Origin of the sequence: Variovorax boronicumulans, assembly GCF_019352895.1 — a bacterium.
Classification (GTDB): Bacteria; Pseudomonadota; Gammaproteobacteria; order Burkholderiales; family Burkholderiaceae_C; genus Variovorax; species Variovorax boronicumulans_A.
This window is the reverse complement of record NZ_JAAAFX010000014.1, coordinates 220,015-274,002: the sequence shown is the minus strand read 5'-3', so window position 1 is coordinate 274,002 and position 53,988 is coordinate 220,015. Positions and strand designations below refer to the sequence as shown.

Genomic DNA, 53,988 nt, shown 5'->3' with positions numbered 1-53,988 from the left:
CGGGTTCTTGCCGATCCACTCGCGCAGTTCCTTGAAGTTGTTGGCTTCGAGCTGCGGCTTGCCGATCACGGTCATGGGCACGTCGTTGATCAGGCCCAGGTACTCGAAATCGGTCTCGTAGTTGTAGGGCAGCTTGCGGTAGAGCACCGGCGTGGTGGCCATGCCCACGTGGGTGAGCAGCAGCGTGTAGCCGTCGGCCTTGGCGCGCGCGACCTTGGCGTTGCCGATGGTGCTGCCCGCGCCGGCTGCGTTGTCGATCACGATGCTCACGCCGTCCAGCGGCTTGCGCATGGCTTCGGCCAGGTCGCGCGCCACGCGGTCGGTCGGGCCGCCGGCTGCGAAGGGCACCACGATCGTGATCACCTTGCCGTCGGGGTAGTTCTGGGCCTGGGCGCCCGCGGCCAGGGCCAGGGCCCCGAGGGCGAGGCACAGCGTGTTCTTCAGCGTCGATTTCATGGGAGTTCTTGGTCTTTCTGTCGTTGTCTTGTCAAAGGGCTTACTGCGGGCGGGTGCGCGCCGGCACGCGCGTCTCCAGCGCGGCGGGCGTGTAGGCCGGGTCGAAGCTGCAGCCGACGCCGAAGGTGGCTTCGTTGGATGGGCAGGCCGCGGCGATGCCGGCCGGCGTGGGTTGGGTGCCCTGCTCCACCCAGGCCAGCAAGGCGTTCATCAGCGTCGGGTAGGTCGGGCCGCTGATGTAGCTGTGGGTGCCGTTGGTGGTGAAGGTCTGGACCAGCCGGTCGCCGCTGCCGCCCTGCTGCATCACCGACTTGAAGTGCGCGTCGAGCTCGACGAAGGCCGTGGGGTCGCTGATCCACTTGACCGTGAGCACCGGCACGGGGATCTTGCCCGTCGGGTCGGTGTCGGTGGCGAAGCGGCCGTAGGCGGCCGGGTCGGCGCTGTAGCGCAACACGCCGGCGTTCAACGCGGCGTCGTCGTCCGAGCCGCTGTAGACCACGCCTGCATTGCCGAAGGGGCTCACGCCGCCCGTGCGCTTGCTGCTCACGTCCTGGTAGTGGAAAGTGCCCCAGTTCAGGTGCGACTGGATCGCGCTGGACGGGATCTTGATGACCTTCTCGATGGTCGCGATGCGCGCCAGCTGTTCCGGCGTGCGATCGGCAGCCGCCTTGTTGAGCGCCAGGCATTCGTTGACGCGGGCCGACAGGTTCGACTGCGTCATGGTCACGCCCGCGGGCAGGCCGAGGTTCAGCGCGTAGGGCGTTTCGGTGGGACGCGGGTGGTTGTTGCACAGGTATTGGTAGACCACGCGCAGGTCGGTGCGGAAGTCGTAGGAGCGCGTGCCGCCGGCCAGCACGCCGCTGGTGAGCAGCACCGCGTCGTAGGGCTGCACGCCGACGGTCTCGGCGGTGAACATCTCGGCCGCCTTCGCGGCCACGCCCGCACCCCAGGACTGCCCGTGGAGGATGGTGCGCGTCGGCTTGCCCACGTGCTGGCGGAAGATGCCGCGCAGGCGCTCGGTGTCTTCCGCGGCGGCGCGCACTTCGACGCCGCCCTGGCGGAAGGTCGAGCCGGCCCAGGCGTAGCCCGCGTCGACCATCACGGCCCAGCGCGTCAGGTCTTCGGTGGCCCGGTCGGCGGTCGGCGCATCGAGGCTGGGGCCGCCGTGCGCATGCAGCACCAGCTTGCCGTTCCAGACGGCGGGCTTGGCGATCAGGTAATAGGCGCCCTTGGAGTCCACGCCGCCCAGACAGCTGGCGGTGGAAGGCACGGCCGCCGGGCAGGCCACCGGGCTCGGCGCAGCTTCAGTGGATTCGGGCGCGGGAGCCGGCGGATCGACAGGTGCGGGATCGACGGGTGCAGGCTTCACCGGCTGCGTCGGTGCGGCGCCGCTGTTGTTGTCGTTGGAGCTGCCGCCGCACGCGGACAGCGCGATCACGGCCGCGACCGCAGCGGCCGTCACCGCAGCCGAATTGCAGATAGCTTTCAAAGTCTTGTCTCCTGTAGGTATGCGGCGCATTGTGGAAACAAGAAGACGATATGGCAAAGATGTCTAGAATATGACAACCATACAAAATGCATATCGAGATTCGTCACCTTCGGTATTTCATGGCGGTCGCGGAAGCAGGCCACATCACGCGCGCCGCGGAGGCGCTGGGCATGCAGCAACCGCCGCTGTCACAGCAGATCCGCGCGCTCGAGACCGAGATCGGCGCCGATCTGTTCAACCGGCACCCCAAGGGCGTCAAGCTCACCGAGGCGGGCCGCCTGTTGCAGACCGAAGCCCGGCGCCTGCTGGACGAATTCGCCGCCATGCAGACCCGCATGCTCGACTTCGTCGAAGGCCGGCGCGGGCGCATCGCGATCGGCTTCACCACCTCGGCCGCCGCGCACGCGTTCACGCCCGCCTCGCTGCGCATGTGCCGCAGCCGCCACCCCGACCTGCAGATCGACGTGACCGAGAACAACGCCGCGGAGATCACGGCCGCCGTACTCGACGCGCGGCTCAACTGCGGCTTCTTGCGCGTGCCCGTCGCGCGCCCTGCCGGCCTGGCCTTCGAGCAGGTGCTGGAAGAGGAATCGGTGCTCGCCATCCCGATCGATCACCGGCTGGCCGCCGATGCGGCCGCGCCCGTCGCGCTCAAGGACCTGCAGGGCGAACGGCTGATCCTGGTGCGGCGCCCGGGCGCGCCCGGCCTCTACGCGAACCTGCTCGCGGCCTGCGCACGCCACAACGTGCAGGTCGAACTGGCGGTCGAGGTCGAGCACATGATGACCAACCTCAACCTCGTGGCGGCCGGCATGGGCCTGTCGATCGCGCCGGCCTCGATGCGCGGCACGCACGCGCAGGCCGTGGTCTACCGCCCCTTCAAGGATGCGCAGAGCCTGCGCTCGCCGCTCACGCTGGTCTACCGCGAGGCGGATTGCAACGGCCCCACGGGCGCCTTCATCGCCCTGGTGCGCGAACTCGCCGCCAGCAGAGACCATGCCCTCTTCGACTAGCCCGGACCCGATCTCCCGCCGCCGCCGTGCCTTGTCGCTGTGGCCGCTGACCCTGCCGCTGGGCGGCGTGGCGATGGCGCGCGAGGCCCCCCACACCGCCGCCTGGCCACGCCGCGCCATCCACATCACGGTGGCCTATCCGCCGGGCGGCGTCAGCGACCAGATGGCACGTGCGCTGGCCGAGGTGCTGGCCGCCGATCTGGGCGTGCCGGTGGTGATCGAGAACAAGGCCGGCGCCAGCGGCACGCTGGCCCTCGAGCTGCTGGTGCGACGCCCGGCCGACGGCTACAGCCTGTGCTTCGTGGCCGCCACCGCCATCGCGCTGCGCGCCCAGGCGGCGAACCACCGCGGCGTGGCCCTGCGCGCAGCCCTGCCCGTGGCCGGCGTCATGCGCACACCCATCCTGGTCGTCGGCACACGCAGCCTGGGCGTCGACGGCTTCGCACGCATGGTCGACAGGGCGCGCCAGTCGCCGGGCAGTGTGCGCTGGGCCACCACCGGCGAGGGCACCACGGGCTATGCGGTGCTCGACCGCGTGCGCCGCGCGAGCCGGACCGAGATCGTCCACATCCCCTACAAAGGTGGCGGCCAGCAGCTGCTGGATGCGCTGGCGGGCCACTTCGAAGTGCTGTCCACCAACGTCGCCAGCGCGCAGTTGGAGGACATCGCCGCGGGGCGGCTGGTCGCCTTGGCGGTCGGCGCGCCGGTGCGCCTCAGGGTGCTGCCCGACACGCCCACCTTGGCCGAGCTCGGCTACGACGATGCGAATCTCGACTCGCTGTTCGGCCTGTTCGCGCCGCCGGATCTGCCCGAAGCGCTGGCCGACCGATTGAACCGCGCCGTGGCGGCTGCGCTGGAAACGCCCGCGCTCCAGAGCCGGCTGCGCAGCATGAGCAACCTGCCCTTCGAAGGCAGCGCGGATGCGTTCGCGCAACAGATCGCGCGCGAGGCGCGGCGGTAGGGCCGAACACCGGCCCTCGGTCAGCGGCGCCCGTGCACCGTCCCCGCGTAACCCGGCGCACGCCGCAGGTTGGAGCGCACCACTAGGCCATGAAAAGGCATGATGGTTTTCAGGTAGCTGCGCCCGAGCAGGTTGTGGCAATGGACCACGGTGGTCGCCACCAGTTCGCCGTACGCGGCATCCGGCGTCGGCCTCAGCAGCAGCGAGAGGCTGAAGTCCAGATGGCGATCGTTCTCGCCCACCACGATCTCGTCGTCGGAGCGCGACTGCACCGGGAAGAAGTCGAAGTACGCCTGCCCTCGGGCGTCCATGTCGCGGCGCATGTCGGCCGAGGTCTTCAGCCCCAGCCCGCCGACCGCCAGGTCGCGCAGCGACAGCAGCGCACGGAACCATCGCGTGGGATGACCCAGGGCGGCCTGCGCCCAGGCATCGATGGTGTGGCCGGGGACTGTCGGCACGCGGATCGCGAAGGCGTCGGCCAGCGTCGAGGTCGCGAAGCGCGGCGACAGGCGGCTTTGCGGTGGCAGCGCCACGGCACGCACATGCGGGAAAAGAAGATTCATGGCACCTGGGTCGAAGCGCAAAGCAGTGGGAAGACAGCCCGCGCAGTATGCGACGGCGGCCGGACACGCGCATGACGCTACGATCCGTCGCCCAGGGGAAAAACAAGCGCGTGAGCATGACATTGAAGAATCGCATCGGAATCATCGGCTCGGTCGCCATCGTGCTCCTCGTGGGTGCCGCGCTCTACCTCAGCCCCTACTGGACGCTTCGCAAGATGCAGGCAGCCATCGAGGCACGGGACGCCGCCGCCTTCTCCGCGCACGTGGACTTTCCCGCGCTGACGGAGAACCTCAAGGGGCAACTGATGCGCCAGATGACGGACACCATGGGCGCTGCCGGCAAGAACGATCGCCTGTCGGGCCTGGGCCAGATGCTCGCGGTCGGCCTGCTGGGACAGATGGTCGACAGCTTCGTCTCGCCGGCCAGCGTGATGCGCATGGTCGCGCAGGGCAAGGCGACAGTGGACATGGAAGCACTCGTCGCAATGCCATCGGCCGGAACGGGCCAGGTGCCGCGTTATGCGCTGCGCTACCAGAGCCTGTCGACGGCTGTCTTGCACGCCGAGGGCGCATCGGCCACCGGTGCGTTCCTGTTCGCACGCCAGGGCCTGTGGTCGTGGAAGCTCACCGCGGTCGCGTTGCCTCGATCGCGGCCGGACGCGCAGCGGCCCCCGATGTGAAGAAACGCAAGTGCGCCGCCCGAAGGGCTTTGGTCGACGCCGCCTGAACCGGCCTCCTGCACTTCGAGCGGTCGCCGCATCGCGGGCAGCAACCACTTTTCACGTCGGTCGATGCCGGCGCCCGATCACTGAGCCCATCGCCTAGCGGCGCAGCATGGACCCTTCGAGGTGTTCAGGTCCGGGTATGGCGATGTACCCGTCTTCCTCGAACGGCGCATCGCGCAGGCACACCAGCGCAGCCTGGGCGTGGCGCATCGCTTGTGCATGCGTCGAGAAACTTCCGCCACTGACGGCGACGGGCACGCCATCGACGCCATGGAGCAGCCAACGCCACCGATCATCGTGGTGGGGGAAAACCAAAATCTTCATGCATTCCTCACACGGCCCCGTGACGGCCGTTGGTTCTTCTGACAATGGGCGTGTCGGCACATGAGCACACCAGCTCTTGCCATCGCGCCGAGCGCCCACGAGATCGCAGGTGCCGGCTTTGCTGGACACGCCTGACCAGGTCGATCGCAGCCATGCCTCGGCCTGGGTGGCGACGCGCGGCCGGGCCTTTGGAAATGGAAAGGCCTCCCCGGTCTCCGCAGCGCCCGCACCCAGCGACCCTTCCATTCAGGGATGACGACGAATTCAACCGTTGTCTCCCGGACCCCTTTCACTGAGGACTCTGGCAGCCAAACGCAACTGCGCAACGAAAGCTCAGAAAGGGATGGCGAGTGGCCGCTGCGACATTTTGTATCCTCCTCCGGCATGAACGCCAGGGCGCCCTGCGCGATCGACAGGCGCCGACGCATCAGCGGCGTTGCCGCCTGGCCCGTGTGACCCCGATCACCACATCCAGTGAGGCTTCGAGGCCGTGAGTGCGCCGAGCGAGGCCCCGACGAAGGCGAGGGTCGCCAGGTCCCGGTCGAACGACCGCGCGGCGGCGCTGAGCCGGGCATAGAGACCAAGGCAGGCCGCGGAGAACGTCGCGCCCAAAGTGGCCCACACGAATGGCATCGAATCCATGGCGCTACCTCCGGCTCATGGGACGCATGGCTACCAAAACCGCCACCACGGCTTGCGTTCCCGCTGCGTGACTTCCAGCGGCGCATGGCCCGAAGGCGTCGGACCGAGTCGCGACTTCAGGATGCGTTCGAGCCGCTCGGCCTCTCGCAAAGCGTCCCGATCGCCGTTGGCAGCGCGAATCCGCAGCACGAACGCAGCGGAGGCCAACGCTTCATCGTCGAGGGTTTCCATGTAGTCATTTTGTTTTCAAAGAAAATGAAAGACTGTAGGCCGGTGCCACATGACAGCCACTGCACAGGCCGACACGGCAAACGCACCAAGTCAGGAATGCCCATTGCCACGCCTGCACCAAAGCCCTGGCAAGGGTCGGACCGACGGAGTGGGCGCAGTACATACCCGGGGAGAGCACGCGACGGAGGGCAGACCAGCGACGACATGCGCCACAAGACCGCCAAACGGAGCTCTGCGACCCGCTGAAAGTCAGAGACTTCCAGGAAAGTTAGAGATGAAGTGGCCTGCCCGAGAGGGATCGAACCTCTGACAACCTGCTTAGAAGGCAGGTGCTCTATCCAACTGAGCTACGGGCAGAAAAAGAAGGGACGCCAGCGAGAGGGCGTGCGGCGATGCACTGCGGCGTCGGCCCCGGATTCTGCCACGCGACGCGGGGGCGGCCGGCCTCAGGGCCGCATCAGGCGCGCAATGCGAGGCGCCGGCCGTCGGCATCGACGATCAAGGCGCCCGAGGCGGCAAACTGCACCAGCTGGATCGAGGCGATGGCCTGTTCGAGGTGTGCGAATTCGCGCGGACTCCGGGCGAGTACCTCGCCTTCGTTCATGCGCAGTTCCCAGACCCAGCGCATTCCGGCGGTTTTGAAGACAAAGTACTTCATGCTGGGGCATAGAGTAGTACTTTAGGAAACTTTTTGCGACTCCAGAATGCAATGCAGCCCCCGATCCGCGACGGAAGGCACGGTCCTCAGGGTCGGCGTCGCAACGGCACCACGGCGCGGGGCCGGACTTCGGCCTGCAGCGTGAGCGCCTGTCCGGCCAGGTCCATGCCCTGCGCGGAGGCGGCGGAGACCAGGCGCGCGCGGAGTTCGGGGTCGCTGAGCAGCACGCTGCGGCCGCTGTGGCCGCACACCAGGCGCAGCGGGGCGTCCTCGCCTTCGGCCAGGCCCAGGCCATAGAAGGCCTTGCGCCCCGCGCCCCACTCCTTGCGCAGCAGCCCTACCGCCTCGAGCTGCTGCAGCGTCCGGTAGACGGTGCCGATGCTGGCGTGCGTCCCCCGCAGCAGCATCTGGCGGAACACTTCCTCGGCGCACAGGCTTTCGGGTGCCGCAGCCTCGACGATCTGCAGCGCGCCGATACGGGCCACGGTGGGCCGCAGCCGTGCGGCGCGCAGCCGCTGGACGATGCCCCCGGGTGCGACGCTCATCGCCCAAGCTCCGCCACCTGCCAGCCACCGCCCAGCGCGCGGTGCAGCGCCACGCCCGCCTGCAGGCGCGCCAACCGCGCCTGCACGGCCTCGTCCTGCGCGGCATAGAGCGTGCGCTGGGCATCGAGCAGCGTCAGCAGCGTTTCGGCGCCGGCACGGTAGCGCGACTCGGCCAGCGTCGCGGCGCGGCCGGCCTGCAGCAGTTCCTCGGACTGTGCCTCGGCCTGCGCCCTGCTCCCGTCCACCGCGTTCAGCGCCACCTCGACGTCGCCGAAGGCCGCGACGATGGCCTGGTGGTAGTTGGCCAGCAGTTCGGTGCGGCGGGCCGTCGCCTGGTCGGCTTCGGCGGCGAGCCGCCCGGCGTCGAACACCGGTGCGGCCAGACCGGCGGCCAGGCTGTAGAGCGGGTTGTCGAGCAGCGTGCGCATCCGATCGCCCGCATAGCCCAGGCTGCCGCCCAGCGTCACGCGCGGCAGCATCGCGGCGCGCGCCGCGGCCACATCGGCATCGGCCGCCGCCAGCCGGGCTTCGGCGGCGGCGACGTCGGGCCGGCGCGCCAACAGTCCGGACGGCAGACCGGCGCCCAGTTCCGGCGGCACCAGGACCTCGAGCGAGGGGGTGCGCAGCGCGCGCGCGCCGGTCTCGCCCAGCAACAGCGCCAGCGTGGTGCGCGCATCGACGGCCTGCTGGCGCAGCGCAGCGAGGCTGCGCGCCTGCGTGGCCACGAGGCCGCGTTGCTGCGCGAGTTCGAGCGGCGTGGCGGCACCGGCACGGGCGCGGGATTCGACCAGCGCCAGCACGCGCGTGGCACGCGACAGGTTCAGCGTGGCGATCTCGCTGCGCTCGCCGGTCGACACCGCCTGCAGCCAGGTGGAGGCCACGCTGGCGATGAGCCCGAGGCGCACCGTGTCACGGTCGAACACGCTGGCCTGCAGGCCGCGCAGCGCGCTGTCGCGGGCTGCGCGATGGCGGCCCCAGAAGTCGAGCTCGTACTGCGCGCTCAGGCTCGCGCCCAAGCTGCGGCCGGCGACGACGGCCTCGCCGCCCAGCCGGTCCTGCCGGCTTGCGTCGAGCTGCGCCGTCACACCGGGCTGCAGCGCGGCGCCGGCGATGCGTGCCGTCGCGTCGGCCTGTGCCACGCGGGCGGCCGCGGCGGCCAGGTCGAGGTTCTGCGCCAGCGCCTGCGCGGTCAGCGCCTCGAGCTCGGCGCTGCCGAAGGCCTGCCAGCCGCCGCATGCGGCGCATTCGGACGCAGGCGCCTGCCATCGCGTCGGCAGCGCAGGCGCTGCGACCTCGGGCGGGCGCGGCGCCGTCACGCAGGCGGCGAGCAGCACGCTGACGCCGAGGGTGATGAAGCTTCTCTGCATGCGTTCTTTCATTCCCCCGCCAGCGCCACGACCGGATCGAGCCGCGCGGCGGTCTTGGCCGGCATGTAGCCGAACACCAGGCCGGTGGCCACGGCGCACAGGAAGGCGCCGGCCATGGCCGTCACCGACAGCACCACCGGCACCGTGAAGGCGATCAGCACCGCCGCGATCAGCACGCCCAACGCCACCCCCACGGCACCGCCGGTGACGGTCACCAGCACGGCCTCGGTCAGGAACTGGCGCAAGATGTCGCGCTGGCGGGCGCCGGTCGCCATGCGGATGCCGATTTCGCGCGTGCGTTCACGCACCGTCATCAGCATCACGTTCATCACGCCGATGCCGCCGACCACCAGCGACACCGCGGCGATCAGGCCCAGCATCACGGTCATGCTCTGGCGCGTGGCGGCCTCGGCCTGCAGCCGTGCGCCGGCGTTGCCGATGCCGAAGTCCTCGCGGCCATGGCGCGACAGCAGCAGCGCCTTCATGGCGCGCTCGGCCGGCAGCACGTCGGCCGAGGAGGCGGCCTCGACCACCACGTAGTCGGGCTGGGTCTGCACCTGGTAGACCCGCGCACGGCCGGCGCGGTAGGGGATGAAGACCATGTCGTCGTAGTCCTGCGCACCGGAGTCGGCACCGCGCTCGGCCATCACGCCGATCACCTCGAAGGGCGAGTGGCCGATCAGCAGCTGCTTGCCCAGCGGGTTGGGCGTGTCGGGAAAGAAGTGGCGATGCGCCTTGTGGCCCAGCACCACCAGCGGTGCGAGATCGTGGTCTTCGGCGTCGGTGTAGTAGCGGCCCAGCGCCACCGGCCAGTGGTGCACCAGCGGCATCTCCTCGCTGGCGGCGAAGACGTAGACCTGGCGATCGGCGCTGCCGTAGCGCACGGTGATCGGGTCGCCGATCACCGGCAGCACCCGCCGGATCTCGGGCAATGCAGCCACCGCTTCGAGGTCTTCCGGCGTGAGCATGCCGGCGGGCCCGCCCGTGGGCGGTGGGCGGCTGCCCAGGTAGAGGATGGCCGTGCCCATGGTGCCCATCTGCTGCACCACGCGCTGGCGTGCGCCCTCGCCGATGGCCAGCATCACGATCACCGAGGCCACGCCGATCACGATGCCCAGCAGCGTGAGGCCGGTGCGCGCGCGGTTCAGCCGCATGCCGCGCCAGGCGGTGCGTGCGGCCTCGCGCACGTCGGCCGCAAACGAGGCGCCACCGGCCTGCGCGGCCTCGGCCATGTCGAGCCTTGGCAGGGTCTGGCCCGAGAGGATCGGCGCCGTGCCCTGTGCGCTGTCGCCGACGATCTCGCCGTCGCGGATCTCGATCACGCGGCGCGCCTGCGCCGCCACCTCGCGGTCGTGCGTGATGACGATCACCGTGTGCCCGGCGTCGGCCAGCTCGCGCAGCAGCGCCATCACCTCGGCGCCGCTCTTCGAATCGAGCGCGCCCGTGGGTTCGTCGGCCAGGATGATGCGGCCGCCGTTCATCAGCGCGCGCGCGATCGACACGCGTTGCTGCTGCCCGCCGGACAGCTGGTTGGGCCGGTTCTCGAGCTTGTCGGGCAGGCCCAGCCGGCCCAGCAGCGCGGCCGCGCGTTGCGCGCGTTCGTGCTCGGGCATGCCGGCGTAGATGGCCGGCACCTCGACGTTCTCGCGCGCCGATTCGGTCGCGATCAGGTGGTAGCCCTGGAACACGAAGCCGAAGGCCTCGCGCCGCAGCCAGGCCAGCTCGTCGGCACCGAGCGATGCCACGTCATGGCCGTCGAAGTGGTAGCTGCCCTCGCTGGGGCGGTCCAGGCAGCCCAGCAGGTTCATCAGCGTGGACTTGCCCGAACCCGAGCTGCCGACCACCGCGACGAACTCGCCCTGGTGGATGTCGAGGTCGAGGCCGCGCAGCACCTCGACCTGCGGCCGGCCGCTGCCGTTGCCGCCGTAGCGCTTGCGGATGCCCCGCAGCGCGATCAAGGGCACGTTCGGCGCGGCACCCCTCACCACTGGATCCACCGCACGCCGCCCACCGGGGTCTCGCCGATGACCAGGCGATCGCCCTCCGCCAGGCCCTGCCGAACTTCGGCCTGGTGACGGCTGCGGATGCCCACGCGCACCGTGCGCGCCGCGGGCTTGCCGTCGGCGCCGAGCACGCGTGCGGTGTAGGTGCCCTGCTCGCCCTCGACGGGCGTGAGCGCGGCCAGCGGCACGGCGAGCACGCCCTTGGCCTGCGCGGTGACGAAGCCCGCCTGCGCGGTCATCTGCGGCATGAGTTCGCCGTCGGCGTTGTCGACATCGAACAGCACGGTGTAGACCACCGCCTTGGCGGCACCGGGCGCCGCGCCGCCCGCGGCCTTGACGCTGGCCTGGCCTTCGGGCACGGGCGGTGCGGGCAGCACCTGGCGCACCTGGGCCGACCACCGGCGCGGCACCGCGCTGTCGACGCCGCCCAGCGTGGTGAAGTAGACCGGCATGCCGGCCTTCACGCGGCGCACGTCGGCCTCGCTGACCTCGGTCCAGACCGTCATCGACGACAGGTCGGCGATGCGCAGGATGTTCGGCGTCTGGTAGGTGGCGTTGAGGGTCTGGCCGGCGCGCGCCTCCACCGACACCACCGTGCCGGCCATCGGCGCGAAGATGCGCGTGTAGCCCAGCCGGGCCTCCTCGGCGCGCTGGGTGGCCTGGGTCTGCGCGATCTGCGCCTCGAGGTGCGCGACCTTGGCGGCGGTCGAGGCCAGCGTGGCCTCGGCCGTCTGCAGGTCTTCGTCGCGCGTGGCGCCCTCGGCCGCCATCTGCTTCTGGCGCGCGAGCTGCTGCACGGCCAGCCGGTGCTGCGACTGCTGGTCGGTGCGCTGCGCCCGCAGCCCCGCCAGCGCGGCGCGGCCCGCATCGACCGTGGCCTGCTGCACGCTCGGGTCGATCTCGACCAGCAGCTGCCCCTTCTTCACCACGCTGCCGGGTTCCACCGGCAGGCGCTGGATCAGCCCCGAGACCTGCGCGCCCACGTCGACGTAGCTGCGCGGCTGCAGCGTGCCGATGGCGGTGACGGTCGACTCGACGTCGCCGCGCGCCACGGCCTGGGTCTGGTATGCCACCGAGGGCCGCGCCTTCCACCACCAGAGCGCGCCGCCGGCCACGACGGCCGCCGCCAGCACGATCGCGAGCGCACGCCGGCCGCGCACGGGACGCGCCGCCACCGCCATCAGCGGGCCACCTCGAAGCTCAGCGTGGCGGTGTGGCGCACGTCTTCGTACTTCTTGCCGTCGACCGTGACCGCGCCGTTGACGCGCGCCGTGACCTCGAGCAGGTACAGGCCGGGGAACGGCGTGCCCAGCGTGACGGTGCCGTCCTTCGAGGGCTTGAGCACGCGGCGCCAGCCTTCGGAGGTGTCGACGTTGACCTGCGATGCGGCCACGGTGTTGCCCTTCCAGACCAGCTTGAAGGTATTGCCGTTGGGCTCGGTCGGCACCAGTTCCAGGTCGTTCACCGCCTTGGTCTCGGCACGGCCGAACTTGGCCTGGTAGTAGTTGAGGACGGGGGTGCCGGACGCGCCGTCGACGCGGCTGGTGACCACGCGCAGGTCGGCGGGGGCGGCGGGCGCGGAGATGGCCAGGCGCTCGGCCTCGGCCGCGAGCGGCAGGTCCTTGCCGTCGGCCAGGAAGGCGCGCGGCGCCAGCAGGCCGGCCAGCGGCTGGCCGCCCTTGGCGAGATCGCCCATGCGCGCCTCGACCACCGGGCCTTCGCGTTGCAGCCAGAGGTACTGCGCCTGCGAGGCACCGGCGAGCGAGACGAGCGCAGCGGCCAGCGACAAGGAGCGGGTCAGCGAACAAAGGCGGAACGAGGACAGGAACGTCATGGGTGAAGGCACCTTGGAGGAATCGGATGAAAGAAGTTCGAGGGCCGCCATCGGTGGCCGCTCAGAAAGAAAGGGAAGGCGACGCTAGCGACCAGCCCAGGCAGGCCACGCCGGCCACGGCCGCGCCCGTGGCCGTCGTGCGGGGCAGGTAGGGCAGCAGCAGCGCCACGCCCAGCGCGCCGGCGCTCAGGAAACCCAGCCACGCGACGGTGCCCACGCTGGTGCCCCAGGCGAGCAGGCAAGGCGCCAGCGCGAGCGCGATCAGCAGGCTGCCCAGGCCGCGCAACAGCCTGCGTTGCAGGGTCGGCGTCGCGCGGCGTCGCGTGAGCTGCTCATGGTGACGGTCCATCGCGAAACCCAGCGCCGCCATGCCGGCGAAGGCCAGTGCGAGCGCCAGCAGCGAGGCGGTGGTGGTGTTCATGGCGCGGTCTCCGCAGCGGGGGTCGGGGCACGCAGGACGGGCTTCGATGCGCCGGCGGCGTGATGCCGTTCGCGCGTGCGCAGGAAGCGCAAGGCGGCGACGGCCGCCAGGCCGAAGGCCACCGACATCCCCTCGACGCCCGCGCTCTCCCAGTCGCCGCGCAGCCACTGGGCCCAGGGGTGGTCGCCTGTGGTGGCGAAGTTCAGTACCGGCAGCAGCAGGCACAGCGCGGCCAGCAAGCCGAGCTGCTCGCGCCACGCCTCGGTCGGCTTGCGCAGCAGCGCGTGGACCAGCGCCAGCAGCCACAGTCCGAAGAACACGCGCAGTTCCCAGTCGGCACGCTGCGTGAGCCCCAGCGGCACCAGCCGGTTGGCCCAGAGGTAGCCGGTGCAGGCGATGCCCAGCCCGGCGATCGCGGCGACGTTGAGGCCTTCGATCAGTCGATAGACGCGCGCGGTGGCGCCGCCGAACTCGGTGCCATGCTTTCCGCGGCGCTTGACCATGAACAGGATCGCGCCCGTGCCCATCATCGCGGCGCCGGCCAGGCCGCAGAGGAAGTAGAGCCACTTCACGGCCCAGCCCCCGAAGCTCGCCATGTGCAGGCCACCCATCGCCGATTGCGCGAGCGACGCGGCGCCGCCGTCGGCCGCGCCGGGCAGGCGCACCTGCAGCAGTTCGCCGGTGGCCGCCGAGAACGAGGCCATGCCGGTGGTCGGGCTCAGCCGGCGCAGCGACTCGGCCTCGCCGTTCCAGCCGTAGATGCCGATGCGCGCCGCCGCATCGCCGGGATGGTCGATCACCACCGCCCGCACCGGCTGGCCGATGAGCGCCTGGCCGCGCGCCGCGAAGGATTCGAGGTCGGGCACGGGCATCGCGCGGCCGCTGCGCGCGGGCTTGCCGCCGCTGAGTTCGGCGATGACCTGCTGCTGCGCGGCGGAGTCGCTGCCGTAGTGCACGAGCTTGGCCGCGGGCATGAAGGTCAGGCCCGAGATCACGATGCCGGTGTAGGCGATCATCAGCTGGAAGGGCAGTGTGAGCACCGCGACCGCGTTGTGCGCATCGAGCCAGCTGCGCTGCCCCTTCTTCGGCCGGAAGGTGAAGAAGTCCTTGAAGATGCGCTTGTGCGTGATCACGCCCGACACGAGCGCCACCAGCATGGCCAGCGCGGCGATGCCCACGATCCACAGGCCGACCTGGCCCGCATGCAGCTCGTAGTGGAAGTCGACGAAGTGATGCCCGGCCAGCGTGCCGCGCACCGGCGTCGCGGTGTCGGCGGCCAGCGCTTCCCCGGTCGCGGGGTTCAATGCCGCGGCCACGTACTGGCCCTTGGCATCGAACCAGTACACCTTCAGTTCGCCGCCGCCCTGTGCGTCGGAAGGCCAGAGCTCCCACATCTGCGCCGCGGGATGGTGCGCGGCCATGTAGGCCGTGCCCCAGGCGAGGCGCTGCGCGCGTCCGGCGGTCGCGGCCTTGGGCGCTGCGGCGGCCGCCGCTTCCTCTGCATGGTGCTCGGGTGTCATCCAGTGCGAGATCGGTTCGTCGAACACCGCCAGCGTGCCGGTCAGGAAGACCGCGAACAGCAGCCACGAGAACCACAGGCCGCACCAGGTGTGCAGCCAGGCCTGCGCCTGGCGGAAGCCGCCCTCGCCGGCCCCGTTGCCTGCGGCCTTCTTGCGCAGCGCCTTGTGCGCCGCCTTGGTCTGAGAATTGCTCATCTCAGCCTCCCACGCGCGGCCACAGCCAGCCGAACAGCGCGAGCACCCCAGCCGGCCCCAGCAACCCGAGCCAGACGCGTGCCGGCCGCACCGGCGAGAAGGCCCAGACCACGGCGAGCGTGTGGACGACGAAGCTGAACTGCATGCCGGCGAGCACCGCATCGGCACGCGCGGACGGCAGCACGGCCGCCAGGCACATCGCGGTGGCCGCCGCCAGCGCATAGCCGCCGAACACGGCGGCCGCGAGGCGGGACAGGACGAGCAGGCCCGCGGGCGCGGGGATGGAGGAAGAAGGCATCGGGGTGGTGGTCAGGTGGGGCGCATGAAAAAGCGCCTCTCCTGATACATGACCAACGAGATCGAAAAAGGGGTCATCGGGGAAGGCCCGTTCCCCAAAAAACCACAGATTTTCTGCAGTGCGTGTGTAAAGCGCGGCCGGGAGCGCCGGGACTTCACCGCGCAGGATGCATGCCGCGCACCCCGCCGCGGCCCGTCGACAACGCCGATCAGAACTTGTAGTTGAGCGTCGCCATCACGCTGCGCGGGGTGCCGAACTGCCCTTGCCCGTCGATGTTGACGTAGTACTTCTTGTCCGCCAGGTTGTTCAGGTTCAGCTGCAGCGAGAGCTGCGGCGTGAACGCATAGCGCGCCATCAGGTTCAGCAGGCCGAAGGACTTCTGGCGGAACACCACGTCGGCGCCCGCCGTCGAGAAGCTCGACGAGGTGCTCGACTGCCAGGTGAAGCCGCCGCCCAGCGTGAGGGCCTGCCACGCGCCCTGCAGCCGGTAGCTGCTGAACAGCTGCACCTGCGTGCGCGGCGCCCAGGTGTTGACGGCCGTGCCCTCGGCGTCCTCGGCCACGGTGCGCGAGAGGCCGGCCGACAGCTTCCAGTCGGGCGTGATCTCGCCCGAGACCTGCGCCTCGAAGCCGCGGCTGGTCACGCCCTTGGCACCGAAGTAGGCGAAGTCGGTGGTACCCGGCACGACCTGGTTGCCGTCGAGCTGCGCCACGTTGTCCTGGCGGATGCGGAAGACCGCCAACGAGGTGTTGAGGCGCCCGCCCAGGTGCGCGCCCTTCAAGCCCAGCTCGAAGCTCTTGCCGGTCACCGGGTCGAGGTAGGCGCCGCTGGTGTCGCGGTAGTTCTGCGGCTGGAAGATGTCGGTGTAGCTGGCGTAGGCCGAGTAGGTGCGGTCGATCTCGTAGACCAGGCCGGCGTAGGGCGTGAACACGTCGTGCTTGCGCGTCACGCTCAGGCCCTGCACCTCCCAGTTGCTCTGGCGACCGCCGAGGATCAGCTTCAGCGGATCGGTCAGCGACAGGCGCAGCGCGCCGTAGAGGCCGTCTTGGCGCGTGCGGTCCAGCGAGCTGATGGTCAGCGGGCCCCAGCTCGGCTCGGCGAAGGCGCCATCCCACTGGCGGAAGTCGCCGGTGCTGGCCAGCGCACCGGTGCGCGCATGGCCGGCCTTGACCTCGCGCGCGCGGCTGCTGCTGAGCCCGAGCACCGCCTCGTGCGTGCGGCCCAGCAGCGTGAAGGGGCCGGTGGCCTGCAGGTCGGCGCTGTTCTGCTGGAAGCTGTACTCGGAGTAGTTGGGCAGCGCACGCAGGCCGAAGCCCGTCACCGGGTCGGGCTGGCTGAAGAGGTACAGCAGCTTGGCGTCGTAGTCGCTCTCGCGGTGCGACAGGTTGGCCTTGAGCGACCAGCCGCCGTCGAAGCGGTGCGCAAGGTTGGCGAACACGCTGCGGTTGGTGCTGTTCCAGTGGGTCCAGTTCGCGGCCGTGGTCTTGGAGGTCGGCCAGTCGGCGACCGAGCCGTCGCTGAACACCAGCGGCAGGCCGCCCCAGGTGGAACCCGTGGGCCGGTTCGACTGGTAGTCGGCGCCCACGCTGAGCGTGGTGGCGGGCGTGAGGTCGGCATCGACCACGCCGTAGAACGCGTTCTTGCGCGCGTGGTACAGGTCGACGTGCGAATCGCGCTCCTCGGTCATGGCCGCGAAACGCCCGCGCACGCGCCCGTCTTCGGTGATCGGCGTCGACAGGTCGACCGCCGCGCGATGCTGGTTCCACGAGCCGATGCCCAGCGAGGCGCTGCCGGTGAAGACCATGCTGTCGGCCCGCTTGCGCACCAGATTGATCGAGGCCGAGGGGTTGCCCGCACCGGTCAGCAGGCCGGTCGCGCCGCGCACCACCTCGACCCGGTCGTAGATCGTGGTGTCGCTGCCCGACTCGCCGTAGAACGAGAGGCCCAGCGAGGTCGGCACGCCGTCGTACTGGATGTTGTCGATGTAGAAGCCACGCGAATAGAAATCCGAACGGTCGCTGTCGGAGCTGACCACGTGGATGCCGGTGACGCTGCGCAGCGCCTCGTTGAGCGAGACCAGGTTCTGGTCCTCGATCTGCTGGCGCGTGAGCACACTGACCGACTGCGGCGTGTCGCGCAGCGCCAGCGACAGCCCGGTGGCCGCGGCGGTGGCGCGCGTGGTGTACGAGCCCGTGCCTTCGGTGGTGCCGCTGCGGTCGGCATCGGCGCTGACCGTGACGGTGGGCAGCGACTCGCCCGTGGTGGCGGACGACACCCCTGCCGCGCGCCGGCGCAGCACGTAGCTGCCGTCGTCGCGCGCCACCGCCTCGAGGCCGCTGCCGGCCAGCAGCGCGGCCATGGCCTCGCGGCCTGCATAGCGGCCCGAGAGCGCGGGCCCGGTGCGGCCGTCGGTCAGGGCCGGGTCGAAGGACAGCGCCACGCCGGCCTCGGCCGCGAAGGCCGACAGCGTGCGGCCCAGCGGGCCGGCCGGGATGTCGTAGGCGCGTGATGCGACGGACTCGAGTGCGACCGGACCGGCGGCGAAGGCCGAGGCCGCGCCGCCGAGCGCGAGCATCAGCAGGGCGCGATGAAGGGCAACAGGGAAAGCCGCGAAGCGGAAATGCGCCGAAGCAGCGCGGGAAAGACGGACGGACATGGGAAGCAGACCTTTGGCAAGCAGATCAGGAAAGGGGTTCACCCCCCTTGCCAGCCGAGATCGCAAAAAGTATCAGGCGCAGTGCAAAAAAAGTTTCTCTTCCTTCAACGCGCCACCAGCGTGACCCAGTGCCCGCGCAGGCGCGAGACCGCCTCGACCGCGTAGGTCGAGACCAGCATGCTCAGCACGCGGTCGGTGTCGTCGATGGGGAAGGCGCCCGACACGCGCAGTTCGGCCACGGCCGCATCGCAGGCCAGCAGGCCGGGCCGGTAGCGCGCCACTTCGGCCGCGAAGTCGGCCAGCCGCATGCGGTCGGCCACCAGCATGCCGCGCGTCCAGGCGCTGGCGTCGGGGTCGCGTGCGCTCGGCGTGTCGATGGCCTCGCGGCTGAACGTGGACTGCGCATTGGCCTCGACCACCACCGGCGCGGCACCGCTGTCGGGCGTGATGCGCACCGCGCCCTCGAGCACCGCGAGCCGCGTGCGGCCCGCGTCCTGGCGCACCGTGAAGCGCGTGCCCAGCGCCTGCAGCAGGCCCTGGCGCGTGGCCACGCGAAAGGGCCGGTGCATGGCCGCGTTGTCGGGTGCGGTGGCGACAAGGATCTCGCCCGCGCGCAACACCAGCAGGCGCTGCACGGCATCGAAGCGCACATCGAGCGCGCTCGCGGTGTTGAGCGTCACGCGCGTGCCGTCGGCCAGCGTGAGTTCACGGCGCTCGCCGGTGGCGGTGCGGTGCGTGGCGGTCCAGCCCTGCGCGTCGGCCGCCTGCCAGGCGAGCCAGCCCGCGGGCACGGCTGCCAGCAGCGCGGCCAGCTTGCCGAGCGCGGCGCGCCGGCCAGCATGCGCCGGCCGCCCGAGCGCCGGCATCGCCAGCGCCGAGGGCAGTCCGCCCAGCTTGTGCATCAGCAGTTCGGCCCGCGCCCAGGCCTGCGCATGCGCCGGATCGGCCCGCTGCCAGCGCTCGCAGGCCAGCCGGTCGGCTGGCGTGGCGCGGCTGTCGTGCAGGCGCATCAGCCACTCGGCGGCCTCGTCGAGCACGCGCGCGTCGAGACCTGCGCTCATTCAAAAACCTCCGCGCTGCGCGCTGCGGTGCGAGCTTGCTTGGGGCGGCCCGGCGCTGCGCTCATGCCATCAACGCCAGGCAACCCCGGAAGCCCTGCTGCATGTAGCGCTTGACCGTGACCAGCGACACGCCGAGTTCGCGCGCGATGTCCTCGTACTTCATGCCGTCGATCTGCGACAGCAGGAAGGCGCGCCGGGCCTGCGGCTTGAGCGCATCGAGCATGGCGTCGACCTCGTGCAGCGTCTCGAGGATGAGCAGCCGGTGCTCGGCCGACGGCGCCTGCGCCTCGGGCAGCACGGCCAGCGCCTCGAGGTAGGCGCGCTCCAGCGCCTGGCGCTGGTACCAGTTGACGAGGATGTTCTGGGCGATGCGCGTCAGGTAGGCGCGCGGCTGGACGATGCGCTCGGGCTGGCGCGCCGCCAGCAGGCGCATGAAGGTGTCCTGCGCCAGGTCGGCCGCATCGAAGGCATTGCCCAGCTTCCTGCGCAGCCAGCCCTGCAGCCAGCCGTGGTGGTCGGCGTAGAGCGCGGCGACTTCGCTGCGCTCGCTGCAGGGGTGGATCTCGGCGGCATGCATGGCGGCTTCCCAGGGGCTGCACCGGGGCGCAACGCCGTCGGTCAATTAAGAATGGTTCTTATTTGATTGTAGCCAGCCTCCGCTCCGACGTGCCCCCCTGCACCGCTCGCAGGTCCCGTCACAGCGCGATTCAGTACTTGTAGTTCACCGTGAGCAATGCATTGCGGGGTGTGCCGAAGTGATTGTTGTCCTGCGTGCTCCCGATGGTCTGGTAGTAGTACTTGTCCGTGACGTTGTAGAGATTCAGGCGGATGTCGAGGTGACGGTTCACCGCATAAGACGCCATCAGATCGATGAGGGTGTAGCCACCCTGGCGCACGCCGAACGTGGTGCTCGTCTCGCTCCGGGTCCTCAACGCGCCCCCGACACGCCAGGCGCTCAACACGCCCGGCAGGCGATAGCTGGTCGACAACTTCAGGAGATGCCGAGGGGTCTGCGTGTCGTAGCGCGTACCGGCAACGCCAGCATCCGAATCCCGAACGAACTGCGCCGAGTTGTAGGTGTAGCCAGCCATCACCTGCCAGTCGGGTGTCAGCGCCCCGGCAACCTCGAACTCCACGCCGCGGCTTCGAACTTCGCCGGCCTGCGCGTAGCAGGAAGCGGCGGCCGATTGGCATCGGTACTGCGCCAATTGAAGGGGCAGGTTCTTCTGGTCGATCTGGAAGACGGCGGCACTGGCATTGAGTCTTCCCCCCAGGTACTCGCCCTTGATCCCGATCTCCATGTTGGTTCCGGTCACCGGGGCCAGCACCGCGCCTTGCGAATTCTGGTTGCTCTGGGGCTGGAAGACGCTGGTCCCGCTGGCATAGATGGAATGGTTGGCACCGATGTTGTAGACGAGCCCTGCGTACGGCGTCAGCTTGTGGCTGACCTTGTAGGCACTGTCGTCGTTCCATGTGCCCGAAGTCAGATGCATTTGGTACCGATAGGCGTCGACCCGCGCGCCCAACATCAGGGTCAGCGGATCGCTGACGCTGAACCGGGCCGTGCCGTAGAGGCCCGCCTGCGTCTGGTGGCCCTTGCGCGACCAGAGATAGTCGATGACAGGCCTCGGTACCGCGCTGGAGTTCCAGTTCATCGGATCCACGGTCACGTCGTAGTCGCTCGGCCAGCCGCCTGGGCCGTCGTCGTCCCGATTCTTCCGATAGCTGCCACCGAACACCAGCTCGTGCGTTCGACCCAGCCACTGGAATGGTCCCTGCGCATAGCCGTCGATGCTGTATTGGTTCTTCTTGTACGCATACGCGCCCACGCCCTGTCCAAAGAATGTGGCGTCATCGAGCGGATACAGATAGGTGCCGAGCATGTCCATCTTGGCCTGCAACGCGCGGGCCGTGACCTTGGTCTTCCAGCCCCCGTCGAAACGGTGCTCCAACTCCGCGAAGACGCTGGCGTTCCTCTTGTTCCAGTAGGCCCAGTTCGGGGTCAGTCGCGTCGACCTCGCGAAGGGATAGAAACTGCCATCGCGTCGGGTCGGCAAGCCGTTCCAGTCTGCGCCGGGGTTGTCCTCCTTGTTGAAGTAGCCCCCCAGACTCAAGGTGGTGTCACGCCCCAGGTCGACCTCCAGGGTTCCGTAGAGGAGATCCCGCTGATGGCTGTAGGCCTTCTTGAAGGTATCGGCACTTTGGGAAGCGATCACTGCGCGCCCGCGCAAGGTGCCCGCTTCATTGAGTGGCCCGCCGGCATCGATCTCTCCGCGGTAGTTCTCCCAACTGCCGGCGCTGGCGGTCAGTGACACCTGCGGCGTCGCCGTAGGACGCTTGCGCACCAGGTTGATGGTCCCCGAAGGGTTGCCGGTTCCCGTCACGATCCCCGCCGCGCCGCGAATGATCTCGATCCGGTCGTACATGGCCAGGGTCGCAAGGCCCTGCGTGTCGTAGTCGAAGGCGAGCGGAACGCCGTCGGCCAGGAAGGAGTTCACCTCGAAGCCGCGGGAGAAGAACTGCGTGCGCTCACCGCCGCCGATCTGCCGCGTGCTGAGGCCGGTTGCATCGAGCGCCACATCCTCCAGCGACTGGAAGCCGCGATCCTCGATCTGCTGGCGCGTCACGACGCTCACCGATTGCGGCGTTTCACGCGCCGTCAAGGCCAGCCGGGTCGCCGCAGTGCTGGGCCCCGCCGCCGCATAGGAGCCCGATCCCTCCGTCACGGCGCTGCGCTCGGCCTGCGCACTGACCGTCACCGCTGACAGCGTTGTCGCTGCGTCGGCGTCGGCCGGCCCTGCGGCAGACGCCGGCAGCGCGTTCAACGCATAGCCGCCGCCCGCCGAACGCACCGCGCCCAGGCCCGTGCTCGCAAGCGCACGCGACAGTGCGTCCTGCACCGTCAGGCTGCCGCTGACACCGTTGCTGCGCAGGCCCTCGGTCACGGCCGAGCCGAAGCCGATCAGCACACCCGCCTCGCGCCCGAGCCGGTTGAGCACGCCTTCGAGCGGGCCCGCGGGGATGTCGAAGCGCTGAACCACGGCCTGCTGCCGCGGTGCGCGCGCGGCCTCGGTCTGTGCCAGCACGACCTGCGGCGCGGTGGCGCCGGCCACGATCAGCACCACCAGCGCGATCGGCTGCAGGTGCATGGTGGAAGAAGCTGCGCTCGCGGCGCGCACGCGCCGGCCGGTGGGTGAAAACATGGGATCGCCTTCGAGGAAATGGACAGTCGGGAAGAAGAAGCAGGTCGCGGCATCCGCGCCCTTCCCTTGCTTGACAACCATCCCCCGCGAATCAGCTCATCTTTTTTTCGATGCGTGCTCAGCCACGCGTGCGGCGTGGCTTCACGCTGACCCAGAAGCGCGTGTAGGTGTGCACTTCGACCGGCAGCGCCGAGGTCAGCGCGGCCAGCACGCGGTCGGTGTCGGCCAGCGGATAGGCGCCCGAGACCTGCAGCCCGGCGATGGCGGGGTCGCAGCCCAGCCGGCCCTGGCGGTGCCGCCCGAGTTCGGCCAGGAAGTCGTCGAGGCGCATGTGCGAGACCACCAGCATGCCGTCGGCCCAGGCACTCGCATCGCCGTCGAGCGGCGTCGCGTCCCCGGTCCGCGCGCGCGTGAAGCGACCGGCCTCGCCCGCCTGCAGCACGCGCAGGTCAGCCGGCGCATCGACGGGCCGCAGCTCGACCGCGCCCTGCAGCACGCCGACCTCGACCGCCGCGTCGTCGCGCAGCCGCACCGTGAAGCGCGTGCCGATGGCGCGCACCGAACCGGCGCCGGTCTGGACCAGGAAGGGCCGCTTCTGCGCGTCGGGCGCGGTCTGCACCAGGATCTCGCCGCGCACCAGCTGCAGCACACGGCGTTCGGCGTCGAAGCGCACATTGATGGCGCTGCCGGAATTGAGCACCACCCGCCCGCCGTCGGGCAGCGCCAGCGACGGCCGCTCGCCGATGGCCGCCACGTGGTCGGCGTTCCACGCATGCCAGGCGGTCGACCGGCTCGCGACCAGTGCACCACCACCGCCGACGACCAGCGCCGTCAGCAGCTGCATGCCGCGGCGGCGCTGCATCGACGCGGGCGCGGCGGTGAGCGCGGCCTTGGCCAGCGGCGACGGGATCTCCGCCAGCCGGCCGCCGACCGATTCGATGCGCTGCCAGGCGGCTTCGTGCGCGGGGTCCGCTGCACGCCAGCGCTCCCACAGCGCACGCCGCGCGATGTCGAGCTCGCTGGAGCGCAACTCGATCCACCATTGCACGGCCTGGCGCGCGATGGCGGGCGCGACCGGGTCGGCCTCGCCGGGAAAGTGGAGGCTGGGCACGGTCGCTATTCCGGAAAGAAGCAGCGCATCGCCGCCTTGGCCAGGTGGCGCTTGACCGTCGACACCGAAATGCCCAGCTCGGCCGCGATCTCGGCCTGGCCGAGGCCCTCGAGTTGCGCAAGCAGGAAGGCCTGCCTGGCCTGGACCGGCAGGCCGCTCAGGCGGCGGTCGATCTCGACCAGCGTCTCCAGCACCATCAGCCTGACTTCGGGCGGCGGCGCCACCGGCTCGGGCAGCAGCGCCAGCGCATCGAGATACGCCTGCTCGATGGCGCGCCGGCGCACATGGTTGATCAGCAGGTTGCGCGCGACCGTCGTGAGATAGGCGCGCGGCGCATCGACCCGGTCGAGTCCGGGCGCGCCGAGCACGCGCACGAAGGTGTCCTGTGCCAGGTCCGCTGCATCGAAGGGGTTGCCCAGCTTGCGGCGCAGCCAACCCTGCAGCCAGCCGTGGTGGTCGGCGTAAAAGGCCTGGACGAGCGGATGGAAGGCGGTCGGGTCGGTGGACGCGGCGGAGGCTGCGGACATGGGCGGTGCGCGAAAAAAGAAAGGGCGGGCCGCCCATTACAAATAAGAATTATTCTCATTGTAATGAAAGGTCACCCGCCCTCCCCGCGCCGCCGGACCGCGCTCAGAACTTGTAGGTCGCGCTCAGCAAGGCGCTGCGCCGGTCGCCATAGACGCCCGTGCCGTAGGAGCCCAGGCCCGGCATGTAGGTCTTGTCGAACAGGTTGCCGATGTTGAGCGACAGGCTCAGGTGGCGGTCGAACTCGTAGCGCGCCATCAGGCCCACCAGCGCATAGGCGGGCTGCGTCGCGCGCCAGCCGGTGCCATCGGAGGTCTGGTAGTAGGTCTCGCTCTGCCACGAGAGCGAGCCGCCCAGCACCAGGCGGCGCCAGTCGCCCGGCAGTCGGTAGCTGGTGCTGAGCTTGACCAGGTGCTTGGGCTGGTTGGTGTTGACCGCGCTCAGGATCTCGTCGGGCTGCGGCGGGATGGTCGAGCGGCGCAGCGTGTAGCCGCCGGCGATGTTCCAGTCGGGCGTGATCTGGCCCGAGACTTCGGCCTCCAGCCCGCGGGTCGTGACCCCGTCGATGGCGCGGTAGACCTCCAGGCCGGTCACGGGGCTCGCGCCCACGTACTGGGCCGCGTTCTGCTGCTTGACCTGGAACAGCGCGAAGCTGGTGTTCAGGCGCCGGTCCAGCAGTTCGCCCTTGATGCCGATCTCCAGGCTCTTGCCGGTCAGCGCCGGCAGGGCGCGGTCGGCCGCGTCCTTGTAGTAGGTCTGCGGATTGAAGATGTCGGTGTAGCTCGCGTAGACCGAGAACTGCCGGTCGATGTCGTAGACCAGGCCTGCATAGGGGATGACCTTGCGATCGACCGAGAGGTTGTCGGCCACGCTGTAGCTGCCGTCGAGGCCCGTGGTCTCGTCGAACAGCCTGTACCAGCTCACGCGCGTGCCGAGGATCACCGACAGCGCATCCGTGGGCCGCAGGCGCACGGCCGCGAAGGCGCCCTTCTCGGTGATCCGGGTGGTGCGGTCTTCCAGGTGCACGAAGTCCGGCCGCGGCGCATCGCCCTGCCAGTTCAGGTAGTTGGCAATGGGGTCGAAGGCACTCGAATAGCCCGGTGCCTCGCGGCGCTGGCGCGACCAGCCCAGGCCGAAGGACAGCTCGTGCTGCCGGCCGAACAGCTCGAACGGCCCCGACACCGCGGCGTTCAGCGAGGGCACGGTCGCCGTGGTCGGGATCTTGGCCGACAGCAGGCTGATGCCCACGCCCGTCAGCGGATCGATCGCCCCATAGCTGGCCGCGCCGACCTCTACGTCGCGCGACTGCTTCAGGTAGCTGGTCGCGAGGTCGAGCTTCCAGCCGTTGCCGAAGTCGTGCTTCAGCGTGGCGAAGACGTTGGTGCTCTCGTTGTTCCAGTACGACCAGCGCGCGGCCGGGTTGAAGCTGCGCGGGAAGCGGGTCTGCGTGCCGTCGTTGTAGAACAGCGGGATGTGGCCGTAGCTGGCCCCCTTGGCGCGGGTCTCCATGTGGTCGACGCCCAGGCTCAGCAGCGTGCGCGGCGCCAGGTCGACCTCGACGATGCCGTAGAGGTTGCGCGTGTCGCGCCCGTAGCGGTCGACATAGGAATTGGCGTTCTGCACCGCCGCCACCACGCGCCCGCGCACGCTGCCGCTCTCGTTCAAGGGGCCGGAGAAGTCGCCGACGCTGCGGTAGCGGTCATAGGACCCCACGCCCGCCGACACGCTGCCGGCGAACTCGCTGGTCGGCTTCTTGCGCACCAGGTTGATGGTGGCAGAGGGGTTGCCGGCGCCGGTCAACAGGCCGGTCGCGCCCTTGACGACCTCGACGCGGTCGTAGATCGCGCTGTCGGCCAGCGAAGTGGTGAACTGGCTGGCGCTGTCCATGGTGTTGGGCACGCCGTCGAACTGGAAGTTCTCGACCGAGAAGCCGCGCGCATAGAAGGTCGCGCGCTCGCTGTCGTTGCGCCCCACGGTCACGCCCACGGTCTTCTCGAGGATCTCGGGCAGGTTGGTCAGGCCCTGGTCGTCCATCTGCTGGCGCGTGATGACGCTGACCGACTGCGGCGTCTCGCGCAACGACAGGGCCAGGCGCGTGGCGGTGCTGGACGGGCCCGCGACGTACGAGCCCGAGCCCTCGGTGGTGCCGTCGTTGATCGCGGTGGCCGTGACACGGACTTCGTTCAGCGTGCCGCCCGCAGCCTCGGCCACCGGGGCCGCGGCCCGGCGGCGCAGCACCCAGGTGCGCGGTGCGCCGGGCACGGCCTCGAGGCCGGTGCCGGCGAGCAGCCGCGCCAGGCCATCGGACACGGCGAAGCTGCCGTCGAGCCCGGGCGAGACGACGCCGCGCACCAGCTCGGGCGGCGCGCTCACGCTCACGCCCGCATCGGCCGCGAAGCCGGCCAGCGCGGTGGCCAGCGGGCCGGCGGGGACCTGGAAGCTGCGCGCCGCCGCCGCGCCCGATGCCTGCGCCAGCGCGATGGGCGATGCGGCCATCGCGGCGAGCAGGCCGGTGGCGATGCAGGTGGCGCGCAAGGCGCTTTTCAGGGGAGAAGAGGAATGACCAGCGGCTGCACGGCAGCGGGGGTCGGGGCGGGAAGCCATGTTCGTTGTTCCTTGGAGCACGTCCGTCGATGTTGAAGAGAGCACATCGAACAGGACACGCCGGGCCGCAGAAAGGGGCCAGCGGGGCGCGAAAAAAATTCAGCGCCGTGTGTCGGGCGCCGCGAGCGTGACCCAGTAGCGTGTGCGAAAGCGCACTTCCACCGGCAACAGCTGCGCCACGTTCTGCAGGATCGCGTCGGTGTCGGCGAGCTGGAAGGCGCCGGTGATGCGCAGGCCGGCCACCGCGGGCTCGCAGCGCAGCAGGCCCGGACGGTAGCGCGCCACCTCGGCGATGAAGGCATCGAGCCGCATGTCGTCGACCGCGAGGATGCCGCGCGCCCACTGGCCGGTGCCGGCATCGGCCGGCGCGACCGCGTCGATGTGCAGGGCGTCGAAGCCGGCCTGCTCCTTTGCCTGCAGCAGTTGCACCGCCCCACCCTCGCGCGTGCGGAGCTCGACCGCGCCCTGCAGCACCGCCACATGGCTGCGCTGCGCTTCCTGCCGCACCACGAAGCGCGTGCCGATGGCGCGCGCCGTGCCCTCGGCGGTGCGCACGAGGAAGGGCCGGCCGGCCGGGTCGCGCGCGGTCTCGATCAGCACCGTGCCCGCGCGCAGCAGCACCAGCCGCTGGGTGGCGTCGTAGGCCAGGTCGATGGCGCTCGCGGTGTCGAGCCGCAGCTGCGTGCCGTCGGGCAGCCGCACGTCGCGCTGTTCGCCGGTGGCGGTGGCGTGCGCGGCGGTCCATTGCGGCGGCGCCGAACGCCAGGCCAGCCAGCCGGCCGGCGCAGCGGTCATGAGCAGCATCAGCGCCCGCACGGCCGCGCGCCGACTGCGGGGGCGCTGCAGCGTCGAGGTCGCCAGCGCGGGCGGCACATGGCCGGCGCGCTGGCTCACCTGCAATGCGCGCTGCCACGCGCGTGCGTGCTCGGGCGCGCGCGCCAGCCAGCCATCGAAGGCGCGCTGCTCGGCGGCGGTGGCCTCGCCCGAATGCAGCAGCACGAACCATTCGGCGGCCTGCGCGGCCGTCTGGCGCGACAGCGGCACTTCGGCGTCAGTGAAGGCCGTGGCGCTCATGCCGCGAGCAGGATGCACTCGGTCATCGCCTGCGCCATGTAGCGCTTGACCGAGCGCAGGCTGATCTTCATCTCGTCGGCGATCGCGGCGTAGGTCAGACCATCGATCTGCGACAGGATGAACACGCTGCGCACCTTGGGCGGCAGGCCGTCGAGCATCGCGTCGATCTCCTGCAGGGCCTGCAGGATCACCAGTTGCTGCTCGGGCGACGGCGCCTGTGCCTCGGGCAGCACCGCCAGCGCATCGAGGTAGGACTGCTCCAGCGCGCGGCGGCGCAGGTGGTTGAGCAGCAGGCGCCGCGCCACGGTCGCGAGGTAGGCCCGCGGCTCGCGCAGCGCGCCCTCGGCCGGCGCCGACGAGGCCCCCAACAGGCGGACGAAGGTGTCCTGCGCCAGGTCCGCGGCCTCGAAGGCATTGCCCAGCTTGCGGCTCAGCCAGCCCTGCAGCCAGCGATGGTGATCGCTGTAGAGCGCGTCGATGTGACAGCGGTGGACGGAGGTGGCAGCAGGCATGGCGACACTTGGACAAGGGAGCGGAAGGTCCTGCGCGGCGCGCCGGGACACCAATGATTATAAAATGAGATTAATTCTCAATTGCATTCGCGCATCGCCCCGTTCCTCATGTCTTCCGCCGACACCCTCACCGTGCAGGCCCTCTACACCGCGCACCACGGCTGGCTCAGCAGCTGGCTGCGCCGGCGCCTGGGCTGCGCGCACAGTGCGGCCGACCTGGCGCAGGACACCTTCGTGCGCGTGCTGCTGCGGCCGCAGGCGCTGCCCACGCTGCGCGAACCGCGCGCCTACCTGACGACGCTGGCCAAGGGCGTGGTCAGCGAACACTGGCGTCGCCAGGCGCTGGAGCGCGCCTACCTCGAGGCGCTCGCGCTGATGCCCGAGGCGCTGGCGCTGTCGCCGGAGAAACGGCTGCAGCTGCTGCAGACGCTGGACGAGATCGACGCGATGCTCGACGGCCTGGCGCCCAAGGCACGCGAGGCCTTCGTGCTGTCGCAGCTCGAAGGGCTGGGCTATGCGCAGATCGCCGAGCGCCTGGCGATCAGCGAGCGCACCGTCAAGCGCTACATGGCGCTGGGCTTCGAGCGTTGCCTGGCGGTCATGGAATGAGCGCCCTGCCGCCGCCCGCGCCCGACGCCGCCGTGCTGCGCGAAGCCGCCCGATGGCTGGTGCGGCTGCACTCCGGCCGCGCGCGCGAAGCCGATCACGCGGCTTGCGCCGCCTGGCGCGATGCCGACCCGGCGCACGAGCGCGCCTGGCAGCGCGCCGAGCGCCTGTCGCAGAAGTTCGGCGCCGTGCCCGCGGCCGTCGGCGTGCCGGTGCTGGCGCGGCAGGCGCGCAGCAACCGACGCGCCGCGTTGCGCACCCTGGCGCTGCTCGCCACCGCGGCGCCCGCCGCCTGGCTGGGCTGGCGGCTCGCGCCCTGGGAAGCCTTGACCTCCGACCACCGCACCGCCACCGGCGAACGCCGCGAAGTGCAGCTGGCCGACGGCAGCCGCGTGCTGCTCGACACGGGCAGCGCGATCGACGTGCGCATCGACGCCGGGCAACGCACGGTGCGGCTGCGCGCGGGCGCGATCCAGGTCGCGACCGCGTCCGATGCACGTCCCTTCGTCGTCGAGACGGCACTCGGCCGGCTGCGTGCCCTGGGCACGCGCTTCACGGTGCGGCAGGACGGCGAAGACACGCAGCAGCAGATCCACCTGGCCGTCACCGAAGGCGCGGTCGAAGTCACCTTGCGCGGCGCGTCGTCGCCCGCGCTGGTGGTGCCGGCCGGCCGGCAGACGCTGCTGCGCCACCAGGGTGCCTCGCCCTTGACGGCCCTGTCGCCCGAGAGCCAGGCCTGGACCCAGGGCGTGCTCTATGCCGAGAACATGCGGCTGGCCGACTTCTGCGCCGAGCTGGCGCGCTACCGGCCCGGGCTGCTGCACTGCAGCCCCGAGGTGGCCGAACTGCGCATCTCCGGCGCCTTCCAGCTGCGCGACACCGACTATGTGCTGTCGATGGTGGCCAGCACGCTGCCGGTGCAGGTGCTCACGCGCACGCGCTGGTGGGTGACGGTGCTGCCCATCTGAAAATTTTTTTGCGTCCGCCTGTCCCTTTTCCTGCGTTCGTCGGGCAAGCCATGGAGCCGTGCTGTGAGCGCGGCAAGTACAGGACCCAGGAACCATGGCATTGCATCCCTCCCGCACCGCGCGCCCGCGGCTCGCTTCCCTCTCCATGCCCGCACCGCCGAGCGCCGTGACCCAGGGCGTGCGCACGCTGTGCCTGGCCTTCGCGCTCGGCGCGGCGGGCGGTGCGATGGCGCAGGCCAGCCCGCCGGCCACCGCCAGCGCCAGCGCCAGCTCCGACATCCCCGCCGGCGCACTGGGCCCGGCGCTCTCGCGCTTCGCCGCCCAGGCCGGCGTCACGCTGTCCTTCGAACCCGCACTAACCGAAGGCCGCCAGACCGCGGGCCTGCGCGGCAGCCATGCGGTGGGCGACGGCTTCGCCCGCCTGCTCGCCGGCACGGGGCTCGATGCGGTGCCACGCGCGGGTGGCGGCTACACGCTGCGCCAGTCGCCACCCGGCGCCAGTGCCTCCGCGCCGGGGAACGCCGGCACGAACACGCTGAGCGAAGTGCGCGTCACCGCGCAGGCCGAGCGCAGCGCGACCACCGAAGGCACGGGCTCCTACGCCAGCCGCATCGTGACCGTCGGCAAGGGCGAGCAGACCTTGAAGGAAATCCCGCAGTCCATCACGGTCGTCACGCGCCAGAAGATGGACGACCAGAACCTGAACACCATCGACGAGGTGCTGGCCCAGACCACCGGCATCACCATGTACGACAGCCCGATGGGCGGCCGCTATGTCTACTCGCGCGGCTTCCGCGTCGACACCTACCAGTTCGATGGCGTGAACCGCGCCTTCTACTACCCGCAGGCCAACAACTTCACGAGCAATGCCGCCACGCTGGACCGGGTCGAGGTGGTGCGCGGCGCCACCGGCCTGCTGCAGGGCGCGGGGGCACCCAGCGCCACCATCAACATGGTGCGCAAGCGGCCGACGGCCGAGAAGCAGTTGCAGCTGTCGGCCAGCGCGGGCTCATGGAACAACCTGCGCACCGAGGTCGACGCCAGCGGCCCGATCAACGAGGCCGGCACGCTGCGCGGCCGCGTGGTGGCGAGCGCCAACGACCGCGACTACTTCTACGACACCGCGAAGAGCCGCACCGGGGTGCTGTACGGCGTGCTCGAGGCCGACATCGGCCCGCGGACGCTGCTCACCATCGGTGCCAGCCACGAGAAGCTGAAGTCCACGCCCTTCTTCCAGGGCCTGCCGCGCTACAGCAACGGCGCCGACCTGCACCTGCGCCGATCGACCGCGCTGATGGCCGACTGGAATCGCTGGAACAGCGAGCAGAGCACCGTCTTCGCCGAACTCGCCCATCGCTTCGATGTCGACTGGTCGCTCAAGCTCACGGCCGGCTACGTGCGCGAGCAGCACGACATCAAGTACGCCTTCGCGCTCGGCGCCGTCAACCCGCGCACGCTGGCCGGCAACGTGATGTACGGCGGCCTGTTCGACTTCGAGACCGACAACAAGACGCTGGACCTTGCCGTCGACGGCAAGTTCGACGCCTTCGGCCGGCGGCATTCGCTGAGCTTCGGCGCCAACACCGGCCGCATGGTCAACCACAGCGACTTCGCGCTGATCCAGATGGTGGGCGTGGCCAACAATGTGTTCGACCCGGTCTCGGCCATCGCCGAACCCAGCGCCGCCACCTTCGCCGCCAACAGCTACCGCGGCGGCGACGCCATCACGCGCATGACGCAATCGGGCGCCTACGGCGTGGCGCGCCTGAGCCTCAGCGACCCGTTGACGCTGGTCGCCGGTGCGCGCGTCACCCGCTACACGGGCAGCACCCGCGACCGCGCAACCGGTGCCGACACCAGCGATCCCTTCCGCGAGAGCGGCGTGTTCACGCCCTACGGCGGCCTGGTCTACGCGCTGAACCCGCAGTGGTCGGCCTATGTGAGCTATGCCGACATCTTCCAGCCGCAGAACGCGATGACGGCCGCCGGCGACCTGCTGCCGCCCATCAAGGGCCGCAACTACGAAGCGGGCCTAAAGGGCGAGCTGTTCGACGGCAAGGTCAATGCCTCGCTCGCGCTGTTCCACATCGACCAGAACAACCGCGCGCAGGAAGACCTCGTCAACGTCTGCACCCACAGCACCTACTGCTCGGTGTCCACCGGCAAGGTGCGCAGCCAGGGCCTGGATGCCGAGATCAGCGGCGAGCTGGCGCGCGGCTGGCAGGTGTTCGGCGGCTACACGCTCAACCACTTCAAGTACCTGGACAACACCGCCAACGCCGGCATCGATTTCGCCAGCACCTACTCGCCCAAGCACATGCTGCGCGTGTGGACCGACTACCGCCTGCCCGGCGCGCTCAACGCCTGGACGCTGGGCGGCGGCGTGAACTTCCAGACCGCCAGCACGCGCACCACCGGCGCGATCACGCTGGAACAGGCCTCGTACGCGGTCTGGGGCGCGCGCATCGGCTACCAGATCAACCGCCACTGGTCGGCTTCGCTCAACGTGGCCAATTTGTTCGACAAGACCTACTACCAGACCATCGGCGCGCCGGCCTGGGGCAACTTCTACGGCGAGCCGCGCAGCGCGACGGTGAGCCTGCGCGGCAGGTTCTGAGGACGATCTCGACGCCTGGAATCGGGCGTCGAGGTCGGCTCACAGCTTCGGCGTGTACTTCAACGTGAACATCACGTTGCGCGGGTCGCCGTAGTAGTTGCTGCCGTCCGTGCCGTTGTACGAGGGGATGTAGTAGCGCTTGTCGAACACGTTGTTCAAGTTGACTGCGACCGACACGGTCGGCGTCGCCTGGTAGGCGATGCGGGCGCCCCACACGGCGAAGCCCGGCACCTGGAAGGCACGGTCGAAGCTCAGCGCGCGGCTCTGCAGGTTCACGCCGCCGCCGATGCTGAGCCGGCTCCAGGCGCCCGGCAGCCGGTAGTCGGCCCACACGCGCACCAGGTGCTTGGGCGTCCAGGTGCTGAAGACCTGGCCCTTGTATTGCGCGTCTTCCAGGTACCGGGTCGTGTTGAAGGTGTAGCCCGCCGCAAGCTGCAGGCCGCGCAGCACCTCGCCGCTGAGCTCGGCCTCGAAGCCCTGGCTGCGCACCTTGCCCGAGGCGTTCGAGCAGTACCAGCCGTCGCAGGCGAAGCCCGATGCGAAGTCGGTTACGGCGCGGTTCTTGTGGTCGTAGCGGAAGACGGCAAAGGAGGCGTTCACCCGCCCGTCCATCAGCTCGCCCTTGAGGCCCAGTTCGTAGTTGCTGCCGAGCACCGGCTTGAGCACCTCGCCGGCCGCGGTGCGCGCGGTCTGCGGCTCGAAGACGTCGGTGTAGCTGGCGTAGGCCGACCACTGCTTGTTCAACGCCTGCACCAGGCCGACATAGGGCGTGACCTTGCCCGAGGCGCTGCTGGGGCTGCGGTAGTCGTCGAGGGGCTGCGCGTACACCGAGTCGTACCAGCTCGCGCGGGCGCCGACGACGGCCGTGAGCGAGTCGGTCAGGCCGGCGCGCCAGGTGCCGTAGAGGCCCTTCTGCCGCACGTCGTAGCTGCTTCGGGTGCTGGACCCGCGCGCGGCGATGCTGGCGTAGTCCTGCTGCGGCCGGTCGTGGTCGATGTCGAACACGTTGACGCCCGGCGTCCAGGCCCGCGCATAGGCATCGTCGGTGGTGTACTTCGAGTAGTTGGCGCCGATCACGACTTCGTGCGGCATCGCCAGCGCCTCGAAGCGGCCGCGCAGGTAGACGTCCAGCCCGCGTTGCTGGCCGCGCAGGTCGGTGGCGAAGTCGCCATAGTTGGGGCCGCTGCCGTCGGCGTTGACGACGCCCGCGATGCGCTGGTGCACCGAGCTGTTCGTCTCGTTCATGCCGAGTGCGGAAGCCTTGAACACCCAGCGGTCGTTGAAGCGGTGCTCGAGGTCCGCATAGACGCTGGTCTGGTCGTTGTAGGCCCGGTTCCAGTTCGCGCCGGTGAAGGTCGAGCGCGGCAGGCCGATGTCGCGGGTGTCGCGATAGCGCGGCAGGCCGATGAAGGTGGGGCGCGAACGGCTGTGCTTGTTGCTCACACCGAGGCCGACCGTGGTGTCGGCATCGATGTCGTAGTCGAGCGCGGCGTAGCTGGAGCGCGTGCGGTTCCACACGCTGTCGATGAAGGAGTGGCCGCGGTCCTCGTCGAGCACCAGGCGACCGCGCAGCGTGCCCTCGGCATTGAGCGGGCCGCCGGCATCGAGCTGCACGCCGTAGCGGTCCCACGAGCCGGCCTTGCCGGTCAGGCTCACGGTGCGTTCGGCCTGGCCGCGCTTGCGCACGAAGTTGATCGCGCCGCCGGGGCTGCCCGCGCCCTGCAGCAGGCCGGCGGCGCCGCGCAGCACCTCAACGCGGTCGTAGAACACCAGCGACTCGCTGCCCCAGTTGCCCAGCGAGTAGGTGTTGCGCGGCACGGCGACGCCGTCGTACTGCATGGTGTCGAGCAGGAAGCCGCGCGCGGTCACCGCGATGCCCGCGCCCATGCCCTGCGTGGCGACCAGGCCCGTGGTGTTGTTCACCACGTCGCTGAGACTCAGCAGGTTCTGGTCGTCCATGCGCTGGCGCGTGACGACGCTGACCGATTGCGGAATGTCCTTGATCGCCTGCTCGGTCTTGCCGATGGTCGTGGCGCGCGTCGCATACGAACGTGTGCCCGCGGTGGTGGCCGCGCGTTCGGCCTGGGCCGTCACGGTGACCGAGGCCAGGGTGGTGCCGCTGGCCTCGGTGTCGCCGGCCACCGCGCGGCGCAGCGCGAAGGCACCGCCCGTGCCGCCGGTCACCTCGAGGCCCGAGCCGGCCAGCAGGCGCGCGAAGCCGTCGCGCACGGTGAAGCCGCCGTCGAGGCCGCGCGTGCTCTTGCCCTGCACCAGGGCGGGCGGCACGGTGATGCTCACGCCGGCCGCGGCCGCGAAGCCGCCCAGCGCCTCGTCGAGCGGGCCGGCGGCGATGCGGTAGACCTTCTGCGCTTCAGGCGCCGCTGTGGCGGATGCGGCCGGCTGCGCCGAGGCACCGGTCGATGCGAAGCCCATGGCCAGCACGGCCGCGTGGACGGCCAGCGAGAGCACACGGTGCGAAGGGGTGTGACGAACGAAAGCGGAAGGTCGGCGGCGGGCCATGATTTCTCTCTCCGGAAAGGTGTGAAGTTGTTGTTCCTCAAGGCTTCACACGCGAGAGCGGGAAAAGGGACACGGCCCGTCGAAAAAAAGCGCCGCTGCGTGGCGACACGTCGCGCCGCGACCGGCTTCAGGTGCCCGGTGCGACCACCGTCACCCAGTAGCGCGTGCGATACAGCACGTCCACCGGCAGCGCCTGCGGCAGGCTGTCGAGCACCGGGCCGGTGTCGCGCAGCTGGAACACGCCGGAGATGCGCAGCGCGGCCACGGCCGGGTCGCAGCGCAGCACACCGGGCCGGTAGCGGCCCAGCTCGGCCACGAAATCCTGCAGCCGCATGTCGCGCGCGCGCAGGATGCCGCGCGACCAGTCGTCGGCCTGCGGCCCGGCTGCGGTGACGGCCTCCACGGATGCCGACGAGAAGCCGGCCTGCTCGCCCGCCTGCACCACCACCGGCCGGTCGGCGGCGCGCTCCGGCCGCACCTCGACCGCGCCTTCGAGCACCGCGACGTGGCTGCGCCCCCCATCGAATTGCCGCACCACGAAGCGCGTGCCCAGCGCGCGCAGCCGGCCCTGCGCGGTCTCGACCACCAGCGGTCGGTAGGCGGGGTGATCGGGCGGCACCGCATCGGGCGCGGTCTCGACCAGGATCTCGCCCGCGCGCAGGCGCAGCAGGCGCAGGTGCTCGTCGTAGGCCACGTCGAGCGCGGTGGCGGTGTTGAGCACCAGGCGCGTGCCGTCGGGCAGCCGCAGTTCGCGCCGTTCGCCGGTCGCGGTGCGGTGCGCGGCCAGCCACTCGCGCGCGGACACGCTGCGCCAGGCCAGCCAGCCCGCGGGCACGGCCGCGACCAGCAGCGCCAGCGCCTTCACGGTCGCGCGGCGGTCGGCCCGCGCCGCACGGCCGAGCACCGGCGCGGCCAGCGTGCGGGGCAGCAGGTCGAACTTGAGGCTCACGCGCTCGGCGCGCTGCCAGGCGAGGTCGTGCGTGGGGTCGGCCGCGCGCCAGTGCGCCCAGCGCCGGCGGTCGGCGGCCGTGGCCTCGCCGGAGTTCAGCAGGAAGAACCATTGCGCGGCCTGAAGGGCCACGTCCTCGTGGATGGCGCTCATTCGCTGGTCAGCAGGATGCAGCGCGCCATCGCCTCGGCCATGTAGCGCTTGACGGTGCGCTCGCTCACCGCGAGCCTCGCCGCGATCTCCGCATAGCCCAGGCCTTCGAGCTGCGCCAGCAGGAAGGCCTGGCGCACGGCCGGCGCCAGGCCGTCGAGCATGGCGTCGATCTCCTGCAGCGTCTCGAGGATGATGGCCTGCTGCTCGGGCGACGGCGCCATCGGCTCGGGCATCGCGCCCAGCGCCTCGAGGTAGGCCTGCTCGAGCGAACGCCGGCGGTAGAGGTTGGCCATCAGCCGCTTGGCGATCAGCGTCAGGTAGGCGCGCGGCTCACGCAGCTGCCAGTCGGCCTGTTTCTCGGGCGTGTCCTCGGGGGCCGAGAGCAGCCGCACGAAAGTGTCCTGCGCCAGGTCGGCCGCGTCGAAGGCGTTGCCCAGCTTCTTGCGCAGCCAGCCCTGCAGCCAGCCGTGGTGCGCGCTGTAGAGCGCGCGGAGGTGCGGATGCAGGGCGGGTTCGGCGGCGGACATGGCGGCGGTGCACGGCGGCACGGACCGCCATCAAATAAGAATTATTCTCATTTTAAACCCGACCGCCCGGCCATCGATCAGAAGGTGCCGCGCAGCGTCAGCAGCCATTCGCGCGGCGTGCCGTAGAAGTTGCCGCCGCTCGCGTAGCCGACCGTCTGGTAGTAGACCTTGTCGCCCAGGTTGTTGACGTTGAGCGCCAGCGTCCAGCGCGGGTCGATGCGGTACTGCACCATCGCGTTGAGCACGGTGTAGCCGCCCTGCGTGAAGTCGTAGGTGCCCAGCGCGTTGTAGTCCGCGTCGTAGAGCGTGTCCTTCACGTAGTGGCTGCTCTGGATGTGGGCGCTGCCGCCGACCTTCCAGCGCGAGAGTTCGCCGGGCAGCGTGTAGGCCGTCGACACCTTGAAAAGGTGCTTGGGCGTGATGCTGCTGTAGGCCGCTCCCACCTCCTTGTCCTTCGTGCGCGCGAAGGTGTAGCCGGCAGCCACCTGCCAGCCGCGGGCGACTTCGCCGCCCAGTTCCACGTCGAAGCCGCGGCTCGTGACTTTGCCCTGCGGCAGATAGCAGCAGCTGCCGGCCCAGAGCTCGGAGTCGGATGGATAGCGCGTGTCGATCACCGCGGTCCCGGTGCGTTCGACGTTGAACACGCTCAGCGTCGCATTGAGCCGGCCGTCGGCCAGTTCGCCCTTCAAGCCGGCCTCGTAGCTCTTGCCTTCGATGGGCGCGAGCGAGTTGCCCGGTGGCGGGCCCGCCTTGCGCAGGGCCTGCGGCTTCAGGATGGCGGAATAACTCGCATAGGCAGACCATTGGCCGTTCAGGTCATAGATGACACCGCCATACGGCGTCGTCTTGGTCGGCTCCTTGAACTGGCTTCCGGAGGACAGCGCCCACGCGCCAGAGACGGGGTTCAGCGACTCGTAGATTTGGTCGAACCGGTACTTCGCCACACGCGCTCCTAAGATCACGTGCAGCCGGTCGGTCGGATGCAGCCGAAGCACACCGTAGCCGCCGTACTGCTCCTGGCCCCATGGGTTGTAGCGTCGCGAGTCAGGGCCTGCAGCCGCAGGCGTCCATGAACCGGGGCGGTAGGGGTCGATGTCGACGACGCCGGTCGCGTCGGGTGAGTAGCCTACATTCCAGAAGCTCTTGACCTTCTGGCGGTCCGCTCCCACCAGGAATTCGTGGGTGCGGCCGAGCAGGGAGAAGGTGCCGGCCAGACTCAGGTCGGCCACGTCCTGCGTGTTTGCGTAGCTGTAGTGGCCGCCTCCGTACCAATAGACACCGGTCCCCGTCGCCGCATCGAGCGCGCCGTAGCCGAAGGCCGTGCCGCCTTCGTAGTCGGACTTGGTGTGCGTGAGGTTGAGCTTGAGTTTCCACCGGTTGGCGAAGCTGTGTTCCAGCTGGGCAAAGTACTCGGTGTTCTTTCGATCGCCTTTGGCCCACGGCTGCGTGTAGCTGGTGTTGCGCGGCAGCCCGATGTCGCTGCCATCGCTGTAGCGGGGCACGTCGCCGCCGCCAACGCCGGTGGTCTTGATCCGGCCATGGCTCGCACCCGCGGTCAGCAGCGTATCGGGCGTCAGATCCGCTTCGACCACGCCATAGAGGGCGGGCGCGCGCGTGCTCTTGATGTCGATGGAATAGTCCCGATCCACATAGGAGAGCACCGCCCGTCCGCGAACCCGGCCTTCGGCGGCCAGCGGTCCGGTGGCATCGATCATGGTGCGGTAGTTGTTCCAGCGGCCGACCGACTGCTCGACGGTCAGGTGCGGTTCGGCCAGCGGCTTCTTGCGCGCCAAGTTGACGATGCCACCCGGATCACCGACACCGCCGAGCAGGCCCGAAGCCCCACGCATCACTTCCACGCGGTCGTAGAAGGCCATGTCCTGGTTGGCGTTGTAGGTGTAGCTGGCCACATTCAGCGGCGCGCCGCCGTCGATCTGCACGCTGTCGATCTGGAAGCCACGGGAATAGAAATAGGACGCCTCGAAATTCAGGCGCGTCGTGGTGATGCCGGGCGCAGCGTCCAGTGCACTGCGGATGTCGCTGATCTGCCAGTCGTCAAGTTGCTCGCGCGGGACCACCGACACCGACTGCGGGATCTCGCGGAAGGACTGGTCGGTCTTCGAGGCGATGCTGGTCACGCGGCTGGTGTACGAGCCGCTGCCTTCGGTGGTGCCGTCGGCGGCACGGCGGGCCTCGACGCGCACCTCGGCCAGCGTGCGCGCCGAGGTCGCGGCCTCGGCACCGCGCGTCGCCGCGGTCGCCTGCGCGGCCGGCCGCCGGCGCAGCACGTAGCTGCCGTTGGGCTGCGCCAGCGCTTCGACGCCGGTGCCGGCCAGCAATCCGTCGAGCCCGCTGCGCACGCTGTGGCTGCCCTGCAGCCCGGCGCTGCGCAGGCCTTCCGTGGTCTCGGTGGAGAAAGACAGCAGGATGCCCGACGCACGCCCGAAGTGGTTCAGCGCGTCTTCCAGCGGGCCCGCGGCGATGCGGTAGTCACGCGAGGCCGCGGGCTGCGCGAACGCGGTCGCCGGCGCGACGAGCAGCGCGGGCGCGACCAGCGCACCGAGCGGCGCGAAGGCCAGCGCCAGCGCGTGGCGCTTGAACGGAGACGACGAGGGCAGGAAGGGGCGCGGCTGCGCCCTGTTGCGAGAGGCCATGAGGAGCTTTCGTGCGCCGACGGGCGCGGGACATGGGAGTGAAGGAGCGGGAGAAAAAAAAGCTTTCACTCCCATGTCCCGCGAGTCCGCGAAACAGCCCACGTCGGCACGAAATTCTTTGGCGTGCCCGCAGCGCTCAGGCCGGGCCGCCGCGCGGCGCGAGGCCGATGCGCACCACCTGGTGGCCCCAGAAGCGGGTCACGGTCTGCACTTCGAGCGACAGGATCGCGGCCACGGTCTCGAGCACCTTGTCGATGTCGGCCACGGGATAGGTGCCCGAGACGCGCAGGTCGGCGACCGCGCGGTCGCAGGACAAGGGGTGCGCGCTGTAGCGGCCCAGCTCCGCGACAAAGGCCGCCAGCCGCATGCCGCGCGCGACCAGCATGCCGTCGACCCAGGCCGCCGCGCTGTCTTCGACGACCGGCGACCGCGCTGCGACCGCACTCGCCGTGAAGCGGGCCTGCTGGCCGGCCTGCAACACCTGCGCATCGCGCTCGCTCTCGCCATCGCGCGGACGCACGCGCACCGCGCCCTCGAACACGCCGACCTGCGTGGCGCGCAGGCCCGAGTCAGTCACTACCTCGCGGACCGTGAAGCGCGTGCCCAACGCCAGCGCCTCGCCCTGCGCCGTCTCCACAAGCAGGGGGCGTCCGCGCGGATCCTTGGCGCTGTCGACCAGCACCTCGCCGGCGATCAGGCGCAGCCGGCGTTCGGTGGCGCTGAAGCGCACGTCGACCGCGCTGTCGGTGTTGAGCACCAGGCGCGTGCCGTCGTCGAGCCGCAGGCTGCGGCGCTCGCCCACGCCGGTGCGCAGGTCGGCCGTCCATTCGCGCCAGGGCGTGCGCTGGTACACCGTCCAGGCCGTGCCGCCGCCGAAGAAGAGCACCGCGAGCGTCCCCACCGCCTGCCGCCGGCGCACCGACGCGCGCGGCGCGAGCGCCGCGTGGGCCACGGCCGCCGTGGTGGGCGCCGACAGCCCGGCCAGCCGGCCATTGACGGTCTCGATACGCTGCCAGGCCTGCTCGTGCAGCGGGTCGGCGGCGCGCCAGCACGTCCATTCGCGCCGCAGCGCATCGCTCATCGGCCCGGCCTGCAGCTCGATCAGCCATTCGACCGCACGGCGCGCCACATCGGGCGGCACGCTGCCGGGCGCGGGCAGGGCCACGGCCCTCATGCCGCTGCCGCGAAGTAGCACTGCACGCCGGCCTGCACCAGGTAGCGCTTGACGGTGGTCAGCGACACGCCCAGCGCACGGGCGATGTCGGCCTGCTTCATGCCGTCGAGCTGCGCCATCAGGAAGGCGCGCCGCACCACCGGGGGCAGGCCGTCGAGCAGGCGGTCGATCTCGTCGAGCGTCTCGAGCAGCACCGCGCACTCCTCGGGCGACAAGGCGAAGGCCTGCGGCGCCTGGGCCAGCGCCTCGAGGTAGGCACGTTCGAGCTTCTGCCGCCGGTAGTGGTTGAACAGCACGCGCTGGGCCACGGTCGTGAGGAAGGCGCGCGGCTCGCGGGCCTCGACGGCCTCCTCACGCGCCAGCAGCCGGACGAAGGTGTCGTGCAGCAGGTCGGCGGCCTGGTGCGCATCGCCCAGCCGCTTACGCAACCAGGCATGCAACCAGCCGTGGTGATCGACATAGAGCTCGGAGATCTCCCGGCGGAGCGCTTGTTCTGCGGACGACATGACGGTTCCAGTGGCGGACACCGAAACGGTGGCCGGACATCAATCAAGAATGATTCTTATCTCGATTGTAGGCTGGCCGGACCGGGACATGCGCCGAAGCGCCCGCGTTACACCCCTTCGTACAGGGTGCCCAGCGGATCGAAGACCAGCGCGCGCGGTGCATTGCCGCGCACCGCGTGGATCGCCTTGAAGACCTGCTCGCGGTCCTTGAAACCCATGGCGCTTCGGCACACCGCATCGCCATCGATGTTCCTGAGTTCCCAGACCCAACGGCCGCCCAATTCCTGAATCACCACGAACTTCATGTGTGTCTCCTGGAAGATTCGAGTTACCCGAAACGAAAGCTGGCGCCAAAGGCGAATCGACAGCGTCGGACGATGGCGCCAATGGGCAGCATGGTCGGTCCTACTTTTTTCGGCCTATGCCGGTGCCGCCTCAGAGCTCGGCAAATCCGGTGTGCCCGCTGTGATCGCGGCGCGACCAATCGGCGATGAAGCCACGCGCCTTGGCCTCGAGGATGTCGATGGCGGCGGCGGCGTCGTGGCGCTGCCCGACCAGCATGAGTCGGCAGCGCGGCAGGCCGGCCTGCGACACATCGGCATGGCCAGCCAGAAAGCCTTCGGGCCCGGTGCCGGTCAGGTGGATGCGCACCGTCCAGCCATCGGCTTCGAAACGCCGGACCTCGGTTTCGAGGGGAGCAGGTTGAACAGGCAAGACACCTCCGTTGACGTGAAAGGTGGCACGACGTGTGCGATGGACGAAGCTTAACGCGTTGTTACATAAAGCGCCCGCCCGATGTCCTGCGCACCGGCTGCGTGTTGCCCCACACCGGCCGGATCGCCCACCGGCCAGAGTCGTAGGCTTTAGGAGTGAGACCCATGCCCACCCTCTTGCGAATGCTTTCGAACGGAACCGTCCAGGACATCCAGCTCGACGCCACGACGGCGCTGCCCCGTGCGGGCGAGATCATCGAAACCGGCCTCGACGACGCCGCGGTCCAACGCATGGAAGTGACCGAGGTCCGCTACGTGCTCGCCAACGGCACGCTGAACCCGGTGATCGAATGCCGCCCGCCCACGGTCGGCCTGGCCAACCAGGGCGCCGAGACCGCGCGCTGAACGGCGGGCCGCGGCGCGGGCGCGGCATCATCGGGGGATGCCCACCTCCCGTTCCCCTCGTCCACTCGGCGCGCCATGAGCTTCGACCGTCGCGTCTTTCTGCAATCCGGCGCCGCCGCACTGGTCGCGCTGCTGGGCGAATCGGCCGGCGCCGCCGCGCGCCCGCCAGCGCCCGGCCTGCTGGGCTTCGGCCCGGTGCCCATCACGCTGCACGACGGCATCACCCTGCCGCCCGAGTACGCGGCCGAGATCCTCTACCCCTGGGGCACGCCGACCGGCATCGCCGGCGCCATGCCGGCCTTCGCGCCCGACGGCAGCAACAGCGCGGCCGAGCAGGCGCAGCAGGCAGGCATGCACCACGACGGCATGCACTTCTTCCCGCTGGGCACCGACGGCCGACGGGGCCTGCTGGTGATGAACCACGAGTACACCGACGAGCGCTGGCTGCACACCGACGGCGTGGACCGCTGGACCGACGAGAAGGTGCGCAAGTCGCTGCATGCGATGGGCGTGTCGGTGATCGAGATCGAACGCACGCCCCAGGGCTGGCGCCAGGTGCTGCCCTCGCGCTACGCGCGCCGCATCCATGGCGCGACGCCGATGCGCATGGCCGGCCCGGTCGCGGGCACGCCCTGGCTGCGCACCGCGGCCGACCCGTCGGGCACGCGCGCGTTGGGCACCTTCGCCAACTGCGCGATGGGCGTCACGCCCTGGGGCACCTACCTCACCTGCGAAGAGAATTTCCACGGCTACTTCGGTGGACCGAAGGAGGCCGCGGCCCAGGCCACGCCAGCCCAGAAACGCTACGGCACCGTGGCCGGCACGCAGTGGGTCGAGTACTGGCGCTTCGACAAGCGCTTCGACCTGTCGAAGCATCCCAACGAGCCGCACCGCTTCGGCTGGGTGGTCGAGATCGATCCCTTCGACCCCACGTCCACGCCAACCAAGCGCACCGCGCTGGGCCGCAAGCGCCAGGAGAGCGCGACCTGCAGGCTGACCCGCGACGGCCGGGTGGCGGTCTACATGGGCGACGACGCGGCCTTCGAGTACATCTACAAGTTCGTGAGCCGCGACACCGTGCGCCCGGGCCAGGATGCGGCGGGGCGCGCGGCCAACCGCACGCTGCTCGACCACGGCACGCTCTACGTGGCGCGCTACGACGCCGACGGCCGCGGTCGCTGGCTCGAACTCACGCATGGCCACGGCGGCATCGACGCGGCCGCCGGCTTCGTCGACCAGGCCCAGGTGCTGCTGCATGCGCGGCTCGCGGCCGACGTGGTGGGCGGCACGAAGATGGACCGGCCCGAATGGATCGCGGTGCATCCGCAGACCGGCGAGGTCTACGTCACGCTCACCAACAACGTCCTGCGCGGCGAGCCCGGCCAGCCCGCGGCCGACGCAGCCAACCCGCGCGAACGCAACGTCTCGGGCGGCATCCTGCGCTGGCGCGAGGACGACGGCGACGCTGCGAGCCTGGGCTTCGCCTGGGACCATTTCGTGCTGGCCGGCGACCCCGCACAGCCGGGCGCGGGCGCGCGCTATCCGCAAGCCGGCGACGACACCTTCGGCTCGCCCGACGGGCTGCATTTCGACAGCGGCGGCCTGCTCTGGGTGCAGACCGACATGGGCGGCACCGAGCGCCTGGGCAACGCCACGCAGGCGCCGATGGGCAACAACCAGCTGCTGTGCGCCGACCCCGCAAGCGGCCGCATCCGCCGCTTCCTGGTCGGGCCGAACGGCTGCGAGATCACCGGCTGCGTGCTCACGCCCGACCGGCGCACGCTGTTCGTCAACGTGCAGCATCCCGGCGAACGCGTCGATGCGGCCACGGGTGCCCTGCTGCCCGCCTGGCCCGACGGCGCCACGCCCGTGAGCACCCGGCCGCGCTCGGCCACGGTGGTGGTGCGGCGGCGCGACGGGGGCATCGTCGGCAGCTGAGCGCGATCATTCGAAGAAAAAGGAGACTGCCATGCCCGTTCACATCGTCCGCCTCGGCAGCCCGCGCGGGCCCGGCGAAGGCCTGCGCATCGGCACCGTCCGGCGCCCGCCGCGCGGCGTGCCCAAGACCGAGTTCGCCAGCCAGGACTGGTACGACGTCTGGTACCCGAACCTCGCGCCCTCGGCCGAGACCATGAAGCTGGGCCAGCAGGCGGAGACGGCCGCACAGTGGGCTGTGTTCACCCGCCACTACCAGCGCGAGATGGGCGAGCCCGACGCGAGCCGCAGCCTCGACCTGCTGGCGGCGCTGTCGCACCGGACGTCGATCGCGGTCGGTTGCTACTGCGAGGACGAGACGCGCTGCCACCGCTCGCTGCTGCGCGGGCTGCTGGCGGCACGCGGGGCGGAGATCGCGGGCTGAGCCGGTCTTTGCTCAGAGCGGGGCCGGGTCCGCGCCGCTGAGCATGCGGCAGAAGGCGTCGATGGTGGCGTCCCCGCAGGTTCTCTCGGGCACGGTGTGGCGGTACATGATGTAGCCGTCCATGGCCATCACCACCATGTGCGGGAGGTCGGTGCCGCGCACCAGCGCATGGCGCTCGGCGGGCAAGGCGTCCAGCAGCATGCGTTCGATCTCCTGCTCCATCCAGCCGATGAGCCCGGTGCGGTATTCGTCCGAGGGCGTCGCGGTCGAGATCGCCTGGATCACGTTGTTCGCGAAGCCTTCCTCGTGGGCCGGCAGCTCGCGCCAGAGCACCTCGAAGATGCGGCGCAGCCGGCGCGCGGGCGAGCGTCGGCCGCGCAGTTCCTGGTCGAGCGCGGCGAAGCGCGCGCGCATCCAGGGGTCGTGGATGGCGTAGAGGATCTGCAGCTTCGACGAGAAGTACGAATACACGTTGGGCGGTGAGATGCCGGCGCCGCGCGCGATCATCGGCACGGTGGTGCTGCTGTAGCCGTTCGCCTTGAACAGCTTGAATGCCGAGGCCAGGATCGCGCTGTGGATCTCTTCCTTCTTGACCTGGGACATGGCTCAACCCGCCGCGGGCCGGAAGGCGACGGCCTCGACCTCGATCTTCCAGACCACGTCCAGCAGGCCCGCCACCAGCACCAGCGTGGAGGCCGGTCGGTGCTCGCCCAGGTGGCGCAGGCGGATCGGCCGCATCGCCGCCGCGTCGGCGCGGTCGACCAGGTAGGTGGTGGTCTTCACCACATGTTCCATGCCCATGCCGGCGCCGCGCAGCGCATGCAGCACGTTGCCCCAGGCCAGTTCGGCCTGCGCTTCGAAGTCGGCCGGCGCGACACCCCGCGCGTCGATGCCGACCTGGCCGGCGACGTGCACCCAGGCACCGGGCCCCTCGACGAGCGTGGCTTGGGAATAGGGACCCGCGGGCTGCGGGAGTTCGGTGGGATTCAGGTAGCGCATGGCAGGGAGGGAGAAAGAGGTTGGGAGAGCAGGTGATCGAGGGCGAGCGCGCTGACTTCGGCGCTGCGCTCCAGCATCGGGTTGTGGCCACAGCGGCCGAGCAGCATGAGCCGGCAGTCCGGCAGATGGTCCAGCAGGTGCAGCGCACTGTCGCGGTAGGGCACGGGCCGGTCGTCGCGTCCATGCACCAGCAGCACGCTGGCCTGCACTTGCGCAAGCAGTTCCGGTGCCAGCCATGCGCTGCGCAGGTTGAGTTCCTTGCCCGGCGCCATCATCGCGTCGAAGTGGGCGCCGAGCCCATCGCGCGACAGCAGGTCGAAGCGCGCATCGACCTGCGCATCGCTCAGCGCGGCGGCGTCGTGCACCGCGCCCGTCATCGCGAGGCGCAGCGCTTCCCTCGAGGCGGGCGCCTGCCAGAAGCGGTCGAGCGCCGCATTGAGCGTGCGCGCCCCGCCGCCGGCACCGGTGCAAACGATCTTCCGCACCGCGGGTGAGGCCGCCGCGGCGCCCAGCGCCACGGCCGCACCCAGCGACTGGCCCCAGAGGTCGACGCGCGGCGCGCCGATGCGCGCGATCGCCGCCCTCGCCTGCCGCACCCAGAGCGCGAAGTCGAAGAACGGCGGTGCGGCCTTGCGCGGCGATGCACCAAAGCCGACCAGGTCGATCCCATAAAGGGTGCGATGCGCAGCCAGCGCGGGCACGACGGCGCCGAAGTTGGCCGCGAAGGAGGTGCCGGGGCCGATGCCGTGGATCAGCAGCAGCGGCGGGCCGCTGCCCTCGGTGTGAACGGCGAAAGAGCCGCCTTCGAAGTCCCAGTTCTCGGTTTTCATGGATGTGTGAAGTGTGCGTGGCACGCGGGTTGCTTTACCGAATGCTAGTCGGTTTTGACTGTGCATGGAAGCACGAGGCTCCGAAGCCTCTTCGGCCATGGAACCTATGGACACCCCACGACGATGACAGCAAGAACCTTGATCGACTGCGGCGAACTCTTCGACGGCATCTCCGGCCGCGCCGTGCCCGACCAGACCCTGGTGCTCTACGGCGACACCATCGACTGGGTCGGCCCCACCGCGCAGGCACCCGCCGCGCAGCCGGGCGACACGCGCATTGACCATTCGACCCGCTTCGTGATGCCCGGCATGGTCGACTGTCATGCCCACATCTCCTACGGCAACGCGCTCACGCAGGAGGACATCGACCTCTACGCGACGATGGAATTCCGCACCCTGCGCTCGATGGTCGCGGCGCAGGCGATCCTCAAGTCGGGCTTCACCTCGATCATGGACCCGGCCTGCTCGGGCCTGATCGCACCGGCGGTGCGCGACGCGATCAACGTCGGGCTGGTGCAGGGCCCGCGCATCACGGCCTCGAGCCGCGCGCTCACCACGCAGCAGGGCCTCTACGACTGGTACCCGTCGTGGGTGGGCGTGCCGGAGCCCTCGACCGGCGTGCTGACCGGCTCGATGGACGAAGCCATCCGCATCATCCGGCAGCAGGCCAAGGACGGGGTGGATGCGGTCAAGCTCACCATGGACGGCATCCATGCGCGCCGCAACGGCGGCGGCCTGATCGCGGCCTACACCCAGGCCGAGACCCACGCCATGGTCGACGAGATCCATCGCCTGGGCAAGCTCGCGGTGGTGCATGCGCGCGGCCGAGAAGGCGCGCTGTACGCGGCACGGGCTGGCGTCGACGTGATCTTCCACGCCTCGAACATCTGCGACGACGGCATCCAGGCCGCGCTCGACCACGGCACGTACCTCTGCCCTTCGCTCGCGCTGCTGGTCAACAACATCGAATTCCACGAACCGACCGATGCGTCAGCCCCGTGGTGGCCCGACATCCAGCGCCGCGAGCTCGAGGCTGCATCGCGCAACCTGCAGCGAGCGCGTGCCGCGGGCGTGCGCTTCCTCTCGGGCTCGGAGTCGGGCTTCGCCGTCACGCCGCACGGCGAGTGGGGCGCGAAGGAGCTCGAGGCCCATGTGCGCCATGTCGGATTCACGCCGGCCGAAGCGATCTGTTGCGCCACCGTGGAAAGCACGAAGCTGCTGCGCGAGCGCGACAAGCTGGGCGGCCTGGTGAAGGGCAAGCTGGCCGACATGGTGGTGGTCGACGGCGATCCGCTGGCCGACATCACGGTGCTGCAGCGCCGCGAGGCGATCCACGCGGTGCTGCTGGGCGGCAAGCCGGTGGACCTGACGCCCGCGCCCACCCATGCGCGCCATTTCTCCGAGTTCTCGCAAGCCATGTGGAGCCGCGTCTACGACCGCGCCTACGTGGCGGCCCATCTTCCCAGGCGCGCAGATGCCGCGCGCCGTCAACCTGCCTGATCGCCCCACCATGATGCAGTTCCCCCTCACCATCGCCGGAGTCACGACGCGCGTGCTCCAGGCCGGCCACACAGGCCCGGCCGTGCTCTTCGTCCACGGCCTGTCGACCCGCGCCGACCGCTGGCGCGCCGTGCTGGAACACACGGCCGCGTTGGGCTTTCGCGCCATCGCCTTCGACCTGCCCGGCCATGGCCTGGCCGACAAGCCGACCGATTTCGACTACAGCGCTTCCGGTCTCGCGCGCTTCAGCCTGGGCGTGCTCGATGCGCTGGAGCTCTCCCGCGCGCACATCGTCGGCACCTCCCTCGGCGGCCATGTCGCCGCGCTGGCGGCCCTGGCCGCGCCGGCGCGGTGCGACAGCCTCTACCTGGTGGCGCCGCTGGGCCTGGCGCCGATGACGCCCGAGACCGGCGAGGCGATCCGCCGCGGCGTGCGCAACGTGTCGATCGAAGGCGTGCGCGCCAAGCTGGCCAACGTCTTCATCGACAGCTCCTTCGCGACCGAGGACCTGATCATCGAGGAGTCGCTCATCAACGGCTCCGCCGGCGCGCTCGAGGCGCTGAGCGCGCTGGGCGACTACATCGTCGAGCGCCTCAACAGCGAACTCGTGAGCGATGCGCTGGTCGGCCTCGCCCGCACCCTGCCGGTCGGCCTGCTGTGGGGCGCGCACGACCGCATGGTGCCGCTGTCGATCGGCCATGCCACCGCCAACGCGCTGGGCCTGGGCGAACTGCCGGTGATGGCCGACGTGGGCCACGCGCCCTACGTCGAGCAGCCGGAGCTCTTCGTCGAACGCTGGAGCGCCTTCGCCGGCGCCGCGAAGGCGCACGCATGAAGCTCGCCGACATCCCGCTGCGCGTCGAAGCCGCGGCAGACCCGCTCGACCAGTTCCGCTGGCCCAACGCCGACTACACGCGCACACCCTACCGGGTGTTCACCGACGAGGCCATCTACCAGCGCGAGATGGCGCGCGTCTTCCGCGGCCCGACCTGGAACTACCTCGCGCTCGAGGCCGAGGTGCCCGAGACGGGCTCGTTCAAGACGGTGCAGATCGGCAACGTGCCGGTGGTGGTCTCGCGCAATGCCGAGGGCAAGGTCACGGCCTTCGTCAACCGCTGCGCGCACCGCGGCGCCACCGTGGTGCGCCAGGAGTTCGGCAAGGCCGACGGCCATGCCTGCATCTACCACCAGTGGAACTACGACAGCAGCGGCGAGCTCTGCGGCGTTCCCTACCGCCGCGGGCTGAACGGCTGCGGCGGCTATCCCAAGGACTTCAAGCCGGCCGAGCATGGGCTGGAGAAGCTGAGGGTCGCGCTCTACAAGGGCCTCGTCTTCGGCAGCTTCTCCGACGAGGCGCCACCGCTGCTCGACTACCTGGGCGCCCACATCGTGACCCACATCGACCGCATCTTCGTCAAGCCGCTGAAGGTGCTGGGCTACCACCGCCAGCGCATCTCGGCCAACTGGAAGCTTTACTTCGAGAACATCAAGGACCCGTACCACGCGGGCCTGCTGCACACCTTCATGGCGACCTTCGGCGTCTACCGCTCGACGCAGAAGGGCCATACGCTGGTGAGCCCCGGCGGCGGCCACGCGGTCGTCTACTCGATCACCAACACCGACAACCAGGAGAGCGTGCTCGAGGCGTACAAGGGAACAGACAACAAGTACCAGGCCGACTTCGCGCTCAAGGCGCCCGGGCTGCTGCAGTGGACGCCCGACTTCCACGACGGCATCGGCAACCTGATCGTCTCGGTGTTCCCCAACATGGTGATCCACCAGATCCTCAACACCTTCGCCACGCGCCAGGTGCGGCCGCTGGGGCGCGATGCGATGGAACTCTACTGGACCTACTTCGGCTTCGAGGACGATGCCGCCGAACGCACCGCGGCGCGCCTGCAGCAGCTCAACCTGGTCGGCCCCGCGGGCTACATCTCGATGGAGGACGGCGAGGCGATCCGGCTGGTGCAGCAATCCATCCGCGGCGAGAAGCCCGACGCGACCTCCTTCATCGAGATGGGCGGCCGCGGCCCGATCGTCGATGCCGACCATGTGGTGACGGAAGTCTGCACCCGCGGCCTGTGGCAGCAGTACGCGCACACCATGGGCTTCGCGCCGGAGGTGTCGGCATGAACGCCCACGACCGCGTGCTGGCGCTCCAGCTGCGCTACGCCCATGCCATCGACGACGATGCGCTCGAGCTGTGGCCCACCTTCTTCGTGCCCGATGGCCGCTACCGCGTGATCCCGCGCGAGAACCATGCGCGCGGCCTGCCCGCCTGCCTGATCGATTGTGTGGGTGTCGCGATGATGGAAGACCGCGTGGTGTCGCTGCGCACCGCCAACATCTACAACATCCATTTCGACCGGCACCTGATGTCGCCGCCGCTGGTCGAGCCACCGGCGGACGACGGCACGCTGCGCGCGCGCACGCAGTTCCTGGTGATGCAGTCGGACCAGTCGGGCGTGAGCAAGCCTTTCGCCACCGGCGTCTACCTCGACTGGATCGAACTGGCCGGCGAGAGCGCGCTGTTCCGCGAGCGCACCGTCATCCTCGACAGCTACGGCATCCCCGAGCTGCTCGCCACCCCGATCTGAGGCCCGGCATGACTCCATGGCATGACGTCGGCGAGCCCGACGATTTTCCCGACGGCGCCTCGTGGCCCGTGCGCGTAGCCGAACGCGAGGTGGTGGTGTTCCGGCTCGGCGAGGACCTGCACGCGCTGGCCGACCGCTGCACCCACGGCAATGCCCGCCTCTCGGAGGGCTACATCGAGGACGGCTGCGTCGAGTGCCCGCTGCACCAGGGAACCTTCGACATCCGCACCGGCGCGGCGCGCTGCGCACCCGCGACCGAGGCCGTGCAGACCTTCCCGGTGCGCGTGGTGGCCGGCCGCGTGGAGGTACAGGCATGAGCCCGCGCTTCCGGCAGGCAAGCGCCGACGCACGCTGGACCGCGGCCTCCGCGGCCACGCTGCTCGCGCTCTGGTCGCTGGCCTCGTTCGCGCTGCCTGCGGCCGTGCTGCCCTCGCCCCTGCGCGTGCTGGCCGCGATGGGCGCGCTGGTGCAGACGAAGGCACTGTGGACCGACACCGCGGTCACGCTGGGCCGCATCCTCATGGCCTTCGCGATCGGCATGAGCGCGGCACTCGCGCTCGGCACGGCCATGGCGCTTTCGCGCAGCGCCGGTGCCTTCTTCCGCGTCTGGATCGTGTGCGGCATCACGGTGCCCGCGATCGTCACCCTGCTCACCGTCTACATGGTGGTGGGCATGAACGAGCGCGGCGCGGTGCTGGGCGCGGCACTGACCGTGGTGCCCTTCCTCGCCATCAACATCCGCGAGGGACTCAAGAGCATCGACACCCGGCTGCTCAAGATGGCGCAGGTGTTTCGCGCCAGCCGCGCGCAGATCGCGCGCGCGGTCGTCGGGCCGCAGATCGCGCCCATGCTGCTGGCCTCGGCCCGCTTCGGGCTCGGGCTGGTCTGGAAGATGGTGCTGTTCGTCGAGCTGCTGGGGCGCGGCGACGGCGTGGGCTTTCGCATCGAGTACTACTTCCAGCTCTTCGACATGACGAACGTGCTGGCCTATGCGCTGTGCTTCGTGCTCGTGATGCTGGTGATCGAGGTCGGCGTGTTCGGCGTGCTCGAGCGCCGCATCTTCAGATGGCGGCGCGGTTGACGCCCGCCGCAAGGAACCCCATGGAACAGATCCAGATCTCCGGCCTGAGCAAGTCCTTCGATTCGGGCGGCGTGCGCCGCACGGTGCTGTCCGACGTCGACCTGCGCATCGCCGTGGGCGAGGTGGTGGGCCTGGTCGGGCCCTCGGGCTGCGGCAAGTCGACGCTACTCAACATCGTGGCGGGGCTCGACCTCGCCCATACCGGCAGCGTGACGATCCAGGGCCGCCCGATCGGCGAGCAGCTGGGCGCGGGCTTCCGCGTGGCCTATGTGTTCCAGGAGCCGCGGCTGCTGCCCTGGTTCACCCTCACGCAGAACCTCGCCTTCGTGCTCGAGGCCGGCGGCTTCGCGCGCAGCGAGTGGGCGGGCCGCATCGCGACCGTGCTCGAGGCCGTGAACCTGGCCGAGTTCCGCGACTTCTACCCGGCGCAGCTGTCCGGCGGCATGCAGCAGCGCGCAGCGATCGCGCGCGCCTTCTGCATCGACCCCGACATCCTGCTGCTGGACGAGCCCTTCAGCGCGCTCGACGAGCTCACCGCGCGCACGCTGCGCCAGAGCCTGCTGGCGCTGTGGGAACGCTTCCGCACCACCGTCGTCTTCGTGAGCCACAACGCCTACGAGGCGGCCTTCCTGGCCGACCGCATCCTGGTCATGGGTCGCGGCGCCATCACGCAGGAGATCGACCTGCGCGGCACGCCCCGGCCCCGGTCCTACGACGACACGGCCGTGTTCGAGGCCAGCAAGCAGGTCATCCACTGCCTCGAGCGGCAGGCCGGCAAGGACGTGGCCGCGACCTCCCCTTCCCCCACCCCGAGAAAACCATGAACCGAAGCACCCTTCTCCGACTCTTTGCCGGTGGCCTGGCCGCCGCCCTGCTGGCCACCGCCGGCGCCCCTGCACAAGCACAGCCCACGGGCGACGGCGGCACCGTGAGGATCATGATCAACCCCGCCGGCACGATGGGCATCGGCCCGGCCGTGATCCAGAAATACGGCTTCGACAAGAAACACGGCATCCGCCTCGAGGTGGTGCCCTACTCCGACCAGAAATCGGCCACCGCGGCCATTCAGAGCGGCAGCGCCGAGATGGTGGTGTTCGACTGGCTGGCCACGGCCCGCCTGCGCGCCGCCGGCACGCCGGTGGTCAGCATCGCGCCCTTCCTCACCTATGTGAACAGCGTGGTGGTGGCCAAGGACTCGCCGCTCAAGACGCTGGCCGACCTCAAGGGCAAGCGCGTCGGCGTGGCCCACAAGACCGGCTTCGACTGGATCATCATGCAGGCCGCCGCGCAGAAGCTCTACAAGATGGACCTGGGCAAGGACGTCGAGGTGCGCGAAGGCGCGGTGCCGCTGCTGCGCGGCCTGATCGAGAAGGGCGACCTCGACGCGACGCAGATGTGGAATTCGCTCACGCCGGAGATGCTGGCGAGCGGCAGGTACCGCAGCATGGTCAGCATCCGCGAGCTCACGCAGCAGATGGGACTGCCTACCGTGCCCTTCCTGCTGTTCAGCATGCGCGAGGACTACGCCAGGCAGCACCCCGGCAATGCGCGCGCCTTCGTCGCCGCCTACCAGGACGCGGTGCAGGTGCTGATGAAGGACGAGGAGGTCTGGGTCGAGCACGGCGCGCGCCTCAAGCTCTCGCCCGAGTCGCTGGCCTTCTTCAAGACCCAGGTGCGTCGCGACCTGCTCAAGCAGTTCGCGCCCGACATGACCCCGGGGCTGGAAGCCACGCTGGAAGCCGTCTACGCCGTCGCGCCGGAAGTGGTGGTGCTGAAGACCCTGCCGCCGGGGCTGCTGAGCACGGCGTACCAGTGATGCGCTAGCGGTGGATCGCGCTCTGCGGCGATTCGCTGCCGCGCGCATGGGCCCGGTACATGCCCTCGGTGTTGAAGGGCATGCACAGCTGGCCCGTGGCGTCGAGCGCGATCAGGCCGCCGCTGCCGCCCAGGCCGGTGAGGCTCTGCCGCACCACCGTTTCGGCCGCTTCGGCCAGGCCCACGCCCGCATAGCGCATGCGCGCGCTGACGTCGTAGGCCGCCGCGATGCGGATGAAGGCCTCGCCGGTGCCGGTGCACGAGACCGCCGCGCCGCGGTCGTCAGCATAGGTGCCGGCGCCGATCAGCGGCGAATCGCCGATGCGGCCCACGCGCTTGTTGGTCATGCCGCCGGTCGAGGTGGCGGCCGCGAGGTGGCCGTGCACATCCAGCGCCACCGCGCCGACCGTGCCCAGCTTGCGGTCTTCATCGAGCGGCGCACCGTCGTGGTCGAGCACCACGCGCCGAGTCGCGCGGGCGCGGTCCAGTTGCTCGCGACGGAAGGCCGTGGAGAAATACGAAGGGTCGACCGCCGCGACGCCGCGCGCGATCGCGAAGGTCTCGGCTCCGGCACCGGCCATCAGCACGTGCTGGCCGTCGTCGCGCACCGCACGGGCCGCGCGCACCGGGTTGCGCAGCCGGCTCACGCCGGCCACCGCCCCGGCCGACAGATCGGCGCCGTCCATCACCGCCGCATCGAGTTCGTGCGTGGCATCGGCGGTGAACACCGCGCCATGGCCGGCATTGAACAGCGGGCAGTCCTCGAGCAGCGCCACGGCCAGGCAGACCGCGTCGAGCGCGGTGCCGCCGTCGCGCAACAGCTTCTGCGCGGCCCGCACGATGCCCTGGAGCGCGTCGTGGTAGCCGGCGGCCGCGGCCGCATCGAGGGCCGAGGCCTGCACGGTGCCGGCGCCGCCGTGGATGGCGATCACGGGTGTCGAGGACATGTTCATCGTTTATTTCAAGGCGCGGTGGCCAGCTCCAACTCGGTGAGCCAGATCATCGCCTGGCCGCGCGAATCGCC

Annotated in this window: 54 protein-coding genes and 1 tRNA gene (1 of these 55 only partly in view); 17 read left to right on the top strand and 38 right to left on the bottom strand. The window is 70.2% G+C overall.

Annotated elements, in window-relative coordinates:
* The coding region (locus K0H49_RS27685) for a tripartite tricarboxylate transporter substrate-binding protein (protein ID WP_257625249.1) at nt 1-456 on the bottom strand (456 nt) is incomplete at its 3' end.
* A gap of 40 nt (nt 457-496) precedes the next feature.
* A complete protein-coding gene (locus K0H49_RS27680; RefSeq protein WP_257625248.1) occupies nt 497-1,945 on the bottom strand; it encodes a hypothetical protein in 1,449 nt (482 codons plus the stop codon).
* Nucleotides 1,946-2,037: 92 nt separating this feature from the next.
* Here K0H49_RS27680 and K0H49_RS27675 point away from each other — a divergent pair, with 92 nt between their 5' ends.
* Nucleotides 2,038-2,958: a LysR family transcriptional regulator gene (locus K0H49_RS27675; RefSeq protein WP_219220384.1), complete on the top strand. Its 921-nt coding sequence runs from the start codon at nt 2,038-2,040 to the stop codon at nt 2,956-2,958.
* Nucleotides 2,942-3,919: a Bug family tripartite tricarboxylate transporter substrate binding protein gene (locus K0H49_RS27670; RefSeq protein WP_257625246.1), complete on the top strand. Its 978-nt coding sequence runs from the start codon at nt 2,942-2,944 to the stop codon at nt 3,917-3,919. Before K0H49_RS27675 ends, K0H49_RS27670 begins: the two co-directional genes overlap by 17 nt.
* Nucleotides 3,920-3,939: 20 nt before the next feature.
* Here the strand turns inward: K0H49_RS27670 and K0H49_RS27665 are convergent, their stop codons facing one another.
* Nucleotides 3,940-4,482: a DUF2867 domain-containing protein gene (locus K0H49_RS27665; protein ID WP_219219703.1), complete on the bottom strand. Its 543-nt coding sequence runs from the start codon at nt 4,480-4,482 to the stop codon at nt 3,940-3,942.
* A 116-nt stretch (nt 4,483-4,598) separates the two neighbouring features.
* Here K0H49_RS27665 and K0H49_RS27660 point away from each other — a divergent pair, with 116 nt between their 5' ends.
* On the top strand, nt 4,599-5,162 hold the full coding sequence (locus K0H49_RS27660) for a DUF2939 domain-containing protein (RefSeq protein ID WP_219219701.1): 564 nt from the start codon (nt 4,599-4,601) through the stop codon (nt 5,160-5,162).
* Nucleotides 5,163-5,303: 141 nt separating this feature from the next.
* On the opposite strand, the gene K0H49_RS27655 is transcribed toward K0H49_RS27660, so the two are convergent.
* From K0H49_RS27655 to K0H49_RS27550, 22 genes are all read right to left on the bottom strand, one after another.
* Complete coding sequence (locus tag K0H49_RS27655) at nt 5,304-5,777, bottom strand: hypothetical protein (protein ID WP_219219699.1); 474 nt, start codon at nt 5,775-5,777, stop codon at nt 5,304-5,306.
* Between the two features lie 216 nt (nt 5,778-5,993).
* Nucleotides 5,994-6,173 carry a hypothetical protein gene (locus tag K0H49_RS27650; RefSeq protein ID WP_219219697.1) on the bottom strand — a complete coding sequence of 60 codons (180 nt, stop codon included), beginning with the start codon at nt 6,171-6,173 and terminating at the stop codon, nt 5,994-5,996.
* A 30-nt stretch (nt 6,174-6,203) separates the two neighbouring features.
* Nucleotides 6,204-6,404 (bottom strand): hypothetical protein, encoded by a 201-nt coding sequence (locus K0H49_RS27645; protein ID WP_219219695.1) that lies wholly within the window; start codon nt 6,402-6,404, stop codon nt 6,204-6,206.
* A 280-nt stretch (nt 6,405-6,684) separates the two neighbouring features.
* Nucleotides 6,685-6,761 (bottom strand) — tRNA-Arg (locus K0H49_RS27640).
* Between the two features lie 100 nt (nt 6,762-6,861).
* Complete coding sequence (locus K0H49_RS27635) at nt 6,862-7,032, bottom strand: hypothetical protein (RefSeq protein ID WP_219219693.1); 171 nt, start codon at nt 7,030-7,032, stop codon at nt 6,862-6,864.
* Between the two features lie 116 nt (nt 7,033-7,148).
* Complete coding sequence (locus K0H49_RS27630) at nt 7,149-7,607, bottom strand: Fur family transcriptional regulator (protein ID WP_219219691.1); 459 nt, start codon at nt 7,605-7,607, stop codon at nt 7,149-7,151.
* Nucleotides 7,604-8,974 carry an efflux transporter outer membrane subunit gene (locus K0H49_RS27625; RefSeq protein ID WP_219219689.1) on the bottom strand — a complete coding sequence of 457 codons (1,371 nt, stop codon included), beginning with the start codon at nt 8,972-8,974 and terminating at the stop codon, nt 7,604-7,606. Before K0H49_RS27625 ends, K0H49_RS27630 begins: the two co-directional genes overlap by 4 nt.
* 8 nt (nt 8,975-8,982) lie before the next feature.
* The gene (locus tag K0H49_RS27620; RefSeq protein WP_219219687.1) at nt 8,983-10,959 is read right to left on the bottom strand and encodes an ABC transporter permease; all 1,977 of its coding nucleotides are present in this window, start codon (nt 10,957-10,959) and stop codon (nt 8,983-8,985) included.
* Nucleotides 10,956-12,158, bottom strand: a complete 1,203-nt coding sequence (locus tag K0H49_RS27615) for an efflux RND transporter periplasmic adaptor subunit (protein WP_219219685.1) — start codon at nt 12,156-12,158, stop codon at nt 10,956-10,958. Before K0H49_RS27615 ends, K0H49_RS27620 begins: the two co-directional genes overlap by 4 nt.
* Nucleotides 12,158-12,811: a DUF4198 domain-containing protein gene (locus K0H49_RS27610; protein ID WP_219219683.1), complete on the bottom strand. Its 654-nt coding sequence runs from the start codon at nt 12,809-12,811 to the stop codon at nt 12,158-12,160. Before K0H49_RS27610 ends, K0H49_RS27615 begins: the two co-directional genes overlap by 1 nt.
* Nucleotides 12,812-12,872: 61 nt before the next feature.
* Complete coding sequence (locus tag K0H49_RS27605; RefSeq protein ID WP_219219681.1) at nt 12,873-13,232, bottom strand: DUF3325 domain-containing protein; 360 nt, start codon at nt 13,230-13,232, stop codon at nt 12,873-12,875.
* Nucleotides 13,229-14,947: a PepSY-associated TM helix domain-containing protein gene (locus K0H49_RS27600; RefSeq protein ID WP_219219679.1), complete on the bottom strand. Its 1,719-nt coding sequence runs from the start codon at nt 14,945-14,947 to the stop codon at nt 13,229-13,231. Before K0H49_RS27600 ends, K0H49_RS27605 begins: the two co-directional genes overlap by 4 nt.
* Before the next feature lies 1 nt (nt 14,948).
* Nucleotides 14,949-15,245, bottom strand: a complete 297-nt coding sequence (locus K0H49_RS27595) for a hypothetical protein (protein ID WP_219219677.1) — start codon at nt 15,243-15,245, stop codon at nt 14,949-14,951.
* 208 nt (nt 15,246-15,453) lie between these two features.
* Nucleotides 15,454-17,901: a ferric-rhodotorulic acid/ferric-coprogen receptor FhuE gene (fhuE, locus tag K0H49_RS27590; protein ID WP_219219674.1), complete on the bottom strand. Its 2,448-nt coding sequence runs from the start codon at nt 17,899-17,901 to the stop codon at nt 15,454-15,456.
* Nucleotides 17,902-18,005: 104 nt separating this feature from the next.
* Entirely contained in the window at nt 18,006-18,962 is a 957-nt protein-coding gene (locus K0H49_RS27585) for a FecR domain-containing protein (RefSeq protein WP_219219672.1), read from the bottom strand.
* Nucleotides 18,963-19,023: 61 nt separating this feature from the next.
* Nucleotides 19,024-19,539: a sigma-70 family RNA polymerase sigma factor gene (locus K0H49_RS27580; RefSeq protein WP_219219671.1), complete on the bottom strand. Its 516-nt coding sequence runs from the start codon at nt 19,537-19,539 to the stop codon at nt 19,024-19,026.
* Nucleotides 19,540-19,669: 130 nt separating this feature from the next.
* The gene (locus K0H49_RS27575) at nt 19,670-22,165 is read right to left on the bottom strand and encodes a TonB-dependent siderophore receptor (RefSeq protein ID WP_257625244.1); all 2,496 of its coding nucleotides are present in this window, start codon (nt 22,163-22,165) and stop codon (nt 19,670-19,672) included.
* A 118-nt stretch (nt 22,166-22,283) separates the two neighbouring features.
* Entirely contained in the window at nt 22,284-23,276 is a 993-nt protein-coding gene (locus K0H49_RS27570) for a FecR domain-containing protein (protein WP_374122437.1), read from the bottom strand.
* A 5-nt stretch (nt 23,277-23,281) separates the two neighbouring features.
* Complete coding sequence (locus K0H49_RS27565) at nt 23,282-23,803, bottom strand: sigma-70 family RNA polymerase sigma factor (RefSeq protein ID WP_219219669.1); 522 nt, start codon at nt 23,801-23,803, stop codon at nt 23,282-23,284.
* 103 nt (nt 23,804-23,906) lie between these two features.
* On the bottom strand, nt 23,907-26,336 hold the full coding sequence (locus tag K0H49_RS27560) for a TonB-dependent siderophore receptor (protein WP_257625243.1): 2,430 nt from the start codon (nt 26,334-26,336) through the stop codon (nt 23,907-23,909).
* 168 nt (nt 26,337-26,504) lie between these two features.
* Entirely contained in the window at nt 26,505-27,479 is a 975-nt protein-coding gene (locus tag K0H49_RS27555) for a FecR domain-containing protein (RefSeq protein WP_219219667.1), read from the bottom strand.
* Nucleotides 27,476-27,991: a sigma-70 family RNA polymerase sigma factor gene (locus K0H49_RS27550; protein WP_219219665.1), complete on the bottom strand. Its 516-nt coding sequence runs from the start codon at nt 27,989-27,991 to the stop codon at nt 27,476-27,478. Before K0H49_RS27550 ends, K0H49_RS27555 begins: the two co-directional genes overlap by 4 nt.
* A 108-nt stretch (nt 27,992-28,099) precedes the next feature.
* Between K0H49_RS27550 and K0H49_RS27545 the strand changes: the two genes are divergently transcribed.
* From K0H49_RS27545 to K0H49_RS27535, 3 genes are all read left to right on the top strand, one after another.
* Nucleotides 28,100-28,600 (top strand): sigma-70 family RNA polymerase sigma factor, encoded by a 501-nt coding sequence (locus K0H49_RS27545; protein WP_219219663.1) that lies wholly within the window; start codon nt 28,100-28,102, stop codon nt 28,598-28,600.
* Nucleotides 28,597-29,565 carry a FecR domain-containing protein gene (locus tag K0H49_RS27540; RefSeq protein WP_219219661.1) on the top strand — a complete coding sequence of 323 codons (969 nt, stop codon included), beginning with the start codon at nt 28,597-28,599 and terminating at the stop codon, nt 29,563-29,565. The genes K0H49_RS27545 and K0H49_RS27540 overlap by 4 nt, the downstream gene beginning before the upstream one ends.
* Before the next feature lie 94 nt (nt 29,566-29,659).
* Nucleotides 29,660-32,182: a TonB-dependent siderophore receptor gene (locus K0H49_RS27535; protein WP_257625242.1), complete on the top strand. Its 2,523-nt coding sequence runs from the start codon at nt 29,660-29,662 to the stop codon at nt 32,180-32,182.
* 39 nt (nt 32,183-32,221) lie between these two features.
* On the opposite strand, the gene K0H49_RS27530 is transcribed toward K0H49_RS27535, so the two are convergent.
* From K0H49_RS27530 to K0H49_RS27495, 8 genes are all read right to left on the bottom strand, one after another.
* Complete coding sequence (locus K0H49_RS27530; protein WP_219219659.1) at nt 32,222-34,702, bottom strand: TonB-dependent siderophore receptor; 2,481 nt, start codon at nt 34,700-34,702, stop codon at nt 32,222-32,224.
* Between the two features lie 127 nt (nt 34,703-34,829).
* Nucleotides 34,830-35,804 (bottom strand): FecR domain-containing protein, encoded by a 975-nt coding sequence (locus K0H49_RS27525; RefSeq protein ID WP_219219657.1) that lies wholly within the window; start codon nt 35,802-35,804, stop codon nt 34,830-34,832.
* Nucleotides 35,801-36,331 carry a sigma-70 family RNA polymerase sigma factor gene (locus tag K0H49_RS27520; protein ID WP_219219655.1) on the bottom strand — a complete coding sequence of 177 codons (531 nt, stop codon included), beginning with the start codon at nt 36,329-36,331 and terminating at the stop codon, nt 35,801-35,803. The genes K0H49_RS27525 and K0H49_RS27520 overlap by 4 nt, the downstream gene beginning before the upstream one ends.
* Before the next feature lie 77 nt (nt 36,332-36,408).
* On the bottom strand, nt 36,409-38,985 hold the full coding sequence (locus K0H49_RS27515; RefSeq protein ID WP_219219653.1) for a TonB-dependent siderophore receptor: 2,577 nt from the start codon (nt 38,983-38,985) through the stop codon (nt 36,409-36,411).
* A gap of 136 nt (nt 38,986-39,121) precedes the next feature.
* Nucleotides 39,122-40,159 (bottom strand): FecR domain-containing protein, encoded by a 1,038-nt coding sequence (locus K0H49_RS27510; RefSeq protein ID WP_219219651.1) that lies wholly within the window; start codon nt 40,157-40,159, stop codon nt 39,122-39,124.
* Entirely contained in the window at nt 40,156-40,665 is a 510-nt protein-coding gene (locus K0H49_RS27505; protein ID WP_219219649.1) for a sigma-70 family RNA polymerase sigma factor, read from the bottom strand. The genes K0H49_RS27510 and K0H49_RS27505 overlap by 4 nt, the downstream gene beginning before the upstream one ends.
* 107 nt (nt 40,666-40,772) lie before the next feature.
* Nucleotides 40,773-40,970, bottom strand: coding sequence for a DUF1508 domain-containing protein (locus K0H49_RS27500; protein WP_219219647.1), 198 nt, complete (start codon nt 40,968-40,970; stop codon nt 40,773-40,775).
* Nucleotides 40,971-41,100: 130 nt separating this feature from the next.
* A complete protein-coding gene (locus K0H49_RS27495; RefSeq protein WP_219219645.1) occupies nt 41,101-41,379 on the bottom strand; it encodes a hypothetical protein in 279 nt (92 codons plus the stop codon).
* Nucleotides 41,380-41,543: 164 nt separating this feature from the next.
* Between K0H49_RS27495 and K0H49_RS27490 the strand changes: the two genes are divergently transcribed.
* The 3 genes from K0H49_RS27490 to K0H49_RS27480 all read left to right on the top strand — a co-directional run bounded on the left by K0H49_RS27490 (nt 41,544) and on the right by K0H49_RS27480 (nt 44,142).
* Nucleotides 41,544-41,783 (top strand): hypothetical protein, encoded by a 240-nt coding sequence (locus tag K0H49_RS27490; RefSeq protein WP_219219644.1) that lies wholly within the window; start codon nt 41,544-41,546, stop codon nt 41,781-41,783.
* 75 nt (nt 41,784-41,858) lie between these two features.
* Nucleotides 41,859-43,721 (top strand): PhoX family protein, encoded by a 1,863-nt coding sequence (locus K0H49_RS27485; protein ID WP_219219642.1) that lies wholly within the window; start codon nt 41,859-41,861, stop codon nt 43,719-43,721.
* A 31-nt stretch (nt 43,722-43,752) separates the two neighbouring features.
* Nucleotides 43,753-44,142, top strand: coding sequence for a DUF488 domain-containing protein (locus K0H49_RS27480; protein WP_219219640.1), 390 nt, complete (start codon nt 43,753-43,755; stop codon nt 44,140-44,142).
* A gap of 12 nt (nt 44,143-44,154) precedes the next feature.
* Here the strand turns inward: K0H49_RS27480 and K0H49_RS27475 are convergent, their stop codons facing one another.
* From K0H49_RS27475 to K0H49_RS27465, 3 genes are read right to left on the bottom strand one after another with little or no spacing between them, the layout of a single operon-like run.
* Nucleotides 44,155-44,745, bottom strand: coding sequence for a TetR/AcrR family transcriptional regulator (locus K0H49_RS27475; protein WP_219219638.1), 591 nt, complete (start codon nt 44,743-44,745; stop codon nt 44,155-44,157).
* A 3-nt stretch (nt 44,746-44,748) separates the two neighbouring features.
* Entirely contained in the window at nt 44,749-45,141 is a 393-nt protein-coding gene (locus tag K0H49_RS27470; RefSeq protein WP_219219636.1) for a RidA family protein, read from the bottom strand.
* Entirely contained in the window at nt 45,129-45,971 is an 843-nt protein-coding gene (locus tag K0H49_RS27465; protein ID WP_219219634.1) for an alpha/beta fold hydrolase, read from the bottom strand. The genes K0H49_RS27470 and K0H49_RS27465 overlap by 13 nt, the downstream gene beginning before the upstream one ends.
* Nucleotides 45,972-46,094: 123 nt before the next feature.
* Between K0H49_RS27465 and K0H49_RS27460 the strand changes: the two genes are divergently transcribed.
* The 8 genes from K0H49_RS27460 to K0H49_RS27425 are packed head-to-tail and all read left to right on the top strand — an operon-like array spanning nt 46,095 to nt 52,965.
* Entirely contained in the window at nt 46,095-47,471 is a 1,377-nt protein-coding gene (locus K0H49_RS27460) for a metal-dependent hydrolase family protein (RefSeq protein ID WP_219219632.1), read from the top strand.
* Nucleotides 47,472-47,481: 10 nt separating this feature from the next.
* A complete protein-coding gene (locus tag K0H49_RS27455; RefSeq protein WP_219219629.1) occupies nt 47,482-48,306 on the top strand; it encodes an alpha/beta fold hydrolase in 825 nt (274 codons plus the stop codon).
* On the top strand, nt 48,303-49,604 hold the full coding sequence (locus K0H49_RS27450; RefSeq protein WP_219219627.1) for a Rieske 2Fe-2S domain-containing protein: 1,302 nt from the start codon (nt 48,303-48,305) through the stop codon (nt 49,602-49,604). Before K0H49_RS27455 ends, K0H49_RS27450 begins: the two co-directional genes overlap by 4 nt.
* Nucleotides 49,601-50,068, top strand: coding sequence for an aromatic-ring-hydroxylating dioxygenase subunit beta (locus tag K0H49_RS27445; RefSeq protein WP_219219626.1), 468 nt, complete (start codon nt 49,601-49,603; stop codon nt 50,066-50,068). The genes K0H49_RS27450 and K0H49_RS27445 overlap by 4 nt, the downstream gene beginning before the upstream one ends.
* A gap of 8 nt (nt 50,069-50,076) precedes the next feature.
* Nucleotides 50,077-50,385: a non-heme iron oxygenase ferredoxin subunit gene (locus K0H49_RS27440; RefSeq protein WP_219219624.1), complete on the top strand. Its 309-nt coding sequence runs from the start codon at nt 50,077-50,079 to the stop codon at nt 50,383-50,385.
* The gene (locus K0H49_RS27435; RefSeq protein ID WP_219219622.1) at nt 50,382-51,149 is read left to right on the top strand and encodes an ABC transporter permease; all 768 of its coding nucleotides are present in this window, start codon (nt 50,382-50,384) and stop codon (nt 51,147-51,149) included. Before K0H49_RS27440 ends, K0H49_RS27435 begins: the two co-directional genes overlap by 4 nt.
* Nucleotides 51,150-51,169: 20 nt before the next feature.
* Entirely contained in the window at nt 51,170-51,973 is an 804-nt protein-coding gene (locus K0H49_RS27430; protein ID WP_219219620.1) for an ABC transporter ATP-binding protein, read from the top strand.
* A complete protein-coding gene (locus K0H49_RS27425) occupies nt 51,970-52,965 on the top strand; it encodes an ABC transporter substrate-binding protein (protein ID WP_219219619.1) in 996 nt (331 codons plus the stop codon). Before K0H49_RS27430 ends, K0H49_RS27425 begins: the two co-directional genes overlap by 4 nt.
* A 4-nt stretch (nt 52,966-52,969) precedes the next feature.
* Here K0H49_RS27425 and K0H49_RS27420 read toward each other — a convergent pair whose 3' ends face one another.
* Both K0H49_RS27420 and K0H49_RS27415 read right to left on the bottom strand, forming a co-directional pair.
* Nucleotides 52,970-53,911: an isoaspartyl peptidase/L-asparaginase family protein gene (locus tag K0H49_RS27420; RefSeq protein WP_374122436.1), complete on the bottom strand. Its 942-nt coding sequence runs from the start codon at nt 53,909-53,911 to the stop codon at nt 52,970-52,972.
* A gap of 14 nt (nt 53,912-53,925) precedes the next feature.
* Nucleotides 53,926-53,988, bottom strand: the final stretch of a protein-coding gene (locus tag K0H49_RS27415; RefSeq protein WP_219219615.1) for a YkgJ family cysteine cluster protein. Its footprint extends 201 nt past the window's final position; only the last 63 of its 264 coding nucleotides appear in the window; the start codon falls outside the window, past its right edge — the gene reads right to left on this strand; it ends in the stop codon at nt 53,926-53,928.

Coding starts and splice junctions, on each gene's coding strand:
- K0H49_RS27510 (WP_219219651.1), bottom strand. CDS start 40,159: ATGAGGGCCGTGGCCCTGCCCGCGCCCGGCAGCGTGCCGCCCGATGTG.
- K0H49_RS27635 (WP_219219693.1), bottom strand. CDS start 7,032: ATGCGCTGGGTCTGGGAACTGCGCATGAACGAAGGCGAGGTACTCGCC.
- K0H49_RS27665 (WP_219219703.1), bottom strand. CDS start 4,482: ATGAATCTTCTTTTCCCGCATGTGCGTGCCGTGGCGCTGCCACCGCAA.
- K0H49_RS27645 (WP_219219695.1), bottom strand. CDS start 6,404: ATGGAAACCCTCGACGATGAAGCGTTGGCCTCCGCTGCGTTCGTGCTG.
- K0H49_RS27595 (WP_219219677.1), bottom strand. CDS start 15,245: ATGCCTTCTTCCTCCATCCCCGCGCCCGCGGGCCTGCTCGTCCTGTCC.
- K0H49_RS27605 (WP_219219681.1), bottom strand. CDS start 13,232: ATGAACACCACCACCGCCTCGCTGCTGGCGCTCGCACTGGCCTTCGCC.
- K0H49_RS27500 (WP_219219647.1), bottom strand. CDS start 40,970: ATGAAGTTCGTGGTGATTCAGGAATTGGGCGGCCGTTGGGTCTGGGAA.
- K0H49_RS27670 (WP_257625246.1), top strand. CDS start 2,942: ATGCCCTCTTCGACTAGCCCGGACCCGATCTCCCGCCGCCGCCGTGCC.
- K0H49_RS27530 (WP_219219659.1), bottom strand. CDS start 34,702: ATGGCCCGCCGCCGACCTTCCGCTTTCGTTCGTCACACCCCTTCGCAC.
- K0H49_RS27655 (WP_219219699.1), bottom strand. CDS start 5,777: ATGGAAGGGTCGCTGGGTGCGGGCGCTGCGGAGACCGGGGAGGCCTTT.
- K0H49_RS27460 (WP_219219632.1), top strand. CDS start 46,095: ATGACAGCAAGAACCTTGATCGACTGCGGCGAACTCTTCGACGGCATC.
- K0H49_RS27455 (WP_219219629.1), top strand. CDS start 47,482: ATGATGCAGTTCCCCCTCACCATCGCCGGAGTCACGACGCGCGTGCTC.
- K0H49_RS27505 (WP_219219649.1), bottom strand. CDS start 40,665: ATGTCGTCCGCAGAACAAGCGCTCCGCCGGGAGATCTCCGAGCTCTAT.
- K0H49_RS27600 (WP_219219679.1), bottom strand. CDS start 14,947: ATGAGCAATTCTCAGACCAAGGCGGCGCACAAGGCGCTGCGCAAGAAG.
- K0H49_RS27615 (WP_219219685.1), bottom strand. CDS start 12,158: ATGGCGGTGGCGGCGCGTCCCGTGCGCGGCCGGCGTGCGCTCGCGATC.
- K0H49_RS27550 (WP_219219665.1), bottom strand. CDS start 27,991: ATGCCTGCTGCCACCTCCGTCCACCGCTGTCACATCGACGCGCTCTAC.
- K0H49_RS27440 (WP_219219624.1), top strand. CDS start 50,077: ATGACTCCATGGCATGACGTCGGCGAGCCCGACGATTTTCCCGACGGC.
- K0H49_RS27525 (WP_219219657.1), bottom strand. CDS start 35,804: ATGAGCGCCATCCACGAGGACGTGGCCCTTCAGGCCGCGCAATGGTTC.
- K0H49_RS27545 (WP_219219663.1), top strand. CDS start 28,100: ATGTCTTCCGCCGACACCCTCACCGTGCAGGCCCTCTACACCGCGCAC.
- K0H49_RS27625 (WP_219219689.1), bottom strand. CDS start 8,974: ATGCAGAGAAGCTTCATCACCCTCGGCGTCAGCGTGCTGCTCGCCGCC.
- K0H49_RS27485 (WP_219219642.1), top strand. CDS start 41,859: ATGAGCTTCGACCGTCGCGTCTTTCTGCAATCCGGCGCCGCCGCACTG.
- K0H49_RS27565 (WP_219219669.1), bottom strand. CDS start 23,803: ATGTCCGCAGCCTCCGCCGCGTCCACCGACCCGACCGCCTTCCATCCG.
- K0H49_RS27420 (WP_374122436.1), bottom strand. CDS start 53,911: ATGTCCTCGACACCCGTGATCGCCATCCACGGCGGCGCCGGCACCGTG.
- K0H49_RS27555 (WP_219219667.1), bottom strand. CDS start 27,479: ATGAGCGCCACGGCCTTCACTGACGCCGAAGTGCCGCTGTCGCGCCAG.
- K0H49_RS27515 (WP_219219653.1), bottom strand. CDS start 38,985: ATGGCCTCTCGCAACAGGGCGCAGCCGCGCCCCTTCCTGCCCTCGTCG.
- K0H49_RS27535 (WP_257625242.1), top strand. CDS start 29,660: ATGGCATTGCATCCCTCCCGCACCGCGCGCCCGCGGCTCGCTTCCCTC.
- K0H49_RS27585 (WP_219219672.1), bottom strand. CDS start 18,962: ATGAGCGCAGGTCTCGACGCGCGCGTGCTCGACGAGGCCGCCGAGTGG.
- K0H49_RS27520 (WP_219219655.1), bottom strand. CDS start 36,331: ATGTCCGCCGCCGAACCCGCCCTGCATCCGCACCTCCGCGCGCTCTAC.
- K0H49_RS27490 (WP_219219644.1), top strand. CDS start 41,544: ATGCCCACCCTCTTGCGAATGCTTTCGAACGGAACCGTCCAGGACATC.
- K0H49_RS27450 (WP_219219627.1), top strand. CDS start 48,303: ATGAAGCTCGCCGACATCCCGCTGCGCGTCGAAGCCGCGGCAGACCCG.
- K0H49_RS27660 (WP_219219701.1), top strand. CDS start 4,599: ATGACATTGAAGAATCGCATCGGAATCATCGGCTCGGTCGCCATCGTG.
- K0H49_RS27475 (WP_219219638.1), bottom strand. CDS start 44,745: ATGTCCCAGGTCAAGAAGGAAGAGATCCACAGCGCGATCCTGGCCTCG.
- K0H49_RS27575 (WP_257625244.1), bottom strand. CDS start 22,165: ATGTTTTCACCCACCGGCCGGCGCGTGCGCGCCGCGAGCGCAGCTTCT.
- K0H49_RS27425 (WP_219219619.1), top strand. CDS start 51,970: ATGAACCGAAGCACCCTTCTCCGACTCTTTGCCGGTGGCCTGGCCGCC.
- K0H49_RS27650 (WP_219219697.1), bottom strand. CDS start 6,173: ATGGATTCGATGCCATTCGTGTGGGCCACTTTGGGCGCGACGTTCTCC.
- K0H49_RS27435 (WP_219219622.1), top strand. CDS start 50,382: ATGAGCCCGCGCTTCCGGCAGGCAAGCGCCGACGCACGCTGGACCGCG.
- K0H49_RS27465 (WP_219219634.1), bottom strand. CDS start 45,971: ATGAAAACCGAGAACTGGGACTTCGAAGGCGGCTCTTTCGCCGTTCAC.
- fhuE (WP_219219674.1), bottom strand. CDS start 17,901: ATGTCCGTCCGTCTTTCCCGCGCTGCTTCGGCGCATTTCCGCTTCGCG.
- K0H49_RS27470 (WP_219219636.1), bottom strand. CDS start 45,141: ATGCGCTACCTGAATCCCACCGAACTCCCGCAGCCCGCGGGTCCCTAT.
- K0H49_RS27630 (WP_219219691.1), bottom strand. CDS start 7,607: ATGAGCGTCGCACCCGGGGGCATCGTCCAGCGGCTGCGCGCCGCACGG.
- K0H49_RS27430 (WP_219219620.1), top strand. CDS start 51,170: ATGGAACAGATCCAGATCTCCGGCCTGAGCAAGTCCTTCGATTCGGGC.
- K0H49_RS27540 (WP_219219661.1), top strand. CDS start 28,597: ATGAGCGCCCTGCCGCCGCCCGCGCCCGACGCCGCCGTGCTGCGCGAA.
- K0H49_RS27480 (WP_219219640.1), top strand. CDS start 43,753: ATGCCCGTTCACATCGTCCGCCTCGGCAGCCCGCGCGGGCCCGGCGAA.
- K0H49_RS27580 (WP_219219671.1), bottom strand. CDS start 19,539: ATGCATGCCGCCGAGATCCACCCCTGCAGCGAGCGCAGCGAAGTCGCC.
- K0H49_RS27610 (WP_219219683.1), bottom strand. CDS start 12,811: ATGACGTTCCTGTCCTCGTTCCGCCTTTGTTCGCTGACCCGCTCCTTG.
- K0H49_RS27445 (WP_219219626.1), top strand. CDS start 49,601: ATGAACGCCCACGACCGCGTGCTGGCGCTCCAGCTGCGCTACGCCCAT.